Source organism: uncultured Intestinibacter sp., assembly GCF_902468165.1.
Classification (GTDB): Bacteria; Bacillota; Clostridia; order Peptostreptococcales; family Peptostreptococcaceae; genus Intestinibacter.
Genome location: NZ_CABQXJ010000001.1, coordinates 1 through 57,671, shown reverse-complemented (window position 1 = coordinate 57,671; position 57,671 = coordinate 1). Strand labels below are relative to the sequence as shown.

Genomic DNA, 57,671 nt, shown 5'->3' with positions numbered 1-57,671 from the left:
GTAATTAGATTCATATACTAACTTAGTCCAGTTAACATAAGTTTCAAAATATTTAGCAGGTATTTTTTCACCATTTACTGTTGCAACTGCCTTGTCAGAACACCCTATCATGCTTATCCCTAAAACAAATGATAGTACTAACGCCATAACTTTTTTCATATCATGCACCTCTTCATATTATTTTTCGTTTAGCTTACACATTTTTTCTAGTAAATCTACTAATTCATTTACAATTTTGTAGCCAACCTTTTCTTTAGTTTTGTATCTTGTTAAAGGTACTAAACTAATTTCATTTTGATTTTGAGTGACTCTTTCTATCTTTAGTTTTTTGCACATAGATTTTATATATGCTATATAAAGTAAAGTTTGAACTGATCTAGGTACATCTGAGAATCTATCTACTAATTCTTCTTTAACTTCTTCCATATCATCTTTATTTTCTATAGATGCTATTTTCTTATACATTTCTATTTTATCAATCTCTTCTGAAATATAAGAATTAGGAATATATGCATTTACAGCTAAGTTAATTTCGACATCTATAGGTTCTTCTATTACCTCGCCTTTTACTTTCTTCATAGCCTCGTTTAGCATTTTTACATATAAATCATAACCTATCACTGCCATGTGACCATGTTGTTGTGCTCCTAGGATATTTCCAGCACCTCTTATTTCTAAGTCCCTCATAGCTATTTTAAACCCAGAACCAAATTCTGTAAACTCCCTAATTGCTTTTAGTCTTTTTTCTGCTATTTCACTTAATACTTTGTCTTTTTCATACATTAAATATGCATAACCTTGTCTAGAACTTCTACCTACTCTACCTCTTAACTGATAAAGCTGAGCAAGCCCCATTTTGTCTGCATCATATATAATCATTGTATTTGCATTTGATATATCCATTCCTGTTTCAACTATTGTTGTACAGACTAACACATCATATTCTTTATTTAAAAATCCTAATATAATATTTTCAAGTGCCTTAGATGTCATTCTACCATGTGCAACAGCTACTCTAGCATCTGGTACTAATTTTTGTACCATACTCGCCATCTCTTCAATCTGTTCCACTCGATTATAGACGAAAAATACTTGTCCACCTCTAGCGATTTCTCTTTCTATTTCATCTTGAATTATACTTTCTTTTGCTTCTACAACATAAGTTATAACTGGATGTCTTTCTTGTGGTGGCTCTTCAATTACACTCATATCTCTTATTCCACTTAATGACATATGTAACGTTCTTGGAATAGGAGTTGCTGATAATGTAAGTACATCAACAGTATTTTTTATCTTTTTAAGCGATTCTTTGTGTCTAACTCCAAACCTTTGCTCCTCATCTATTACTACTAGTCCTAGATTAGGTAAGTTTATATCATCAGATACTATTCTATGTGTTCCGATAAGAATATCCACTAAACCTTTTCTAGCATCATTTATTATTTCTCTTTGTTGTTTAGCCGTTTTGAATCTACTTAAAACTTCTACTCTTATTGGATAGTTTTCAAATCTCTGTTTAAATGTGTTGTAATGTTGTTGAGCTAATATAGTTGTTGGAACTAATATAGCGACTTGCTTTTGGTCCATACAAGCCTTAAATGCTGCCCTTATAGCAACTTCTGTTTTACCATACCCAACATCTCCACAGACAAGTCTATCCATTACTTTTGATGATTCCATATCTTTTTTAGTTTCTTTAATTGCTTTTAACTGATCTTCAGTTTCTTCATATGGAAACATTGATTCAAACTCTTTTTGCCAAACTGTATCTTTAGAGAATTTATATCCTTTTACCTTTTCTCTTTTTGCATAAAGTTCAACTAAATCTTTAGTCATATCTTCTATTTCACGTTGAACTTTTGCCTTTGCTTTAGTCCATTCATTTGTTCCAAGCTTATTTAATTTAACCTTTTGAGCATCTGCACCTATATATTTTTGAACTTTGTCCATTTGGTCTATAGGAACATATAAATTATCTCCACCTTGGTAAATTATTTTTAGGTAGTCTTTCTTAACTCCATTAACTAATATCTGTTCAATACCTGTATATCTACCTATACCGCTATTTTCATGAACTACATAGTCTCCTATTTTTAAATCTAAAAATGATTCTATTTTTTGTCCATTTTTATTTTTCTTCTTTTTAGATTTTTTAGAAACTTTTTTATTTACGCCTATTATTTCACTATCAGTTATTACTTGGAATTTAATAGATTTATATTCAAATCCCTTGCTAAGATTGGCTGGAACAATAACTATTTGTGATGACTTTAATTCTATATTTCTGCTTTTTGATATAGCTACTTCTAAACCTAAGTCAAATAAATCTTTATGTAGCTTTTTACATCTATCTGTAGAATTTACAGCTAGTATAACTTTGTATCCGTTATATCTAAGTTTATTTAAATCTTCTACTAGCACATCTAATTTTGAGTTGTAAGAAGGTACTTCTCTAGAATCAAAATTAATAATATTAGTAACAGAAAATCCGTTTACTGGCTTTGGTAACAGAGAATTTATAATTAAATTCTTGTTCTCTAATAAGAATGGTAACTCGTCATATGAATAAATTAAATTACCTTGATTTTTTATTGCTAAACCTCTTTCAAGATTTAGATTAAAATTATCATTAAACTCATTTACAAAGTTTTCACATCTTTCTTTTAGCCTAGATATATCATTTATAACTACTATTGCGTTGTCTGGTAAGTAGTTAAATATACTTTTATTATTTTCTTCATATAAATAATCTATATAGTTTTCTACCCCTTGGAAGTATGTCTTTTGGGCAATATTTTCTATATTATTAAACACATCATCATCTGTATACTGATTTGTTTCAAGTTGTATCTTTTCAACTGCTGATGTTGTATCTTCTGGATATATAAATTCACGCGATGGTGTGATCACTACTTTTTTAATTTTTTCTATTGATTTTTGTGAAAAAACATCAAAAGTACGTATAGAATCGATTTCATCATCGAATAACTCTATACGAATAGGATTAGTATATTCTAATGAATATATATCTATTATTCCACCTCTAATACTGAATTGACCTAGCCCTTCTATTCTTGAGACTCTTTCATAACCCAGTCTGACTAATTTTTGACTTAATTCCTCTAAATCGATAATATCTCCAATTTTATAAGTATATATATTATCTAATAAAACATTTTTAGGTATATACTTTCTTAATATTGCATCTACAGATGTAACAACGATTGTTTTTTGTTTTTTAGCCAGTTTTAATAGTACTCTTAATTTCTTTGCTTCTTCATTTCTATCTTTTGCATCTAGGTGATAAAAATAAATTTCATCACTGCCTAAATACTCCACCTTATCCTTAGTATAAAAACAAAGTTCATTGTAGACCTTCTTTGCCTCCAAATCACTGTTTGCAATAAACAAAGTAGGTCTAGCTAGTTCTTTAAATATAGAATAAGTTATATGTGGCTTTTGCATATCTAAGAGACCATTTAGTTGTAATGATCCCTCTTTATTGCATATTGTATTTATAATCTCATTATACTCATTTGAGTTTTTTAAAGGGTATACAAAAACATCCTCCATATAGCCCCTCCTTATTTTACATTATATCTATTCATTGCTAAATCTAGATCTTGTCTAATAGCGCAATCAATTGCTGCTACAGCATTTTCAAAACTTTCATTAAGTGATTTTTCATCTTCTTTTGCAAATCTAGATAAAACAAAATCTGCTAAATCTTGTCCATTTTTAGGTTTTGAGATTCCAACTCTTACTCTTGGGAATTCATTAGAACCTAGGCATTTAATTATAGATCTCATTCCATTATGAGTTCCACCACTACCTTTTTTTCTAATTCTAATTTTACCTACATCTAAGTCGATATCATCATATATTACTATTACATTTTCTAAATCAACGTTATAGTAATTGCATATATCTACTACTGATTCTCCACTTAAATTCATATACGTCATAGGTTTAACTAAAATTACTTTTTCAGTTCCAACTCTTCCTTCACCTATCAATGCTTTATGTTTTAATTTACTTACGTCTATTGAATATTCCTTTGCCAAAAGATCTATAACATTAAATCCAACATTGTGTCTTGTTTTTTCGTATTTGTCTCCTGGATTTCCTAATCCCACTATTATATACAAAATTTTCGCCTCCTTATAAACCATTGTTTATCATTTCAAAATAGATTTTTATTATATCATATTGTGTTAGTATAATTAAAATTGTAGCCATAGAAATAAATGGCGTAAAAGGTATTCTCCTCTTTAAGTCCACTTTCTTTTGCTTCAAGATTATTAAAATTCCAAATAAAGAAGTTATAATAAAAGATAATGCGAATATATTAAAGCTGTGTTTTGCACCTAATACAAAACAGCATAATCCATAAACTCCTATATCGCCTTCTGCAAATGCCCTTGTAAATTTACAAATTAAAAAAGACAATAGAAGACCTATTATTAAACCAATAAAATGGTCTAATAACTCTGTATGAGAAATTCTAGCCAATATAAATATTATACTCTGAACTATTATACCACTAACTACTGTTATATCGTATACAAAACTTGTTCGAAAATCTATTATAGAAATCACAACTATAAATGGGATTAATAGTAAATAACTTATAGAATTTAAAGTTATATCATATTTATTATATATTAACAGTAAAGTTATTATACTTGTTAAATACACTATTATACTATTAGATAAAGAGTACTTCATTTCCTTGCATATTAAGTATATTAATTTATTTTCTATATAAGAAATTATAAAAAAAATAGTTATTATTGCATAAATCATATAAAATTTTTAAGATGGATTTTACTTTTCATTTTAAATTTTTATTATTTTTTCGATATATTGTAAATCATTACATCGATTTATTAAGGTTTCTTTAGATATCAAACCCTGTTTATAGAGTCTCGAAATGTCTTGGTCCATAGAGAACATATTTTGTTTTGATGAAGTTTGGATAATATTTTGAATTTGATATATTTTATTTTCTCTAATAAGGTTACTTATTGCAGTATTTGTAATCATGACTTCAGTTGCAACTATACGAGATTTTTCATCAATTGTAGGAATTAGTTGTTGAGATACAATTCCTGTGCATGCTGTGGATAATTGACTTCTAATTTGTTGCTGTTTAGATGATTCAAATGTATCGATTATTCTATCTATAGTTTTAGCCGCTCCTATAGTGTGCATAGTAGAAAAAACTAAATGACCCGTTTCTGCTGCTCTTAATGCTATAGAAATACTTTCAGCATCTCTCATCTCTCCTATTAAAATTACATCTGGATCTTGTCTTAAGCTTGATTTTAATGCTGAATTAAAGTTCTTTGAATCTCTTCCTATTTCACGTTGATTTACAATACTTTTTTTATGAGTGTGGATATATTCTATAGGGTCTTCTAAAGTTATAATATGACATTCTCTATTTTCGTTAATCAAATCAATTAAGCTTGCTAGTGTACTAGATTTTCCACTTCCAGTTGGTCCTGTAATTAAAACTAATCCCTTTTGTTTTTTAGTAAATTCTCTCATGACTTCTGGAAGTTTTAATTCTTCAAATTTAGGGATATTGTTTGGAATTATTCTTAGTGCCATAGCGTAATTGTTTTTTTGTTTATAAATATTTACTCTAGCTCTATGTCTATTAGGTAATGAAACAGAAAAATCCACATCTCCATATTCTTTGATTTTATTCATAAGACTTTCATCCGTAATCTGATTTACTAAGTTATACACATCGTTATTTGATAATAATTCATTTGATAATTTTTTAAATTTGCCATTTATTCTAGCAACTGGGGATAAGTCAACGGTAATATGGATATCTGATGCATTTAGAGTGATCGCTTCATCTATTATTTGATATAAATCCATCTATCTCTCCTTTCTAAAAATTACTTATATGTGGATAATCATATAAATACAAGTAATTTATTTTTTAAGTATTTGTATTATCGTTAAATTTTAATATTTATATACAGTTCTAGATTAAATAACTTTATTTTTTGACCTATACAGAGGCTCTATGATTTATAATTTTTAATATAATCCTAGATTTAACTAAAAATCAAAAAAATATTGCCCAAGTTATTATCACTTGGGCAATACCTACGATCAATAAATTCTTATATAATTTTCTTATTAGAATAATACACTAACAGATTCGTTATTGAATATTTTCTTGATTGCATCTGCAAATAAGTCTGCTACTGTTAATACTTCTATGTTGTCTAATTTCTTTTCTTCTGGAAGTTTTATAGTATCTAATACTATTAACTTAGTTATAGAAGATTCTTTTATTCTTTCTATAGCTGGTCCAGATAAAACAGCATGTGTACAACAAGCGTATATATCTCTAGCACCAAATTTCTTTAATGCATTAGCAGCGTTTGTTATTGTACCTGCAGTATCTATCATGTCATCAAGCATTATGATATTTCTATCTTTAACATCTCCAATTAAGTTCATAACTTCTGAAACGTTAGCTTTTGGTCTTCTCTTATCGATTATTGCTAGTGGAACATCTCCATCTAATTGGTTAGCAAATTTTCTAGATCTAGTAACACTTCCTAAGTCTGGTGAAACAACTGTTAAGTCTTCTAATCCCATTTGGTTGAAGTAGTTAGCTAGTAGGTTTTGTCCTAAAAGATGATCTACTGGTATATCGAAGTATCCTTGTATTTGTGCAGCATGTAAGTCCATAGTTAAAACTCTATCTGCACCAGCTGCTGTTAATAAGTTTGCAACTAATTTTGCAGTGATTGGATCTCTTGATTTTGCTTTTCTATCTTGTCTTGCATATCCGTAATAAGGAATAACAGCTGTTATTCTACCTGCAGATGCTCTTTTTAATGCATCTATCATTATTAATAATTCCATTAAGTTTTGGTTTACTGGATTGTTTGTAGATTGAACTACGAAAACGTCACATCCTCTTACCGTTTCATTCATGTTTACAGATATTTCTCCGTCACTGAATTTAGTAACTACACAATCTGAAAGTTTAACTCCTACTTTTTCAGCTATTTTAGCTGCTAGTTCTGGGTTTGCATTACCAGTGATTATTTTAATCTCACTTCCGCTAGTATTCATTATTATCCTCCCGAAAAATTTATATATTATATTATTAGACAATTATGTCTATTAAAGGCAAATTTATTTATTATTTTTAGCGTCTTTTGCTTCTTTTCTAGCTACCCAACCTTCTTTAACAACTTGTCTTTGTCTTGCTATAGCTAATGCTCCATCTGGAACATCTTCAGTTATAGTAGAACCTGTTGCTATATATCCTTTATGTTGTATATGAACTGGGGCAACTAAGTTTGAGTTAGAACCTATAAAAGCTCCATCTTCCACAACTGACCTAAATTTATTTTTACCATCATAGTTTACAAATACTACTCCACATCCAATATTAACATCTTTTCCTACATCTGCGTCTCCTATATAAGATAAGTGTGATGCTTTTGAGTAATCTCCTATGTTAGCATTTTTAACTTCTACGAAATCTCCTATTTTAACGTGGTTTCCTACGTTACTTTTTGGTCTTAAATAAGCATAAGGACCAACAGTCGTATTTTCGCCAACAGCGCTATCTATTATAGTAGATATTTTTATTTCTGTAAAATTACCTATTTTAGAATTTGTTATAGAAGAATTCATTCCTATTATACATTCTTCACCTATTTCAGTGTTTCCTTTTAACATTACACCTGGTTCTATAATTGTATCCTTACCGATTTGTACATTTGACTCTATATATGTATTTTCTGGGTTGATTATTGTAACTCCATTATCCATATGTCTTTTATTTATTCTTTTTCTCATGATTGCTTCGGCTTGTGATAACTGAACTCTTGAATTTACACCCATAAGTTCTTCTATAGTAGCCCCTACAAAAGCTCCTACTTTAGAACCTCTATCTTTTATTATTTTCATAGTATCAGTTAAATAATACTCTCCTTGAGCATTATTGTTATCTAATAGATCTAATGCTTCTTTTAGTTTATCACCTTTGAAACAATAAATTCCTGAATTGATTTCATTGACAGCTAATTCTTCTTCATTAGCATCTTTTTGTTCTACTATTCTTGCGAAGTTTCCTTCTGAATCTCTTATAACTCTTCCGTATCCTGTTGGATCGTCAACTTTAGTTGTTAAAACAGTAGCCATATATTCATTTTCTAAATGATAATCAAATAGCTTTTTAAGAGTTTCTTCTTCTATTAAAGGAGTATCTCCACATAGTACAACTATTATATCATCATCATTAATAGTATCTTTAGCCATTTTAACAGCATGACCTGTTCCTAATTGCTCAGTTTGCATTACTACAATAGCATCTTCTGGTATTACATTTTTTACAGTTTCAGAACCGTGTCCTAATATAACTACGACATCGTTCACACCTGATTTATTTGAAATATCAATTACATGGTTTACCATTTCTTTTCCACATACTTTATGTACTACCTTAGGGTTTTTAGATTTCATTCTAGTACCTTTTCCAGCAGCAAGTATTATTGCTTTAAAGTTCATTATTTCACTCCATTCATATAAATATTTTCTGTAAAGTAATTATTTACATACAATATTATATACTTTTGTCCGTTTTTTTTCTCAATAAAGTTGTATTTTTTTCAAAAACGTATGAAAAATATTATAGTATGCTAAATAAATCGTATAGATACATATTAATATCCGTATTTATCTCTAATAATATAACATTTTTTATTGAAAATTGCTAGGTTTTTCGCATTAATAATAATTAGTGTAAAAATGAGTTCTTACCACAGTATGATAATACCTCAAATTATGTATTTTTATACAAAAAAACCGAATCTTATGATTCGGTTTTAATATATAACAAATTAAATTATAAACTTATTCAGCAGCAACTTCTAATTGAGCTAAAGCTTCATGATAAGCTTTTAAAACTGCATCTTCAAGAACTTGTCTCATTTCTGCATTTATTGGATGAGCTATATCTCTAAAGTTACCTTCTCCTACTTTTCTACTTGGCATAGCAATAAATAGTCCATTATGACCTTCTATTACCTTAATGTCATGAACAACAAATAGGTTATCGAAAGTTATAGAAACTATACATTTCATCTTTCCTTCGTTTGTTATTTTTCTTACTCTTACGTCAGTTATGTTCATTCTCAATATCCCCCTTTATGATTTTGACAAAATATTACTTATTATAAACTGTATTCTAAATAATTCTATAAAGAAAACTGATATCCTCTTTTTTTTTGAATTTTAATTAAATTTTTCTAACTATCGTATTATTTATCATCAGATTCAAATTGTGAATCTCTATATTCATCTTTAAATGTTTTGAAATTAGGTTTTGCTATTATACTATCTCCGTTATTATCTATTTCAATTAATGATATGTAATCCTTTACCATTTTTTCTTGAGGTTTTGTTGTAGATATAAATACACCTGTACCCATTACTTGTGCTCCGAACTCATGCATTAAATCTGTCATACCTTTTAATGTTCCGCCACCTCTCATGAAATCATCAATTAATATAACCTTACTATTTGGTTTTAATGCTTTTCTAGGTAAACTCATACTTTCTACTTTGTTGTTTCCACCAGTAACATAAGTCATACTTAATGTTGGTCCTTCTGAAACTTTCATATCTTTTCTTATTATAACTAGAGGTAGATTCATAGCTTTAGCTGTCATAAGTGCCATAGGAATACCTTTTGTTTCCATAGTTACTACATAATCAGCTTCAGTGTAATCTAAATTAGAAGCAAAGATTTTTCCGATTTTAGCAACTATAGCTGGATTGTAGATTAAATCTATTAAATATAAGAAACCTCCTGAAAGTTTTCTTGAGTCATCATTTACTTTTTCACATAATTCCATTAAGAATTGTTTATTTTCTTCAATTGATGTTTTTGGTATATATTTAACTCCTCCAGCAGCTCCTGAAATTGTAATTACTCTTCCTAATTCTAATTTTTCAAAAACATTTTTTACAACTAATAAATCTTCACTTATTGTAGATTTTGCAGCATTAAATTTCTCAGTAAAGTAACTTAATGTGTATATTTTGTTGGGGTTATCTGATAATATTTTTACTATAGCGCCTATTCTTTCCGTTCTTTTAAACTTCATAATTATTAAAACCTCCTAAAACGACTATCCTTACAATTTAAAGTATTTAATGCATAATCTCTCATAATATGGTATAATAAGATTTATGTTTAAACATAATATTTAATAAGTAAAAGTATATATATTAATAGTATGTACATATTATACTTTAAATATTGAACATTAGTTAATTATACCACATAAATAGTTCAGATTATAGGACTTAATTAAAAAGAAAGGTGGTTTTATTTATGAATATACATTTTATTGGTATTGGTGGTATCAGTATGAGTGCCTTAGCAGAAATATGTCTTAATAAAAATTATAATGTTTCTGGTTCTGATATGCATGGCTCAGAACTTACTGAAAAATTAGAATCTCAAGGCGCAAAAATCTTTATAGGTCATGATAAAGAAAATATATCTGATGATATAGATATAGTTGTATATACAGCTGCTATTCATCCAGAAAACCCAGAATTAGTTGAAGCAAAAAATAAAAATAAATTGACAATAAATAGAGCGGCATTTTTAGGCCAATTAATGAGAGAGTACAAAAACTCAATTGCAGTTTCAGGAACGCATGGAAAAACTACTACAACATCAATGTTATCTACTGTATTTGAACAGGCTGAATTAGACCCTACAATATTAGTTGGTGGTAACTTAAAATCAATAGGCGGAAATGTTAAAATAGGTCATTCAGATCATTTTATAACAGAAGCTTGTGAATATGTTGATAGTTTCTTAAACTTCAATCCTAAAATTGCAATAGTATTAAATATAGAAGAAGATCATCTTGATTACTTCTCTGGAATAGATGAAATAAAAGCATCATTCAACAAATTCGGTAAACTTTTACCTAAAGATGGTTACTTTGTAATCAATGGAGATAACCCTAACATGGATATATTACATGATGTTAAGGCAAAGGCTATCAAATTTGGTAAAAAAGAATCAAATGATGTTATAATAGAAAACATTGAATTTGATGATTTAGGCTGTGGATCTTTTGATTTAAATTACATGGGTAAAAAATTAACTGGATTTAAATTAAGTGTACCTGGTCTTCACAACATATACAATGCTACATCAGCAATAATCGTTTCATTAGTTTCTGGAATAGATTTAGAAACTATACAAGAAGGAATTTTAGCTTATACTGGTGTTGGTAGAAGATTTGAAAGAAAAGGTGAATACAATAACGCTGCTGTAATAGATGATTATGCACATCATCCAACTGAAATAAAAGCAACATTATCTACTGCAAAAAGATTTAAAAAAGGAACTTTATGGTGCGTATTCCAACCACACACTTACAGTAGAACAATATCTTTACTAGATGAGTTTGCAGAAGCATTCTACTCAGCTGATAAAGTTATAATAACTGATATCTATGCTGCTAGAGAAGATGACCCAGGAACTGTTCATTCAAAAGATTTAGTTCAAAAATTACAACACAATAACGTAGATGCTATATATATATCAGAATTTGATGATATAGTTAAATACTTAAAAGAAAATGTTCAACCAAACGATGTAGTAATAACTACTGGTGCTGGACCAATTTACTTAGTTGGTGAACAATTAATAAAAGAAGCTTAATTGTATATTTCTATAAAAAATAGACTAATTTGAAAAACAAATTAGTCTATTTTTATTTTTATTAATTTTAAAAAGTTATATATTTTATAAAATTTACATATATTTAAATTATTCACTATCTGATATTTTAAATATATCTGTTTTTATATAGTCAAAAAGATTATTTGAAACTTCATAATAAGAGATTAAATTATTCACTATTATTTTTACATAATCCTCTCCCATTATATCTACTCTAGCTTCATAATTATCTGAAGTTATGTTAATAGTAAATTTATATTTACATCTTTCTCTAGCTTTTTCTGGTTGTATTTTTCCGACTAATCTTTTTTGTACCATTTTACTAGCTAAATCGTCATAACTCCATCCACTTATTTTCTTTGTTTCCTCTCCATAATCTATTGTTACTTGCTTCCATGTTTTATATTGTTTTATAAAATCAAAAGAAGTATATATACTCGTATCTAAAATTTCTTTGAATTCTTTTTTATAAGCTACTGGCACTTTATAATATTCTTCTTTGTTTACTGTATAAACCCTAAATACATTTAAATCTGTAGAAAATTTTATATCATCATCTGTATATCCCTCATATATAGGTTTATAAGAATCCGGTGTTCTAATTTTACTAAATTCATTGAAAGAATATTGGAATTCTTGTACTTTTTCTTCTTCCATTCTAACGTTAGAAACATTCCCATCTGATATATATATTTTCTTCTTGCTTTTAAATTGACTTAAAAGACTTCTTGCATCTACTTTTTCTTCCACATCTGGAATCTTAGTACCCTGACCTTTTCCTACATTAGAAAAGTAATTAAAAGCAGCAAAATATATTATAAAGAAACAAATTATCCCCATTATTAAAATGGCACTTTTCTTCACCTTTCTTTTTGACATTATATTTCCCTCCATGCCTTAAAATTATCTATGATAATTATATAACTTTTTATTTAATTTTTTAAGTATTATTTATCATTATTAAGACATTCTTTAGAATTACAGTCAATACATGGAACTTCATCTATTATTTCAGGCTCTATCTCTACTTCTTTATTACATAAATCAAACTCACTTATACATGGTTCTACATGGACTGTTATTCCTTTTATAATTGCCAATTCATTAATTAATTTCTTTTCTAAATCATTAGCTATATCATGACCTTGTTTTACTGTTAAAGCTCCATCTACACAAATAACTAAATCTACATATGCAAATGCACCATGTTTTCTTGTTCTCATAGTTTTTATATGTTTTACGCCTGTTGTTTCTTTACAGTATTCTATTATTTGTTTCTCTTGTTCCTCATCTATAGAAACATCCATAAGTTCATTCATTGAATTTGTAAATATCTCTAATGCAACTTTACACACTATAAGCGCAACTACTATAGTTGCTATCGGTTCTAAAATTTTATAACCTAGCATAGCTCCACCGATACCTATAAATGCTGCTACTGACGAAAGTGCATCAGATCTATGATGCCATGCATCAGCCTTAAGAGATGGTGAATTTATTTTTTTTGCTACCTTTATAGTTATTCTATATTGATATTCTTTTATTGCTATTGATATTACTGCCACTACAAGTGGTATTAATGTCGGTACCTTCACTTCATCTAAATTAAATATTTTCTTTGCTCCATCAACACCTATAGTTACAGCTACAACAATCAACATAATTGATAATAAAAATGATACTAATGTTTCTGCTTTTTCATGCCCATAATTATGCTCTTTGTCGCCTGGTTTTGATGAAATTTTATTTCCTATTAAAACGCCAACTGAAGTTATAATATCTGATGCAGAATGAATACCATCTGCTATCATAGCAGTTGAATTACCAATTACCCCTGCTAATACTTTTATAATTGATAAAAATACATTCCACAAAATCGCCAAAATTGTGACTTTACTTGCCTCTTCATATCTTGTTTCCATATAAATTCCCTCCTAATTAAATAAACTTCTATATTGCTAATGGATATATGTTTCTTTCAATATTAATTATCATTTCCCTAAAACGTAAAAATCACCTAGGAATTCTAGGCGATTTTTCTATTTTTATATTAAATTATGTTTATTATTTCCACTTATATGATATTTTTTATTTTATTTATATATACCCATTAAGTTCGTTTTAAAACAATTTTTGTATATTTTATTGTGTTATTCATTATATTATAACACCTAAAAGTAGAAATTGTAATCAAAATAAGCAAGTTTTTTCAATTAATTCTCAATTGATTTTACAGCTATTTTTCTATTTTTCTAGCCTTAGAATCTATAAAGCACAACCAATATCCAAGACTAGTACTTCTATTGTCACATGTTTGATATGTTGTAAAACCTGTTGTTCCTTTATCCGGTTGTTCAGATTTTTTGCCCGGTATTGCATAAATATAATTTTTTCTCTTGTTATATTCATCATATTGAACTCCAAATAAGTAATGTCTGTATTTATATGAATTCATAGCTATATCACTATACATAGTATAATTTAAACTATTTACATATCCTAAATAAGGCATTGTATAACCACTCATTGTAGTTGGTGTAATTTCTATCTTCCACCATCTTGTATTTGGGATATAATCCGCTGCAAATGGTTTAACTTCTTTAAAATATTTTAGACCTTTCTTTATTTGTCTAGGCATAAGTAATTTTCCTGCACTTAATTTTTCATCAAAATCTGTGTTGCTTTTTTGAATAGTTTTTGGTTGATTGTATTGTTCTTGTTTCATATTTTTTCGTTTGTTTTGGGTTCTATCTTTAGAAATTAATTTTTGTTGTTTTGGTTTGATATTATTGTCTCTTTCATCTTTTGGCATTTGTAGAGGTTTTGCGCATTCTTTTTTCGGTTTTGACTGTTGATTTGGTGTATTTTCTTCTTGATTTGTTTCTTCTATTTCTTCTACCTCTTCATATTCGTATTCAGGTTCTTCGTATTCAATATATTCATACTCCTCAATATCTTCTGTATCTTGTGGTTCGACCTCTTCTGTCTGTTGTATTTCTTCCGGTTCACTTGTATCTTGTGTTTGTAGGTTGTCATCTTCATTATCTAAATCATCTTCATATATATATTCTACTTCTTCATATTCATATTCGCCTTCATCAGGATTTACATATTCTACTTCTTCGTATACATCATTTCTATCGATATATTCTTCTTCATCACTTTCTGTGTATTCCTCGATTTCTTCTTCCGGTTCAAATATTAACTCTTCATAATTTTCTATTTTATTACCTTTAAATCCGATAAGTGGAACATATTTATCATAAGTAAGTGCAATTGCCTTAATATCACTATCATCTTCACCTAAATCTAGTACAAATTCACCCTTTCCTTGAGAGTTTAGATTAATTCTTCCTAAATTTAATCTTTCATAATCAGTACGAAGAGCGATTACATCATATCCATCTTTTAGATTTTTTAAATTTTCAACATATAGCGCTACTATTGATTTTTCATCATTTACTTCTATTTTAGCAAAGGCTTTAGGAAGAACACGTTCTTTACTTCTAAAGTTCATGTCCTTTGCCTCTAATATGATATAGTCTCTTTTAAATTTTCTTTTAGAAACCACTACTTATCCCTCCTTAAACATACTTGCTCAAAATATTATATGTTTAAGGTTTTGGAAAATAGTATTATTTAGATGAAAATTTATTTATTTCATTAGATAAATTAGCAAATTCATCTATGCTAAGAGTTTCTCCTCTTCTTTTTTCATCTATGTTTGCAGCTTTTAACGCCTCTTTTATTTGATCTTTTGATAAGAATCCTAAGCCGCCTAAAGAGTTTAATAAAGTTTTTCTTCTTTGTCCGAAAGATGCTTTTACTGTTTTGAAGAAAATATCTTCATTATCAACAATATATTTTTTCTCATCTCTAACATGAAGTCCTATAACTATTGAATCTACATTTGGTTGTGGGACAAACATATGTCTCGGAGCTTTTGCAACTATTTCTGTATCACAGTAATATTGAACAGCTACTGATAATGCACCATAATCTTTTGTAGATGGTTGTGCATTCATTCTGTCTGCAACTTCCTTTTGAACCATTACTACTATGTCAGTAACAGGAATATCTTCTTCTAAGAATTTCATAACTATTGGTGTAGTTATATAGTATGGAAGATTGGCAACTAATTTTACTGGTCCTCCATTTAACTTTTCTTTTATTAATCCTTGTACGTCTACTTTTAATATGTCTTCATTTACAACTTCAACATTATCTAAATCAGCTAATGTTTCTTTTAATATTGGGATTAATGTCTTGTCTATCTCGATAGAAACTACATTTTCAGCTACTTTTCCCATCTCTCTTGTTAGTGTTCCTATACCAGGTCCAACCTCGATTATTTTATCAGTTTCTGATAATCTAGCTCCTTCTAATATTCTGTCTATTACATTATCATCTATTAAGAAGTTTTGTCCTAAAGACTTTGAAAACTTAAAGTTGTGTTTATTTACTACTTCTTTGGTAGCTCTATGTGATGAAAGTCTATCCATTATTTTTTCCTTTCCTTAAATAATATTTTATTAAAATATTTCTATTATTTTTATCAATTATTATCTTATTAATACTAAGACATTTTTATTGACACATTTTCAATTTTAATATAAAAGCTATCTTTATTTTATTATTCTTCAGTATTATCTATAGAGTTTACAGCTTCAACAAATTCTTCTCTTGAAACTCCATAATTATTTAATCTGCTTAGGAATTGTTTTGCATTTCCGTATCCTATCCCTAATATTTGACCGATTTTATCTCTTCTATAAGATGCATCTTCATTTCCGATTAAATTATTTCTTATTAAGTCAACTTGTCCAAATTCGTCTCTCTTATTGCTACTTTCAGTTCTAACTTTATTAAGTGCTTTTATTATACTTTCTGGAGATGCATTTTCTATCCCTATATCTCCATCTTTTTTAGCTTCTTCCCTTGGTAAAAATGCATGTTTACATCCAGGTACTTCTTGAGCTATCTTCTTTCTTATTTTTTCACCAGCAAAATCTGGATCAGTAAAGATTATTACCCCTCTTCTCTTTTGGGCAGCTTTGATTCTCTCCATAACACCTTTAGGAAATCCAAATCCACCAGTTGTTATAAGTTCAGCATCTAAGGCTCTTTTTACTGCTGTAACATCGTCTCTACCTTCTACTACTATTATCTCTTTTATCATTTAATTTCACCTTTTTATTTTATATTTATTAAATTAGTATAAATTATCGTGTCTATATATTGCTAAATTTCAATGATTTCTTATCTCATTCGCATCTTTATATTTTAAATTTTTTTCATTATTTAATCAATCCTTTTTACAAAAGTCATCAATATATTTGATTAAAGTACTGTATTTTACACTAAAGTACTTAATTTATGATAAAATTTATATATTAAAGTTATTTACATATAAATTATAATTATACAAAAATTTTAGAGGGAGAATATTTAATGAAATTAAAAACGGGGATTAAAAATTTAATAACATTTTTTTTAATTGCAATTATATGCGTATGTGGTTATAGGATTTATGAAAAACTAAATGACTATAAAAAGGCAGACGATTTATACGCTAATTTAAGAACAGAAAAAGAAGCAAATCTTGATAAAAATAATAGTAATTCAGGTACAGCCAATACTATAGATTTATCATCTATAAACAAAGATTTTGTATGTTGGATTAATATCGAAAATACAAATATAGACTATCCAGTTGTCCAAAGTAAAGACAATTCTTACTATCTTCATCGTGATATCTATGGAAATTATCTATATGCGGGGACTACATTTTTAGATTATAGAGATTATTATGATGACAGTAAAAATTTAATTATTTATGGTCATAATATGAAAAATACTACTATGTTTAGTCAACTTGAAAAATTTAAAGAGGAATCATTTTTTAAATCAAATCCTACTATAACTTTAACAGATAAAAATGGGGAGAAAAATTATGAAGTTTTTGCTGTTTTATTAGTTAAGAAGGATTATCCATATACTATTCCGAACTTTAATAGTGATGACGAATATAATAAATTTTTAAATAAAATTGTCGATGATTCAATATTCAGCACGCAAAATAAACCTACATCCTCAGATAAAATACTTACATTAAGTACTTGTAGTTATGAATTTAAGGATGCTAGAACTGTAGTATTTTGTAAAGAAAAGAAAATAAATTAGATTTTATGGGGGGTTATTATGATAGTATCTAAAAAGCAAAAGTATAAATCTTTAAAAAATAGTAATTTAAATAATAAAAGTGTACTAATACTCGACTCATTTATATCGTGCATGAACAAGAAATCTCATAATATAAATATTCCAACAAATATAAATACACTTGGATATAGATGTTTTTATGATTGTGAAAATATAAAATCTTTATATGTTCCTCCAAATATATCGAATATTGAAAAAGGGGCATTTTATAACTGTAAAAGCTTAGAGAAAATTGAACTTCCAAAAGAATTATCTGATTTAAAAGATGAAACTTTCTATAATTGTTCAAGTTTACAATCAATAAATATACCAGATGATGTTTCTTATATTGGAGAAAGGTGCTTTTTAAATTGTGAAAATTTAAAAGAAATCAATTTTTCTAACAAGGTAAAATCTATTAATGACTCTGCATTTAAAAATTGCTCTAACTTAACTAAAATTCAAATTCCTAATTCAGTTGAAGTTATCAGCAAAAATGTATTCTTTAATTGTTTTAACTTAGAAGAAGTTATATTACCTGATAATATCGATATATTAGAATCTTGTTTATTTGCTAATTGTAAAAAGCTAAATAAAATCAATATTGGACAAAATATTACAGAAATAAAGGAGCTTGCCTTCTTTGAATGTAGCAGTTTAAGTTCTTTAGATTTACCTCAAAATTTATCAAATTTAGGCTCTAGGGTATTTTCTAATTGTACTAATTTACAAAATATAAATTTGCCAAATTCGATTATTTCTATTGGACAAGGCATTTTCTCAAATTGTACTAATTTAATAAAAGTTACTTTACCAAACAAACTTACATATATACCATCTAGTACATTTAATAATTGTATTAATTTAGAAGAAATCAATCTACCTAAAACTGTAAAACAAATAGATAATTCAGCATTTTCTAATTGTAAAAAGTTAAAAACTATAGATTTACCTGAAACATTGCAGTCTATTGGTTCGGATTCATTTTCAGGTTGCGAAAAATTAAATCATATTACTTTACCTGACTCTTTAAAAAATATAGGTACAGCGGCATTTTATGATTGTAAATCATTATCAGAAATAAATATACCAAATACAATTAATACATTAAGTCCTTTGACTTTTGCTAATTGTAGCAATTTAGAAAAAATCAAGCTCCCTAAAATGTTTGATAAAATACCAGATTCGTGCTTTGCAAATTGTACGAACCTATATGATATAAATTTACCTGAAACGTTAAATTATATAAATTCATATGCATTTTCAAACTGTTCATCATTAGAAAATATTAGATTACCTAAATCTATAAAAATGATAGGTGAACGTGCATTTAATAACTGTACTAATTTACGTAAGATTATTATTCCTAAATACATTAAATCAATCAGCAATTCTGCATTTGATAATTGTAATAATCTTGTTATTTACGGAGAAAAAAATTCTTATGCACATAAGTACGCTATTGCAAATAAAATAGATTTTGAAGAATATAAATTTATAAGCCTTCGAGGTATTTCTATAAAAAATTCATTTATATCTATGCTAAATAACAACCAAAGTAAATTAGATTTAGTTTTATACCCTGAAAATACAAATGATATTTTCAAAGTAAAATGGAGCTCTTCTGATGAAAATATCGTATCGGTAAAAGACGGCATTATTACTAGCCATAATGTGGGTATAGTAACTATAACTGCACAAGTTGGATATAATAAAATAGCAAAATGCATAGTTCAAGTTGAACGACCTTTAGAATCTATAAAACTTGAAACTGATTATTTAAGTTTAAATAAAAGCGAATCTAAATCTTTAAAAATAGAATATTTCCCTAAAAATCATACTTGCACAGATAACCCAGTTTGGAAATCTTCTGATGAAAATATTGTAAAAGTAGACTCTTATGGAAATATTACAGCTATTTCTAAAGGTGATTGTATTATTACGTGTACTTTAGATGGTAAGTCTGACTCTTGCAAAGTTAATGTTGATTTACCATTAAAAGAAATTACGCTAGACAAAACTTCATTAAATTTAAAATGCAATGAATCATATAAATTAAATATATCTTATATACCAGAAGATACTACAGATGTTATATCATTAAATTGGTCTTGTATGGATTCATCTATAGTTGCAATCAATGATGATGGTACTATCAAAGCATTAAATCCAGGAACTACAGTAATAACTGCATCTGCTAATAATAAAATTGCAACTTGTATAGTTACTGTTAGATCTTGTATTTCTGCAGTTAAATTTAAAGATGATAGAATTAATTTAAAAGTAGATGATTCACTAAGTTTAGAAATACTAGATCAAAATAATGATTATGTTGAAAACGAACTTATAACTTGGAATATTTCAGATAGTAAAATAGCTAAAATAGAAAACAATCGCTTAATAGCTACAAATGAAGGTACTACTGTAATAGTTGCCCAAGTTGAGGGACTAATAGCTGCTGCTATTTTAAATGTTTCTTTGAAAAAAATTCGTTTATTCGATGTAAATTATTTAAAATCTAGTTCAAATATTATAACAGGAAAAGGAATAGTCGGAGCTACTGTTAAAGCCTTCAACAACAATGAATTAATTAGTGATACATGCATTATAAGTTCAGATAAAAAATTCTTACTTCATATCGAACCGCAAGAGCCCGGCTCAGAAATAATAGTAGAAATATCTAAACATGGATATGAAACTAAAGAAGAAGTTATAACATCTTTATATGAATTTGATACATTTTATGTAGATTCAGTTGAAACATTAGATTCTAACAACATATATATTTCAGGAAGAGGTTGTAGCGGGGCTTATATAAGGGCTTACATAAAAAATACTCAGATAGGAAAGGCTTGTTCTGTAAATTCAGATGGACATTTTAAGATGCATCTTCCAAAAATAAAATCAGACACAGTCGTAACTTTAAAAATGAGACAAACTAATTATGTAACAGCTAATAAAAATATTATTATTCCATAATATAAAAAGGAGTAGTCAATCCAGATTGGATTGATTACTCCCTTTCTTTTACAATGATTTTCATATTTTAAGTAAGATTACTTCTCTTTTGCTATTAGAGTTTTAATTTACCTTTAATCAATATTGTCGCATATTTCTAATAAATTTTATATTTTTACTCATATATAATAGCAAATTAATGTCATTAGAATATAAAACTATTTTTTAAGATATTTTCGCTTTCCTGTTGATCGTCTATTTTCTATAATGTCGGAAAATATTACTTAAAAATTTATATTATCATTTTATATTCTAAGGTATTTTTATAATACCACTTCTCTTAAATATCTCTGATTTTTTAATCCTGTTTATCTACTTATTCTCTAGTTTATCTATTACTATATTTGTTACTTCTTAATTTGTTACTTATTCTCCCTTATTTATTGCCTTTTTATTTTATACTTTATATAAACTTTCTATAATTTTTTTCTACGTTTATTATCAATCCATAATCCAATCAATACAATTAATGAAATTGATCCTATTATGATTTCATTTGTTAAGTTAGTATCACCTGTTTGTACATTTTGTTCTGGCTTTGTACTTTCCTCTGGATTACTTGGCATATTTGGTTTTACTGGATTCTCAGGTTTATTCGGATTACTTGGGTCATCCGTATCTTCTGGTTTCTCAGGTTTATCTGGATTTACTGGGTTATCCGAATCATCTGGGTCTCCAGGCTTATCTGAATCACCTGGATCATCTGGATTCTCTGGATCACTTGGGCTATCTGGTTTCCCTGGATTTTCAGGTTTTTCTGGCTCATTTGGTTTATCCGAATCATCTGGATTTCCTGGTTTATCTGGATCACTTGGTTTATCCGAATTATCTGGATTTTCAGGTTTTTCTGGCTCATTTGGTTTATCTGAGTCATCTGGATTTTCAGGCTTATCTGGATTACTTGGTTTATCCGAATCATCTGGATTTCCTGGCTTATCTGGATTACTTGGTTTATCCGAATTATCTGGATTTCCTGGTTTTTCTGGATTACTTGGTTTATCCGAGTCATCTGGGTTTTCAGGTTTATCCGGGTCTCCTGGATTCTCAGGTTCATCTGTTATAATAAATGTATTAATAATTGTAACAACTTCTTTTTTTACATCTACTTTTACATTCTCTTTATCGATTTTCACCATATATCCATCATGATTTGGTTCACTTATATTATATTTATTTCCATAGATTATATCAGTAACTATTTTTTCTGTTCCTAATTCATCATAAGTAAATTTTATATACTTCTCTGTTGAACCATCTGCAAATTCTCCAGAAACTTTTATTGTAAATATTTCATCACCTTTTAGTTTCTCAATGTTAGAAACATCTTTTTTAACGTATAATGAAACATCTTTCGAATCGAACATTTCAACCTTTTGAATTTCCCCATTTTCTTTTACAGTAAATTTAATATCTTCTGCCAATAAGTATCCATCTGGAGCTTGTTTTTCTACTAAAGTATACTCTCCAACTGGTAATCTATTGATCTTATGAGGTTCTGTAGTACTTGTCCACTCTTCTATTATATTTCTTGCTGAATCAATTATTTGTAGCGTTGCGCCTGGCAATTCTTCGCTCGTAACTATATCTTTTTTAGATATCTCTACCTTTGTATAGTCATCTTGCATTATTGTAGAACCCTTGATATTTCCTTCTGCATCTATTGTAAATTCAATATCTTGTGCTAGTAAATATCCTTTTGGTGCTGCTTTTTCTCTTATTGTGTATGTTCCTGCTTTTAAATTATTTATAACATGTGGTTTAGTTGTAGATGTCCAGCTTTCTATTATTTTTCCTTTTGAATCGAGTAATTCCAGCTTCGCTCCTTCTATCTCCTCACCTGTCGTTATATCTTGTTTTGATATTGGAACATTATTTGTTTTTTCAACATCATATATTGAAAATTCTTGGACTTTTCCTGTCTCTTCAATTACTACTTTTACATCTTCTGCTAAGTTATACCCCTTCGGCGCTTTTACTTCATGTAGTATATATTCACCTACTGGTAATTTACTTATCGTATACGCTTTATTTTCCGACGTAAATTCTGCTACTATATTTCCTTGGCTATCTAGTAACTGTAATTGTGCTCCTTCTAAGATTTCTTTTGTCTCTAGATCCTTTTTAGTTATTTCTACTTTTGTGTAGTCATCTTTCATTTCAACTCTTTGGATTTCTCCAGTTTTATCTACTTTGAACTCTACATCTTCTGCTCTCACATATCCATCTGGTGCTGTGATTTCTCTTAAGATATACTCACCTATCGGCAATTTATTTATCTTATAAGGTTCTGCGGTACTTGTCCATTCTTCTAATACTTTTCCTGTTGATTTTTCAATTACTTGCAACGTTGCACCTGGCAATTCTTTACTCGTAACTATATCTTTTTTCGATATTTCTACCTTTGTATAGTCATCTTGCATTATTGTTGAGCCTGTGATATTTCCTTCTGCATCTATCGTAAATTCAATATCTTCTGCTAGTAAATATCCTTTTGGTGCTACTTTTTCTCTGATTGTGTATGTTCCTGCTTTTAAGTTATTTATAACATGTGGTTTAGTTGTAGATGTCCAACTTTCTATTACTTTGCCTTTTGAATCCAGAAGTTCTAGCCTCGCTCCTTCTATCTCCTCACCTGTCGTTATATCTTGTTTTGATATTGGAACATTATTTGTTTTTTCAACATCATATATTGAAAATTCTTGGACTTTTCCTGTCTCTTCAATTACTACTTTTACATCTTCTGCTAAGTTATACCCCTTCGGCGCTTTTACTTCATGTAATGTATATTCACCTACTGGTAATTTACTTATTGTATACGCTTTATTTTCTGATGTAAATTCTGCTACTACATCTCCTTGGCTATTTAGTAACTGTAATTGTGCTCCTTCTAAGACCTCTTTTGTCTCTAGATCTTTTTTACTTATTTCTACTTTTGTGTAGTCGTCTTGCATTTCAACTTTTTGGATTTCTCCGCTATTTGAAACGGTAAACTCTACATCTTCTGCTCTAACATATCCATTTGGTGCTGTTATTTCTCTTAAGATATATTCACCTATTGGAAGTTTATTTATGATATGGTCTTCTTCAGTTGTAGTCCATTCTTCAACAATTTTATTTGTATCTTTTTCAATTACTTGTAAAATAGCCCCTAATACAGGTTTTCCTGTTGTTATATCTGTCTTTGATATAGAAACTTTACCTGTTGTTTTTTTATTTGTAACTGTAGATAATACATCCTCATCACTCATAGTTACTGATGTTTTATCTATTGACTCTAAAATATACCTATTTCCTATTTGTTCCTCAGAAATTTCGTATTTATTTCCGTAAATCACTCCAGGTACATCTTGAGCTTGTCCTATATTGTTTTTGTCAAATATAAATTGTTTTGTAGTTTTTCCCTCTACATCTGAAAATTGTCCTGTAACTTTTATAGTAAATACATCTTCATCAGAAAGTGTTGCATTATCTAGTATTTTTTTAACTACAGATAATTTTCCTGATTGTTTTCTTATATTAGTTACTGATAATACTTTAACTTGTATAGAACCATCTAAAGTTACTGACTTTGTATTGTAAACAACATCATAATTGTCATTACTTATTTCAGATATTGTGTAAGTTTCACCATATATAGTATTTTCAACTATAACTTGTTTATTTAATTGATCTTTAGTGATTTCTATTGTCTTTGAATTTGTTCCATCAGAAAATTTACCACTTACTATTAATGTGAATATATCTTCATCACTAACTGTATTTATATTTTCAACATTTTTTGTTACAGCTAAAAGCCCACTAGCTTTTTTTGAATTAACAACTTCCACTAGTTGATTCTTTTTGTTAACTGTTACTTTACCTCTGTCTGTAATAAGCACATTATACGAATCTGAATTTTCTTCAGTTATTGTATAATTATTTCCGTAAATAACATTTTCGACTTCTTTATTTACACCATCTAGAGCTTCTTGTTTTGTAAATGATATTGTTTTTTGTTGTGAACCATCAGAAAATTCTCCACTAACAACTATATTAAATACTTCATCTATATTAAATTGATTTCCATCAACCAATGTTTTCTTTACAAATAATGAAACATCTTTTGTATCAAACATCTCTACTTTTTGAGTAGTATCAGTTTCTGTTATTGTAAAATCAATAGAATCTGCTATTAAATATCCATCTGGTGCAGATTTTTCAACTAATGTATAGTCTCCCGGTTCTAAATTATCTATTTGATATGGTTTACCTGTTGATATCCACTCTTCAACAACTGTACCTGTCGATTTATCAATTATTTGAAGTGTAGCTCCTGGTAATTCCTCATTTGTAACAATATCTTTTTTAGATATTTGTACATTTATTTTATGGCGTTTCTCTTTTTTGTTAGTAATATATCCTGCATAGCCATTTTGGACTTTAACTATACTATCTTTTTTATTTAAATTAATTGTATAAACAGTATCATCTAATATATATCCTTCTGGTGATTTGACTTCTTTTACATAGTAAGTATTTAATAACAGTTTACTAGATAAATCTTCTCCATTAGATGTTGTTATTATTTTTGTTACTAAATTTGTACATTCTTTGTCAGAATAAATACCAAATTCAGCGCCTGATAATATTTTGTTTGTATTCTCTTCATCAACTTTAGTTATTGATATTTGTGCTGATTCTGTAGTCCCAGGTATACTTACACCAACTTTTGCTGGTTCAGCAATTAACGTTATATCCTCATTGAATGAGTTCTTTGTTGAGTATAAATATCCAAATGAGTTCCAAGCAACTTCTCCTGGTATAGCATCATCGCCTATAATACCTTCAAAGTAAACTCTTAACATTTGTCCTTGTTTTAATTTAAAACCATCCTTTAATGTTACACGTAGAGATTTATGAACATTTTTGTCATATGATGAATCCCAAGTAGTCACAGAATTCCAATCTTCATCTGTATAAGAAATTTTGCTAGAATATCCTACTGAATATTGAGATGAATCAACAGTTGATATGAAGTTTTTATCACTATCTAATATATCAACTTTAAAGTTTGGATTATCTGATAAGTAAACAGTAAATTCTGAGTTTCTAGAACTGTTTAAATTTACAGTACCTACATCTCCTACATGAGGGAATTTATCTATTAATGTTAAATTATATATATCACCCTCGCTGTTACTTTTTACATATAACGTATATCCTACTTTTTGACCTGCACCGCTACTTATAACAGTATTATCATTTTGTTTATATCCATATCCATTGGCATGATTATCACCATAACCATTACCAGTTTTATCTTCGTCTAACACTTTATCATATCCTGATAAATCACTTATCTGTTTAAATGAATATGTTGCATAGTTTCCAAATATATGTGCTGATGCTTGATTTTCTATAGCATCTTTTTTCTCGCCGTTAATTTCAACTTTCGTTACATTTCCTTCTGTAACGTTATCTTTCTTAAATGATTGTGTTGGAACTAGCGATACATTATTCACATATGTACCGAAATTCGCTATATCACTGTCATTTGCTGATACAAATGTTATTTCTGCATATCCCCCACTTGGAATAGTATATTTTTCGTTCTCTAACTTCCAAGTTAAAACTTGAACATCTTTTCCTTCTGAATTAGTTTTTGTCGATACATCTAAAAGATTTCCTATATCAAAACTATCTCTCTTACTTCCATCTTTATTATAAATAGTAATATTTTGAGTATGCTTACTATTTTTAGATAAAGTATATGGATTAGGTAAAGTATCAATCACTGTATAATTGACCATATCAGAAGAATCATAATTATTTCCACTATTGTTTACTTTTATTGTCCATTTTAAAGATGATTTTATAGCTATTTTAGAATTTTCATCTACCTCATGCAATTCATTACTTCCTGCATTATAAAATCCATCTAATTTTTTACTTATCCCTGGGAATATACCTACTTTTTTAATTGTTACATCAGATTCATACCAAGTTGTATTTTCGCCACCATAAATTCCATCATAATTTTTATTTAATATATTACAAGATCCATCATTTTTAGGTGATTTATCTGTATTTGTTGAAAATGGTAGTTTTACATCATTTCCTGGTGCCTCTTTTTCTGTAGTATCATATGCAAATGCTATTTTATTTACTGATGATAAGTCTGCAACATTGTTATCAATTTCACATAAATATGTAAATACTATTGCATGACCCGGCTCTAACTCTGCCCCTTCATTAAATGTAAATACAATTTTCTCATTATTATCATAAGCAGCATTTACAACAATACCTGCATCTAAAGTTACACCTTGAGGTAAATTAATATCACTAGCATAATTTATAGTTGTTATTTGGTTTGATTGATTTACATTATAAAACGCATTAGAATCTTTACCTAGTGTGATATATTTGAATCCTTTAGGAAGAATGTCTACAGCTTTTTTAAGTGGAAGATTATCACTACTATTTGCATCATTATATATAACATATGTGTATACTACTGCATTTTGCGTGCTTCCATAACTATAAAGTGAATTACCATTTACTGAGTAATATCCAGATACAGAATCCTCATTATATCTAGTATATTTACCAATTGATTTTATTCCTTTTTGTGTCCATATATTATTTTTTATTGCTGGGTAATAATACTCTGTTTCACCTTCAGCAACAACATTATTTTTTATTCTTAATTCGATAGTATTGTGAAGTCTATAGTCAACTGCTCCGTCTTTAGGGACTTCTGTTGCTTTCGAGAATTCACTTGTCGTAACTGCTTCAAAAGTCAGTTCTATTGTATCTCCATTTTTTAGTACTCCACTTCCAAAACTAAAGTTCATATAATACCAGTTTGCACTTCCATTTAATCTTAATGGATTTTCTGTAACTATATTCCCATTAGAATCAGTTTGTTTTTCTGTAATATTTAATGATTTACTTTTATCGATAATATCGTTATTTGTGAATCTATCCATAAAAGAAATATCCCAACAATTTATGTCTTTTCCTGTATTGTTTGTATATTTAATTTTAAATGTTACCTTATCTCCTACTGAAATAGGATTTGTTTTGTTATCTGCTAACTTTCCATCTACATATGCTTGTTTTATAACTTTTGTTTCTGGATAAGTAAGCTCAACTGTTGCATCATCTGATATTTGAGTACTATTGAAATTTAGTGTTGCTGTATTTACAATAGTTCCTGCCTCTACTTCATCTGAAGACTTAGGCGTTGCAATTACATTTATACCATTTACTACCTTAAAATCAGTTCCTACATCTCCAAAATTAAAAGTTATAGATTTTACATTAACTATATCTTTATCATCGATTAAAGATGTTAATTTTGAGTTTTGTGAAGGATTGTCTATTTTTATAGTTTTAGTTGAATAATCATTAAACATGACTTCTACATTATAATTATCTATCCCCTCATAAGAACCTGTTGTTATTTCTTTAAGTTTGAATTTGGAATTTACCCCATTCCATGTTGAGAAATCATCTCTGACTGTTACATTTTTTAATGAATTTTTTGAAGTATTAGAAAAACCAGCTATAGTAAATGTAACATCTTCACCAGATCCGATTGGTACAGAAGCCTTATCTACAGATTTATTTATTTTTAAATCTACATCTTTAGGCGTTTGATATGTTTTGCTTTCTTCTCCCTCAACATTTAATGTATTTACTATTGATCTATATCCATTAAGATTAAATAATGAGTCAAAAGTTTTATCTTTTGGATATGTTAATGTAACAGTTTGGTTGAAAGTTTGATTTGGCTCAAGATTTACATCTTTCCATGTTAAGATGCCATCTTTTAATTCAAGATTATATTCATCCAAATCACCAGATGTTGTTATTGTTATATTATCGCCATCTATTTTCCACCAGTCTATAACATTTCCGTTTTTATCAACAGGTAAAATATCTTTTACATCAACTTTAGTTTTTTCTTTCCCCGTATTTGATATGTTTAAAGTGTATGTAACGCTTTGACCTTCTCTTATATCATCAGAGCTAGATGTTTTATTAACTCCAATTTTATATCCATCAAGTCCGATTTTTACTGTTGCTTCTGCTTTTTGTCCATTATTATTTGTAACTTGATTTTTTACATCAATAGTTTTTTCTTCACCAGTAATTAATTTATCTGGTAAATTTTCTGTTACAACTTTCGCGTTGTATCTTAAGTCTATTTTTGACCCTTTTTTAACATTCCCAATTTCCCATGTTATTGTATAAGACTTAGTTAATTCATTGTATTTTACTGTTCCTGTATAATCCCCTGATTTAATTGTATTATTAGACTTATCATACTCTGGAACTAAACCTGCTGGCATAATATCCACTATAGTCTGTTTTTCTGAATCAAGTTCACCATAATTAGAAACTTCTACTGTATAAGTTATAGTTTCACCATCTTTAAATATCTTGTATGAATCATTTGCGTATTTATTTAAAGATATTCTCGCTGATGGTTTTACCACTTTATTTACAGTTTCATTAGTGTTTTTATTGTTTACAGTTGCAGTATTTTTGATAAGAGTTCCTTCATTACAATCAGTAACTTTCACATAAAAAATATAAGTTTTTTGAGCTCCTGCATCTAAGCTATTAACAACCCATTTTACTTTGTTATTTTCTAGTGTATATCCATTAGTCCATTGTTCTTGATTTATAATTTGAGTATTTTGTGGGATTATATCCTCTACAACAAAATTCTCTAATTCGGAACTACCATCGTTTTCTACAGTGATTTCATATTTTATAATGTCACCTATTTCTACATCTGAACCATTTTTTCCAACAACTTCACTAGATTTTCTTGAAGTTATTCTAGCAGTTGTAGGAGGTACAGTTGTAGTAACTTTATCTTCTGAAGTTGAGTTAGAATTTCCTACTATAGGTTTGGCATCAAAGCTAACCTTGTTTGTTATAGTTTCTTCTTGTTGTGTTTTTTCTGCAACTAAATTTGATGTATAAAGAGTAACTTGCATATCTGGCTCTTTAATTTCACTGTCTGGATTTAAATCATTTTGCCTCGTATGAATTATCTTTATTTTTCTTCCTTCGATAGTAATTTTGGCATCTTTTTCACTTACTTCTAGAATCTTTTTGCCTCCTATTGTAAGTACTCCATTAGATGAATTTATTTCACCTTTTGGCAGATTAATCGAACTAGGTAGTTCCAACTCATCTGTAACAGTATATTCTTTTGTAAATATCTCGCCTACATATCCTTTATTATTTGATGTAGCTTTGATATTGTATACTATTGATTCATCTTTTATACTACCATTGTTATTTCTATCTATAGTTTGTTTATTTGCAGTTTTTGAAATATTATCCCAACTAAAAGATGATTTTGCAGTAATAGTAAAATCACTTATTATGCATTTTTCATCTGCTACTTTATCAGTAATTATATTATCATTTGAGTCTAATATTTCTGTTTTTATTATTACTTTTTCTCCATCATTAGTTACACCATTTTTGAATATCATTTGAAAATCAAATTGGTTAGTTGAACCTTGAGTAAGCTCTGTTATAATATATCTCTTTCCACCCTGTCCATTTACTAATTTTAGCTTTATGCCATCCAAAGTTATCTCGTTTTGGATTGTTCCATCAGATTTTTGAAAATCCGATAATATAACATCTGGATTATCTATTTCCAGTCTAATTTTATAATCCCCTATTATATTTGAATTAGAACCTGTTGATGTAACATGTACACGAGTGACTTGTCCTGTTGGAATTGAAATATTTCTATCAGTTATATTACTTTCTTGTCCAACTTTTATAACTAATTCTTGATTTACTTCTTCTGATTTAACATTTTTAATATTATTTTTTTCAGTTTTTTCATTTTCAGTAGATTTTTCATTAGAGGTATCTTCTTTATTGATATTATTTTGTATATTGTCTTTTTCTGAAGATAGCTCTTCTTCTGTTATGTTACTATTTTTATCTAGATTTTTATCATCAATTATTCCCTCATTTTGATCATCTGATGTTTGTTCATTATTGTCGATATTCTCCTGTGATGATACATCCTGAGATATTACCTCTTGCCCTTGATATTCATCTACAGTTGCATAAGCATATTGTAATGTGTCTGTGCTTATTAATAGCAATGCTAAAACAATTGCAATAACTTTCTTGAATATGCGATATAAATGTGTATTCATTATTTGATTTTTCTCCCTTGCTAATTATTAATTAGAAATATTTAAATCTATTGCAAAGGTAAATTTAAAATAACATTACTCTATATTTATGCAATTTTGGAAAAAAATGAATAAACCACTGTAATAGCTATTATATCATATTTATTTCTTAATTATTATATAAATAAAAGCAAAATTGTAATTTAAATAGAATTACAATTTTGCTTTTATTTAATAAATTATTTATTATCTATGTTTATATCTATTGGATATTTATATTTAATAACCAATCTTAAATCCAATAGATACGATTCTTTTTTATCTACATTTTCAAATTCAATACTTGATATCTTTGATCCTATCTCGTATGATGTATCTATAGATGAATTTCCATCCAATTCACTACCTCCATCATAACTAATAGATGAATCTGTTGTATATTTTACAGTTAAATGTCCTTTACTGTATTTAACATCTTTAATAATAACCTCTTTTCCGAAATAATCTATCTTTTTAGGGTACTTATCGTCTATTTTTAACTCTATTTTTTTATTTGCATTTACTAAAACTCCATCTGCTTTTAGTTTCAGCTTTTTTCCTTTATCATAGTATACTGAAGGTACTATAGTTTGGCTCCATCCTCCATTTTCTAATCCCATACCAGATAATTCTAATGAAGATTTATAAATCTCTCCATTTTCAGATATTATTCTTAAGTTATCTAATCCTTGTAATTCACCTATATTTGTTACTTCTCCATATGTGTTTAAATACATCATTGTAGGAGATACTCTTAACTTGTCTATATTTAAATTCAGATCACCATCATCTATTTGTTTATTTATTTCTATATTTTTAGTTTTGCTTAATTGTTTTGGTATCTCCAATTCTACATTTGTTGTCCCAAGTGTTTCATATTTGAAATCATTACTCTTGTCATATGATGCACTCACTTTTAGCAATTTAAGTTTTAATGATAATGTATTTTTTCCCTCTATTAATTCTGCTATATTACCTCCAACAATATTTATTGTTGTTTTAATATTTCCATCTTCATCTTTATCAAAATTTCCTCCACTCATTGCAGCATTTACAGAATCTACATACAATTCATAATAACTTTTGTTATCTATATCATCATTATCAGAAATAATCATGTCATCTACTTTAGTTTCCATTATAGCTTCAAAGTTTATTCTTTGTTCATCAATATAAATATTTTGAATTATGATATCATATCCTCCTATATTTATATATTGTGCATCGGATGCTTTATAACCATTATTAACTGCATTTTCTATTCCGATATCTCCAAAAATATATCTAAACATTGTATCTGCAAATGTTCTAAAACTAGGTACAAATGCATATGAAACACCTATTATCAAAATTGATGCTACAGATGTTATTGCCCATTTTTTATATTTTTTAGGTTTCAATTCTTTTAATTTAGTATTTAATCTTTCATCTAATTCATCTGGTATTTTAATATTTTCACTTTCAAATTCACTTAATAATTTTTCTATCTCTTTCTCTTCATCTAAAAAATTTCTTTTATCTTTATTTTTATCCATATTATCTCACCTCCAAATCCTTTTTCATACTTCTAAGAGCTGTATACATCTTTCCTTTTACGGTTCCTACTGGAACATCAAGTATATTCGCAATTTCGTCTAATTTATAACCCATATAAAATTTCAATCTTATCATTTCTCTAACTTGAGGTTCTATTTTTGCCAAACTTCTTTCCAAATCAAGTTTTTCTTCTTGATTATCTGATTTTGACTTTATAGTTCTAGAACTTTCAACGTCCTCTAAATATATTAATTTATTATTTTTACTTATAGTATTTTTAGCTTCATTTATAACAATTCTCAAAAACCATGTTTTGAAATATTGTGGTTCTTTTAAATTTTGTATGTTTTTTAACCCCTTTTCCACTGCTTGTAAATATGCATCTATGCTGTCTTGTTCATTTTTTAATATTGTGTATGCTAGTTTATATCCCTCATTTTTCAAGCTATGTACCAGAAGGCTATAAGCTTTAAAATTTCCCTTTATTGCTTTTTTAATTAATTTTTCGTCCATTACTTTTACCTCCTTTCACATATTAGACTAATGAAGTAATTAAAAAGTTATAAATATTTTTCAAAATTTTATATAAACCTAGTTTTTAATTAAAATTTCCAAACTCAATGTATTTTCTAAAAATCCACATAAAAAAAGCATACAAAATATTTGGATATTTTGTATGCTTTTTAATAAAAATTATCTATTTAATTCCGAAGAATCTTTTAGCATTTTCTTTTGTTGCTTCACAAACTTTTTCATAAGAAATTCCTTTTTCAACTGCTATTGTATCAGCTACAAATTGCACTAGTGATGGATCATTTCTTTTTCCTCTATGTGGTGTTGGTGCCATATAAGGTGAGTCAGTTTCTATTAATAATCTATCAAGAGGTATTTCTCTTACAACCTCTTTTGTTTTTTTGTTGTTTTTGAATGTTACTGTTCCTGATATTGAAATATAACATCCCATTTTAACATATTCTCTTGCTAATTCAACATTTCCACTATAGCAATGAAGTACGCATCCTATTTTAGGACTTTTTGTTGATTTTATAATCTCAAAAGTATCTCCATGTGCATCTCTATCGTGGATTATTATTGGTAATTTTAATTCATTAGCAAGTTCAATTTGTCTTTTGAACCATTTTTTTTGAAGTTCTTTATATTCAGCATCATAGTAGTAATCAAGTCCTATTTCTCCGATTGCTACTACTTTTTCATTTTCTATTGCCATTCTTTTAAGTTCTTGTATATCATCTTCAGTTAAGTCTTTAACGTCATGTGGATGAACACCTACTGCTGCATATATGAAATCATATTTGTTTGCAAGTTCAACACTTTCAGCTGATGTTTTCATACAAGCACCTGGGTTAACAACTAAATCAACACCTTTTTCATTAAGAGAAGAGATTAACTCTTCTCTATCTTCATCAAATCGTTCATCATTTAAATGTGCATGTGAGTCAAAAAGCATATTTACCTCTCCTTATCTAACTTCACAACCATCATTTGCACCAACAGCAGTTGGTATTATTAAATCATCACCATCGTTACCTGCTGCAAGTATCATACCTTGAGATTCAACACCTCTTAATTTAACTGGTTTTAAGTTGCATACTACTATAACATCTTTTCCAACCATTTCTTCTGGTTTATACCATTTAGCTATACCAGATACTATTTGTCTAGTTTCTGAACCTAATTTAACTTGAGAAACTAAAAGTCTGTCTGCTTTTGGATGTTTTTCGCAGCTTAATACTTTACCTACTCTTAATTCTACTTTATCAAGATCGTCTATTGTTATTTCTTCTTTATGTTGTAATGGAGCTTCTGTCACTTCTTCTTCCTCGTCTTTCTTTTCTGCAAATAATTCTTCAAGTTCTGCAACTTCTTTGTCTATATCTAATCTTTGGAATAATATTTCACCTTTAGTTACTTTTGTTCCTGGTTTTATTAATCCAAATGTTGCAGTACTTTCCCAGTTTGTTAATTCTTCACCTTCTATACCCATTTGAGCGTAGATTTTCTTAGCTGTAGTGTTCATTATTGGGTTTATTAATGTAGAGAATATTCTTATTGATTCACATAAGTTGTATAAAACTGTATCTAATACATCTTTTTTGCTTTCGTCTTTTGCAAGTACCCATGGAGCAGTTTCGTCGATGTATTTGTTAGTTCTTCTTATTAATTTCCATACACCTTCTAATGCTTCGTGGAATTGCATTTTGTTCATTTGTTCTTCGAATATTCTTCTTGATTCTTTAGCTTGTTCTTTTAATGCTTCGTCAAATTCAGTAGCAACTTTTGGTTCTGGTATTATTCCACCATTGTATTTTTCAACCATTGCTATAGTTCTACTTACTAAATTTCCTAAGTCATTAGCTAAGTCTGTGTTTATTCTTGTTACGAAGTTTCTATGAGTGTAACTTCCATCTTGACCAAATGCGAATTCTCTTAATAGATAGTATTTTAATGTATCTATTCCGTATCTTTCTATCATTTGTTCTGGGTAAACTATGTTACCTTTTGATTTACTCATTTTGTCATTAGCAAATAATATCCAACCATGTCCAAATACTTGTTTAGATACTGGTAAATCTAATGCCATTAATATTGCTGGCCATATTATTGTATGGAATCTGATTATTTCTTTACCTACAACTTGTATGTTAGCTGGCCAGTATTTTTGGAATAATGAATCGTCTTCGCTCATATATCCTAACGCAGTTATATAGTTGCATAATGCATCTACCCAAACATATATAACGTGTTTTTCGTCGAATGGTACTTTTATACCCCAGTCGAATGTAGTTCTAGTTACACATAAGTCTTCTAGACCTGGTTCTAAGAAGTTAGCTATCATTTCGTTAGCTCTAGCTTCTGGGAAACAGTAGTTAGGATTTTTGAATAACTCTTTTATTCTATCTTCATATTTAGATAGTTTGAAGAAGTATGCTTCTTCTTTTGCTACATAAGTTTCTCTACCGCAGTCAGGGCATTTATCTCCATCTACTAATTGAGATTCTGTCCAGAAACTTTCGCATGGAGTACAATATCTTCCTTCGTATTCACCTTTATATATATCACCTTGTTCATATAATTTAGTGAATATTTTTTGGATTACTTTTGTATGTCTTGGTTCAGTTGTTCTTATGAAATCATCATAAGATATGTCCATAGTCTTCCATAATTTTTTTATGTCAGCTATCATACCATCTAAGTATTCCATTTCTGTCATACCAGCTTCTCTAGCTTTTGTTTGTATTTTTTCACCATGTTCATCAGTTCCTGTTAAGAATCTTACATCATATCCACAGAAACGTTTGAATCTAGCTATTGCATCTGTTGCAACAGTTGTATAAGTGTGACCTATATGTAATCTACCACTTGGATAGTATATAGGCGTTGTAATATAAAAAGTTTCTTTGCTCATTTTATTTCCTCCTTAGATTTTCAATATATTAAAAAAACTCGCCCCCTATGAAACCATAGGGGCGAGTTATATTCGCGTTACCACCCTAATTATCCAGATAAAACTGGATATCTTAGTAGACTGTTAACGAGTCCATCCGTCTTATCCTAAATTAATTCAGATAAGAAGCTCCAAGGCCATATTCAATAATCAATTCGACGCTAGCTTTCACCTTACCTAGCTCTCTGTGGATAAATTGGATTATCTACTCTTCTCTTCATTGCTTTTAAATAAATCAATATTTTTATATTATATAATTTTAAACAAAAAATTCTTTTTTATTCAAAATAAACTTATTTTTAAGATAATTTCTTATATCGTTATTATTTTATTAAATAAAAAAAAACTTGTCAAGATTGATACTAATTTATTATTTTATTTCAGAAAATGTATATCTTTCTTTACGAGGCAGAAGAATTTCAAACTCAGTAGTAAGTCCATTATCATAAACTTTTTTATGGAATTCTGGAAGTTTTCTTCCTATCCATTTTTCCAAAGTTGCCTCCATATCATCAGTACAAACTTCTTCTTCAAAATTCATATCAAAATTATATATTCCAGCACAAGGATTATAAACTTCTCTACTTACTTCATATTTTTTCAAATTAACCACCCCTATTTCAAATTTTTAATATTATTTATATCTTAAAATTCTTTCCACTTTAATTATAATCTTATTTTCTAACAATTTTCCAATATTTTTATTCGACAATCATACTTTTTATTGAAAAAACAAGGGATTAACAAGATATAACTCTTTGTAATCCCCTAAATTTTATCCAAACATTAAATAACATATGTACACAGATGCAAGTACTCCCGCAAAATGACTGAGTAATGCACAAACTAAAGTATGGCGTGTCTTTTTTATTTTTTGACTTCCGTAATAAATAGCCATAGTATAAAAGACTGTTTCAGATGCACCTACAATAGTTGCTCCCATTTTTTCTACTAAACTATCAACTGATACTCTTGCAGCAAGCTCACTATACATACCCAAGGCCCCACTTCCTGATACAGGTTTCATTATTATAAGACCTATTAACTCTTTTGGTATCTTAAAAAAATTTGCAATAGGTGCAAATATAAACTCCAACATTTCTATCCCTTTTCCAGATTTAAAAATCCCTATAGCTATAAAAATTCCTATTATATATGGAAGTATATTTAAAGCTGTTTTTAGCCCATCAATTGCGCCAGTAATAAATGATTCAAATACATCTATCTTTTTATATTTTCCATATACAATTATAAATAGCATAATTAAGGGAATTGCTAAATTAGCTATTAAATCCAGCACTATCTACTCCCCCTCTCAAAAATCTTACAAGACACAATAGCTACTACAGTTGAGACAGTTGTCGCTACCAATGTTGAAATTATAATTTCATTTGGATTTACAGAGCCGGCATCTGCTCTTATTTTTAGCATTGTAAACGGTATCAACTGAATAGATGATATATTTATAACTAAAAACATTATCATTTCATTAGATGCTCTGTCTTTTTGTTTATTCAAAGTTTGGAGTTCTTCCATAGCTTTTAATCCAAATGAAGTCGCTCCATTTCCTGCCCCCAACATATTTAGTATTATGTTCATTATTATGTAACTCATAGCTTTGTGATTTTTAGGTATCTTAGGAAATAATCTTTTTAAGATAAAATCCATTTTTTGTCCTATCATATCTATTAGCCCAGAATCCTTTGCTATATTCATTATTCCCATCCAAAGAGCCATTATTGCTGCCAAACCTATTGTAAATTCAATAGCTCTAGAACCTTCATTTAAAATTACATTATTTAGTTCCGGTAGATTTCCAAAACATATACTTCCCACTATACCTATCGCCACCATATAAAACCATATTTTGCTAATTTTTTTCACCTTCCTTTAAAATAGTATTATTTTTGTGTGCAATAGTTAATTGTTACTTTAAATAATTTTATGATGTATGAATACTACTTTATACTTGAAAGTTTAGCAATATTGTGTTTTAGTATATGTATAGGGTTTTTAATTAATTAAAAATATTTAAGGAGAAATAAAAATGCGAAATTTAACTCTACTTACAGATTTGTATCAACTTACAATGATGAATGGGTATTATGAAAAAAATATTCATGAAGATATAGTTGTATTTGATATGTTTTTTAGAAAAAACGCTTGCGACGGTGGCTACACTATTATTTGTGGTATTGAGCAACTAGCTGAGTATATAAATAATTTGCATTTTTCAGAAGATGACTTAGACTATTTAAGAAGTTTAAACTTGTTCTCTGAGGGGTTTTTGAATTTTCTAAAGGAATTTAAATTTACAGGAGATATATATGCAGTTGAGGAAGGTACAGTTATGTTCCCTGGCGAACCTATAATAACTGTAAAAGCACCTTTATATCAAGCCCAATTAATAGAAACTGCGTTACTTACTATAGTGAACTTCCAATCACTAATAGCAACTAAAGCGTCTAGAGTTTGTTATGCTGCTCAAGGGGATCCTGTTCTTGAATTCGGACTAAGAAGGGCTCAAGGACCAGATGCAGGTACTTATGGTGCAAGAGCTGCTGTTATCGGTGGTTGTGCTGGTACAGCTAATGTATTAGCGGGGAAAATGTTTGACATACCTGTCGTTGGAACACATGCTCATAGCTGGGTTCAAAAATTCGATACTGAATTAGAAGCCTTCCAAGCATATGCAGATGTGTATCCAGATAATTGCTTATTATTAATAGATACATATAACGTATTAAAAAGTGGTCTTCCAAACGCAATTAAAGTATTTGATAATTTAAGAGCTAAGGGATATGAACCATCTGGTATACGTATAGATTCAGGAGATTTACAATATCTTTCTAATGAAGTAAAAAAAGAATTAGAAAAAGCAGGATATCATGATTTAAAAATAACTGCTTCTAATGATTTGGATGAATACATAATTTCAGACTTAAAATCAAGCGGTACAGCAGTCAATTCATGGGGTGTTGGTACTAAACTGATTACGTCTGCAGAGTCACCTTCTTTAGGTGGTGTTTATAAATTAGCTGGTTCTTATAAAGGAGATACATTAATACCTAAAATAAAAGTATCTGAAGACCCAGAAAAAATAAATAACCCAGGTTATAAAAAAGTGGTTAGAATATTTGATAAAGAAAATATAGCTCAAGCAGATTTAATAATGCTAAAAGATGAAGCTATTGATACTACTAAACCTTTAACAATATTCCATCCTACATATACTTGGAAAAAATCAACTTTTGAAGACTATACAATCAAAGAACTTCATAAACCTTTATTCATTAATGGTGAATGTAAATATGAATACAAACCGATTAATGAGATAAAAGCTTATGTAAATTCTCAGCTTGAAACATTCTGGGATTCTTATAAGAGACTTTCTTCACCAAAGAAATATAAAGTCGATTTATCTAAAGGACTTTGGAATTTAAAAACTGATTTATTAGCTTCAAAGAAAGTATTTTAATAAAAATAATTTATAGATAAAGAGGGGGGTCAATTAATGGACGTTACTGATTACAGAATTATAGAGATATTACAAAAAGATGGTAGAATCTCTATGAAAGACTTAGGAAAAATAGTAGGATTAACTTCTCCTGCCGTTTCAGAAAGAGTGAAAAGACTAGAAGAATCTGGTGTAATTGAAGGTTATAAAGCAATTGTAAATCCAGATGCATTAGGAAGAGTTATAAAAGCATTTATACACATATCTTTACCAAGTGATAAATATGAACCATTCCTAGAAACTGCAAGAAAAGATCCTCGCATAGTTGAGTGTCACCATATAACTGGAGATGACTGCTCGCTACTAAAGGTTATAGTGAAGGATATGTATGAGCTTGAAAGTGTTATCGATAGTATAAAATCAATAGGTACAACTAAGACCTCTGTTATTTTATCTACGCCTATACAAGCAAAATCTATACTATAATTAATTTAATATAATAAAAAAATAGTCTGCTAAAGGTACAAATATTAAGTACCATTTGGCAGACTTTTATTTTATATTTCTTTATCTGTTTTGTATCTATAAAAATACACAGTTAAAATAAATTCCATATATGTTTTTATTACTCCATTGTCCTCTAAAGGATTTAACAATTTTCTTGTAGCTACTAAATCACAATATCCAAGCAACATTATGCCTATAATATCATCACCCAGCTCATCAAATTGTTTCCATAATGCTTCTTTTCCAACATTTCCTGTTTTATACGCTACTAATAAAGTCATATGGTAGCGTACATATCTAAATAATTTTTCAGTAGTTATTTCACTTAGTCCTAATTCCTTGCCTAATTTAAGAACTATCTCACCACCAGTTACATCATGTCCCTTAAAATGTGTTCTACCTGTGGCATCTACAGTTTTAGCTGCTGGTTTACCAATATCATGTAAGAAAACACCTAATTTTAATATTTCTAATGTAGGAAACCCCGATTCATCTTTTGAATTTAAATAATTCCAAATATCTTCTTTTAGATGACTTGGGAAAAATCTCTCTGTTTGTAATATACTTTCAAAATGACCTAGAGTATATAGAGAATGTTGAAAAGCATTAACTATATGATATTTGCATTTACCAACTTCCTTCATATCCTTAATGCTAGGTATTATTTGTTCTAATAAACCTCTTTCATCTAGTTCTTCTATTTTTGTAGAGGAATTTTCATATTTCAGACATTGCAATAACTGCTTTCCTATATCCATCTAATCACCCCTGTTTATAAAATTAAACAATCTATCTCAATTTTACTACAAGTCTAACACTTGCTTATATACAACATCTTTTTTTAATTTTCTTTCTTTGCAGACAGTTTTAATGGCGTCTTTTTTGCTAAGACCATCATTAATTAAAACTTCAACATATTCTCTCTCTGATAGTTCATCATAATTATTTTTGGCTTGTTTTTTACCTTTAAATCCATCTACAATTAGTACAAATTCACCTTTAACTTCTTTTTCTTCATATATTTTTAAAACTGTTTCAATATCTTCTCTTATTACTTCTTGATATTTTTTAGTTAATTCTCTATTAACAGCAATTTTTCTATTTCCAAAGAATTTTAACATATCTTTTAGTGTATCTTTTAATCTATGTGGTGATTCATAGAAAATCATAGTTCTATCTTCTTCTTGTATTTCTTCAAGTCTTTTTCTACGTAATTTTTTATCTCTATCTAAAAATCCTTCAAATACAAATTTGTGTGTATCTAATCCAGAACCAACTAAAGCTACTGTAAATGCTGTTGCTCCAGGTAATACATCTATTTCTATATTATTTTCTATAGCTTGTTTTATTAAGTCTTCTCCAGGATCTGATATCCCAGGCATTCCTGCATCACTTATTAGTGCTATATTTTCTCCATCTAATAATTTACTTATTAAATAATCACCTTTAGTATCCTTATTATGCTCAAAATAACTTGTCAAAGGTTTTGAAATTTCAAAGTGATTTAAAAGTTTTATACTATGTCTTGTATCTTCTGCTGCAATTAAATCTACTTCATTTAATACCTTTAAAGTTCTATATGTTATATCTTCCAAGTTTCCTATAGGTGTTGGACATATATATAATTTTCCACTCATATTACTCTCCTATATCTTCGTTGGCATATATTTTTCTTATTTCTTCTGTATAATTTCCATCATCACCATATACATATAGAGGGTCTAGTATTTTTAGTTCTGGTCTACCATCTTTAGTAAATTCAACTAACATTAAGTTAGGAGCTTTTCCTACTTTAGGATGTATAAATTGAACTACTTTTGGCTCTAATCTATATTTTCTACCTAACTCGATTATATCTACTAATCTAGTTGGTCTGTGTATCATAAAGAATTTCCCTCTAGGCATTACAAGTCTAGAAGCTGCTCTTATTACATCTTCTAAATTACACATTATCTCATGTCTTGATATTGCTTTTTTATCATTTGGATTTTTTATTCCATCCATATGCATATATGGTGGGTTTGATGTTGCTACATGGTATCCATGTACTTCTAATTCTTTATCTATAGTTTTTATATCTGCATTTACGATTTCTACTCTATCTTCTAAATTATTTAATTTTACAGATCTTGTAGCCATTTCATAAACTTCTTCTTGTATTTCAACACCTATTATTTTGCTAGCTTTACTTTTTCCCGCTATTAAGATAGGTATTATACCTGTTCCAGTACCTAAATCAACTACTTTTGCATTATTTTTTACTTTTGCAAAGTTAGCTAATAATACTGCATCTATTCCAAAACAAAATCCTGTTTTATCTTGTATTAATTTTAATCCTTTTAGTTGTAAATCATCAATTCTTTCAGTTTCCTTTAAAGTTACCTGCATAAAATCTCCTTTAGTCTTCTAATTTTCTAAGTTCTTTTAATGTCTCTAAATCTATGCCATCGTGATTGCATTTTCCACCACCACAGCATCCATTTTCACATTTTTTAGGTACATGAAGAACTTTAACTTCTTCACGTAAACAAGTTTTTATTGTTTTATCGTTAAATTCTATTTTCATTTGTTCAAGTAATGGATTTATTTCTATTACTTTACCTTTTTGATTGTCTACTTTTACTATACTTCCTACAACAGGCATTTTTTCTATTGCTTCTACATAAACATCATGTTCATATTTTAAACAGCAGAATAAACGACCACATATACCTGATATTTTTGTAGGATTTAGAGATAAACTTTGGTCTTTTGCCATTTTTATTGACACAGGTTGGAAATCTCCAAGCCAAGAAGAACAGCATAATTTTCTTCCGCAAGTTCCAAGACCACCTATTGATTTAGCTTCATCCCTTACACCAATTTGTCTAAGTTCTATTCTTGTTTTGAATATTGATGCTAAATCTTTTACTAGTTCCCTAAAATCTATTCTTCCCTCTGCAGTGAAATAGAATATTAGTTTATTTCTGTCAAATGTATATTCACAATCGATTAAAAACATAGTTAATCCATGTTCTTTTATTTTTTGTTGGCAAATTTCAAAAGTTTCTTTTGCTTTTTCTTTATTTTCTGCATAGATAGCTTTATCTTCTTCTGTTGCAATTCTTATTATAGGTTTTAATGGAGAAATTAGTTTTTCCTCTTCTATTTCTTTAGGTCCAACAACTATTCTACCAAATTCAAGTCCCCTAGCAGTTTCTACAACAACATCTATATCTTTTTCTATTTCGAAATCTACTGGATCAAAATAATAGATTTTACCAGCATTTTTAAATCTAACCCCAACTATTTTTATCATTTAATCACCTCATATATATTTAAAGTCATAACTTGTATGCTAATATTGAAATTACAATTACTTCTCAACTTATTTTTTGTCTCTTCTATTATATCAATAATCTTTGATAATTGAGAATAAGTTGTTTTATTGCTCATGTTTTTTACAAATATTAGCCTATCTAAATTTATAATCATACTATTATCTACATTCTCTTTTACCATCATAATATCTCTAAAGTAATTAATCAGCAAATCTAAAACATTTGTTATTTGATCTTTATATTTTTCTATACTAGATTGTATGTCCATTATCTCAATTAAGTTTCCATTTAAAAATGTTTCAACGTATTTTTGTACTTCTTCTCTCATAAGATGAAACTCTTCTGATTCAGAAAGTTCTATTGCCTTTTTCATACTTCCCCTAGAGAAATTTGCAAGTAGTGATGCTCTTTTTGAATCTATTCCATTCATAGTTAAATAACTTGCTACTTCTTGCATTGGTATTGGTGTAAATTTAATAATTTCACATCTTGATTTTATTGTATCTAATAACGATTCCTTATTATCAGTTATAAGGATTATTATAGCATATTTTGGTGGTTCCTCTAATGTTTTAAGCAATGCATTTTGTGCCTCTACTGTCATTTTCTGAGCTTCATCAATTACATATATTTTGTATGATTTGTAAGGCTTTACTAATATGTCTGATTGCAATTTTCTTATTTGAGCTATTTTGATACTATTGCCATCTGGTTTTATTTCTATATAGTCTGGACTATTGAATAAATTCTCCATTTCCAATAAAATTGCAGCTAATTCTCTAGCCATTGTATTTTTCCCTATACCATTTGGGCCTTCAAACATATATGCATGGCTTACCATATTTGATTTTATACTATTTGTTAAATATTTTTTTGCAAAATTTTGCCCTTTTATTTTTTCAAAATACATATATCTTCCTCCATTTTTATAGAATTTATATCTATCCATAACTTCGGAATATAAATCTATTTGTTTAGTATTTTTTCTTCTATGATAGAATATATCTCATTATGTATATCGTCTATAGTTCTCATGTTGTTATTTTCTACACAGTTGATTTTTTTCCAATCATATTTTTGAGCTATATAAAGCGAATTTTCATATGATTTTTTTAAGTATTCAAAGTCACTTTCATGTATATCCTTTTGACTTTCTCCTGTTATCTTGTTATTTCTATCTTTCATAAGTGATTTACTTACTTCAGCAGGAACATCTAAGAATATTACACAATCTGGCTCTGGTATTTTATATAAATTAAATTCTAAATCACTTAACCAGTCTAAGTATTTATCTCTTTCTGATTCATCTAATTTAGATGCTTGGTGAACCATGTTTGAAGTTGTATATCTGTCACATATTATTATTCCACCATCGTTGTAGAATTCTTCCCATTCAGTTTTAAATGATGCATATCTATCTACTGCATAGAATGTTGAACAAACATATGGATCTACGTCTGTAGCACTTTTACCGAAGTCTCCTCTTAGATACATTTTTACTAATGCTGATGATTCCGAATCATAATTTGGGAATTCTACTTTCTTAATTTTATAATTTTCTGCTTCTAATCTATCATATAACTTTTTAGTCTGTGTAGCTTTACCACTTCCGTCAGACCCTTCTATAATTATTAACTTACCTTTCATTTATAATGCCTCCATAATAAACTTTTTTATATTAAATGTCGTTGTCTATCTCTCAATTATTTCAATTATCTCCAATGAGCTATCTTTTAATCCACTTACGTGCATTCCATATTTTTTGCACTCAAGTATATAATCTACTACTTCTTGTGTTATGATTTCACCTGGTGATGTCAAACTTATACCTGGTGGATATGGAATTATATACTCTCCAGAAATTTGTCCTATACTTTCTTTTAATAAAACTTCTTTTTTATTGCTGTAAAAAGCTTGTCTAGGCGAAATTATTTTTTCTGGTATTAAATTTGGATAATTTAGTTTCATTAGCTTAGTAACATTATCATCTGATTTATCCAAATTATTATCAATATCTAAATCCTTAGATATTGATTTTATAGCATCTAAGAATTTATCTAAATCTTCTTTTTCATTTCCTATAGTGCATATTAATAAAACTCCATAGTAATTTGAAAGCTCAACTTGGATATTATGCTTATATCTAAGCATTTCTTCTAAGTCATATCCATTTATGCCCAAATCTTTAAGTGATACAAATAATTTTGTAGAGTCATGTCCTTTTAAAACTTTTATTCCTTTAATTTGTGATAACTCTTTTTCAAAATTATCTATATTAGTTAATAAGTCTTTCATCAATTCTTGTCCAAATCTATCATAAATATCAATCGCAATTTCTAAAGATGACATCATAACATATGATGGACTTGATGATTGAACTATTTTTAAAAATCTTTCTAAATTCTTTTTATCTACCAAATTTCCTTGAACATGCATGATAGATGATTGAGTAAATGATGGTAATGTCTTATGAACACTTTGTATTACTATATCTGCACCTTGCTCAAGTGCTGATTTTGGTAAAGCTTCACTTAATCCTAAATGTGCCCCATGTGCCTCATCTACAATTACAACCATATCTTTTTTATGTGCATATGTACAAATTTTTTCTAAGTCAAATACCATCCCATAATAGCTAGGATAAGTAAGCATAAGCACTTTTACATCACTATTATTATCTATCGCATCTATAACATCTTTCTCATTAACACCGTTTATAGTGTAAGTATCTTCACATATACTTCCTTTTATATATACTGGATTTACATCACCTAATATAAAAGCATTTATAGCTGATTGATGACAATCCCTATTTATAAGTATTTTGTCTCCTGGGACACAAGTCGATAATATTGCAGCTTGTATTCCACATGTACTACCATTTACTAGATAGTAAGTTTTTTCACTCTTAAAAATTTGTTTGGCTCTTTCTTGAGAGTCTTTGATAATTCCTTCTGGTGAATGTAAATTATCAGTTTCTATAATTTCAGTTATATCCATTTTATATAGATTTTTTACTAAATTTTCATATCCTAACTTATCATATATTTTACCTTTTTTATGACCAGGCATATGAAAAGATACTAAATCATCATTAACTATGTTTTGTAACTTATTATTTATATAATTTTTTTCGTACTTTACTGCTTTTGTCATATATATTTAAATATTGTCCTTTCTTGAATAATCTCAAGCACTTATATTAATTTTTTCTAGTCTTATTATAATATAAGATAGATATTATTAATATAAATAATTGAAATATAGGATATTATCATATTTTTAATTTATTGTAAAATAAAAAATACGATATTGTATCTTTAAAAATTTTGCCATTAAAACAATCTATCATTTCCTTAGAACAAAAAAAGTCGCTAATATAAATATTAACGACTTACTTAATCTCATTTTTTATTTTAAGTTGAATATCTAGTCATAAAAATTATCTAATCTTCTATATAGCCATTAAATATCTTATTTAATAACATAGAATTTATATAAGCTACAACTCCAAAACTTATACAAGTATCTAAAAATACTATTTGTCCCCAATATTTCCCGAATAAAACAAATGCACCTAAAGGCATTAAAGTTAAAACTAACATTATTAATGTATATGGAAGATGTTTTATTGACATTAAAACCGCATTCATTAAAGTATTTTTTATACTATTTTCAAATCTAGCTACAAGCGGAAATACATATACTACAATAAATCCTATTACAATACTTATTAAAGTAAATATAAATTTAAAAGCAGTACTTAATATATCATTTGACATTAAACTACACATATAAAAATCAAGTCCTATAAAAGATGCCACTAATAATAAAATTAACCAGATAATTGTACTTTGTTTGAAGTTTTGCTTAAACTGTTTAAAAAATTCTTTAACGGCGTAAACATCTTCATCTCTTGTCGATTTCATAGAAACACAATAAAGTGCAGTCGTCGATGCACCTATCGTTACAATAGGTATTGAACAAATAACAAATAAAAAATTTAAAATTATTGTATCAGATACTTTTGATATCCCCGCAAAAAAGTTATTATCATAATCAAATATTTTCCCCATAAAACACTACTCCTTAAAATATAAATAAAACTGCTATAGATATTATAGCAGTTTTATTTAACTTATTTTTATTAGTTTGTTATTACTATACCTGTTTCTTTATCAAATATATGAACTTTTTCCATATCCATTATAAACTTAACTTTATCTCCCATTCTAGCAGTTGTATCAGCATTTACCCTTGCAGTCATAGGGAAGTTTTCTAAATCAAAGTATAAATAAACTTCTGAACCAAGTAATTCATATACATTTATTTTTACGTTTAATTCAGCTCCTTTTTTTACTTCTACTAATTCTTTAGGATCATATATATTTTCTGGTCTAATACCCATTGTAACAGTTTTATTTAGATATCCTTGTTCAACTACTTCTTTTGCTTTATCTTCTGGTAAAACAAATTTATTTTCTTTCATTTTTAATACAACTTTTCCATCTTCTTTTGCTACTGCTACATCTATAAAGTTCATTTGTGGAGAACCTATAAATCCTGCAACAAATAAGTTTTGTGGATAATTATATAAATTTTGTGGAGTATCGACTTGTTGTATTATTCCATCTTTCATAACTACAATTTTAGTTCCTAAAGTCATAGCTTCAGTTTGGTCATGTGTTACATATATCATTGTTGCCCCTAATCTTTCATGTAACTTAGCTATTTCAGTACGCATTTGAACTCTTAATTTTGCATCTAAGTTTGATAAAGGTTCATCCATTAAGAATACTTTTGGCTCACGAACTATTGCTCTACCCATAGCCACACGCTGTCTCTGACCACCTGATAAAGCTTTTGGTTTACGGTCTAATAATTTTTCTAAGTCTAATATTTTTGCTGCATTTCTAACTTTTTTATCTATTTCTTCTTGAGGAACTTTTTTAAGTTTTAATCCAAATGCCATATTATCATAAACTGTTAAGTGTGGATATAGTGCATAACTTTGGAATACCATCGCAATGTCTCTATCTTTAGCTTCAACATCATTTACAACTCTTCCATCTATTTTTAAATCTCCCCTACTTATATCTTCAAGCCCGGCTATCATTCTAAGCGTTGTTGATTTACCACAGCCTGATGGACCTACAAATATAATGAAATCTTTGTCATCTATTTCTAAATTAAAATCTTTTACTGCTTCAAAACCATTTGGGTATATCTTGCATATATTTTCTAATGATAAGCTTGCCATATTCCTAATTCCCTCCAATTTATTTATCCAATTAATTATTATTTATTTAATCTAACAACTGATTGTCTAACAACTAACTCTCCATCAAATATTTTATGTCTATTATCAGCATTATTTTCTATTAGATCAAATAAAATTTTACTTGTTTCCTTTGCCATATCTTCTACCGGTTGCCTTATAGTACTTATTGATGGATTGTAATAATAAGCTATATCCAGTCCATCAAATCCCATAACTGAGTAATCCTCTGGTATCTTTTTACCTGATTCTAATATTGCTTTACTTGCACCTATTGCCATACTATCCGAAATTGCATAAACTGCTGTAAATTCTTCATCTGATTCTAGAAGTTCTTTCATAAGTTTATATCCATTTTCCATAGTAAAAGCAGTTTCTTCTTGAAAAGTATATCTTATTAGATTTTCATTTATGGGTATCTGTCTTTCTTCTAAGGCTTTTTTATAACCCTGTACCCTCAATCCACTGATACTTTCATCCCATGGTTGAGCTGCCAGCATTACAATTTTTTCATGTCCATACTCACACAAACAATCTACAGCTTTTTTACTTTCCTTCACATCATCTACTGATACAGACGAATATATTTTTTTATCTACACCTTCAAACATTGATATTGTACTTAATACAAAAGGTACATTTATCTGTTTCAGTCGTTTCTCATCATGTGAAAACCATCCCCCTAAAAAGATAATTCCTTTTAATTTTCTTTCTTTTATTAATTGTAAAGCAACTTCAATCTCATCTTGATTTGAATCTACTCTATGTAATAAAAAAGTATATTTTCGATGTTGTATTTCTTCTTCAAATACTTTTATCATCTTTTGAAAAAATGGGTTATCTATACCTTTTATTAAAACTGCTATTGTTTCTGTTTGTGTACATTTCAAACTTCTGGCTGTGCTATTCGGCACAAAATTATTTTCTTTTATAACCTGTAGAATCTTTTCCCTTGTTTCATCACTTATGTCTGGATGATTATTAATAGCTCTTGAGACAGTACTAACGCCGACACCACATTTTTTAGCTATATCTTTTATTGTGATTGTCTTCATATCCCTATTTCCTTTCATACGTTTTCTCTCTATTTCTAATCAATCATACGAGCTATTTAATTTATATTCTTCCATATATCTTAGTTAATCTTTTTATTTTTTCTATTAATTCTTCAGAAAAACAATCTGGTTTCATTCTCCATTTCCAATTGTCACCTAGTGTAGATGGTATATTTATTCTAGCTGATTCATCCAATCCTAAAAAATCTTGAACTGGAATTATACATGTATCAGCAACACTCCCCATCGCCAAACAGATAAGATCCCAATTTCTATATTTTTCTTCTGAGTCTCTACTATTGATATAATCTATACACATTTGTTTATCTAAGGTATCTAATTCTTTATACCATCCTATAATCGTGTCATTGTCATGTGTACCAGTATAAACAACACAATTTTTATTATAGTTATGAGGTAAATAGTCACTTTCCTCTCTTGAATCAAATGCAAATTGAAGAACCTTCATTCCAGGATAACCTGTATCTTTAAGTAGTTTTATAACTGAATCTGTTAAAAATCCTAAATCTTCAGCTATTATTTTAACTTCCCCTAATTCTTGCTTTAATTGTTTAAATAGCTCTATCCCTGGTCCTTTCTCCCAAGTACCATTTACAGCTGTTTTACTTTTATAAGGTATTGAAAAATATTCATCAAACCCTCTAAAATGATCGATTCGAACAATATCATATAAATTATAACAATATTTTATTCTTTTTATCCACCATTTATAGTGAGTATATTTATGATATTCCCAATCATATAATGGATTTCCCCATAATTGTCCATCTTCAGAGAAAGAATCTGGTGGACACCCTGCCACTGCTATAGGATTTAGATTCTTATCAAATTGGAACAATTCAGGATTTGCCCATGTGTCTGCACTATCTAGTGCTACATATATAGGTATATCTCCAACTATTGATATTCCTTTTTTGTTAGCATATTCTTTTAATTTATGCCATTGATCTGAAAATAAATATTGAATATATTTATAAAATGTAATTTCTTCTTCTAACTTTTTACTATATTTTAATAATGTTTTTTTATCTCTTAATTTTAATTTATCGTCCCATTCTAACCAAGATATTCCCCCTAAGGAATCTTTGATTGCCATATATAAAGCATAATCATCTAACCACCATTTATTATATTTACAGTAAGCTTGAAATTTTTTATTATGTTCTATTTTGCTTCTTTTATAAGCTTTTTTTAGTATTTTAAACCTTGATAAATAGATTTTTTCATAATCAATATATTCGTCGTTTTTTCCCCAGTCGTAACTATCACATTCTTCTTGTGTTAATAGTTTTTCTTCGATTAGTTTGTCCAAATCTATAAAGTATGGATTACCTGCAAATGTAGAAAATGATTGGTATGGAGAATCCCCATATCCTGTTGGTCCAAGCGGTAGTATCTGCCATATTTTTTGATTAGCTTTTTCTAATATATCTACAAATTCATATGCTTCTTTTGAAAAACTTCCTATTCCATATTTTGAAGGTAAACTAGATATAGGTAGTAAAAATCCGTTTCTCCTCATGATGATCCCCCTTTTGTATTTCCTATCCTTTAACGGCTCCTGCAACAACACCTTCTATAATATGTTTTTGACAAGCTAAGTAGAATATTATTATTGGGATAATAGCTAACACTAACATAGCCATCATAGCTCCCATATCTCTATTACCATTTGATCCTACTAACATTTGAATTACAACTGGTATAGTTTTATATTTTGTTGATAAACCTATAACTAAATATGGTAATAGATAGTCATTCCATATCCACATTGCATTTAATATTGCTACTGTTATTGCTGTAGGTTTTAATATTGGTAATACTATATGGAAGTAAGTTTGTAGAGGATTACACCCATCTATCATAGCTGCTTCTTCTATTTCTAGTGGTATTGATTTTATAAATCCACTAAACATAAATATTGATAAACCGCATCCAAAACCTAAATATAAAACTATCATTCCAACAGGGTTAGCAAGATGTAATATATCTGCTAATTTAACCATTGGGAACATGACCATTTGGAATGGTACTATCATTGAAAATACAAATAAATAATATAGTACACTTGTAAATTTAGATTTTACTCTTGTTATATAATATGCTGTCATAGATGTAAAGAATAATATAACAACTACTGAACCAATTGTTATAAAAAATGACCACCCTATTGCACTTAAAAATCCTGTTTGTTCTAAACCATTAACATAGTTACTAAGTCCAACAAAAGTTTCTGATGTTGGTAGAGCAAATGGATTATCACTAATAAAGAATTTACCTTTAAATGAGTTTATTAGTATAAATAAAATCGGTGCTAAGAATACAACAACTAATGCACAAAGTATAAGGAATATCACTGTATTCCCAATATTTCTTTTTGGTTTTACACTAACTTCATTAGTGCCTTTTTTAGATACTGCTACATCCATTATTGTTCTACCTCCTTATTTCTAGTGTAATATAATTGAGCAAGTGCTATACAAGCTACTATAATAAAGAACATTACTGCTTTTGCTTGTCCTACACCTTCAAATCCTATTCTGCCGTAGAATGAGTTAACTATGTTTAATGCTAACATTTCTGTTTTATGCATTGGTGCCCCATTTGTTAATGCTAAGTTTTGGTCGAATAGTTTAAAACTATTTGATAATGTCAGGAATAAACATATTGTTATTGATGGCATTACCATTGGTATAGTAACATTTTTTAATGTTTGCCATTTGTTTGCACCATCTATTTTTGCTGCTTCGATTAATTCTGTTGGTACGTTTTGAAGTCCTGCTATATATATTATCATCATATAACCTATCATTTGCCAGTTCATAAGTAGGATCAATCCTATAAATCCATATTTTGCATCAGCAACTAATGTTGTAGCATATCTTGATAAAAATGCATTTATCATTGTTTGCCATGTATAACCTAAAACTATACCACCAATTAAGTTTGGCATGAAAAATACTGTACGGAAAAAGTTAGTTCCTTTTATCTTTTTAGTTAAAAAATATGCTAATACAAAAGCTATTACATTAACTGATATTATTGAAATTATTGTAAATAATCCTGTGAATCCAAATGAATATAAGAAATTTTGTCCTGCTGAAAATGCAGTTTTATAATTTTGAAGACCTGTGAAAGTTGCATCTGTTATTGTTGTGAATTTACAAAATGATAGATATATACCTATTACAAAAGGTAATATAAACGCAATCGCAAATGCTATAAGAGTTGGTACTATAAATACAGGCCAGTATTTTTTCAATGTTTTTTGCATGATACCCCTCCTGATATTTTATTTTATTAAATTAATTAGCCATAAATAAAGTATCTATATTATTACTCAATTTAGAATGTAATCTTATTTTCATTCTTAACGTCATTGATACTGTTATTTATGGCTGATTTTATGCTAAATTGACTAGATTAATTTTATATATTAATTATTTTGTTAGAGCTTTTTCGCTTGCCCATTCATCAACAACTTTTTTCTTAACATCATTCCATTTCATATTTCCATTACAATATTGAAGTAATGCATCACCGAAATCATCTTTAAATTGTTGACTTGGGAAAGTAGTGAAGTTCCAGTCTACATTGTAGTATTTATCATCTTTCATGTATCTTATAACTTCTTTAGCTAATGGATCTTGTGTAACTTCATCATCTGAGAAAGTATCAAATGGAGTTATGAATCCTAAGTCATTAGTAACATAATCTTTACCTTTATCAGAAGTGAATAACCAGTTTATAAAATCTTGTGTAGCTTTTTGGTCAGCTTCTGAAGCATTTTTATTTATGCAGAAGTAGTTTTCAGTACCTATGCAAAGACCTTGTTTTTCTTCACCTTTAACACCTGTATATATAGGCATGAATTTAACATCATCTTCTTTAACTGTATTTCCATCAACATCTGCTATTTGACTCCATCCCCAGTTACCATTTTGAACCATAGCGCATTGTCCTAAAGCGAATTCAGACATTGAATCTGTAACAGTTTTGCTTCCTAATAATGTAGGTTCACAAGTTGAATTGTTTATGTATAAATCAAATATGTTTTTAAAGTTATCTGAGTATTTAAAGCTTATTTCATCTTCATCTTTTACTTTATTATCTTTGTATTCATAATATATAGGAAGATTTGCTAAGTGAGTTTGCCATCTCCAATCTTCTCCTGGAGTTAATGATGTAGAAGCAAATACCCCTTTTATTCCTAATTCATCTTTTTTAGATTGCATATCTTCTGCAACTTCTTTTAATTTATCAAAGTTATTTATTTCATCCATAGATTTTACTTTTGCACCATCTAATGCAAAGTATTTATCCATTATTGATTGGTTATATATTATTCCGTATCCTTCTTCAACATAAGGTATACCATATACTTTACCATCGTCGCCTTTTATAGCTAAGTCTTCATTTAATAAATGTTTGTTTAATTCTGTATCAGTTAAATCTGCACAATAATCTTTCCAAGATTCATACCCTACTGGTCCATTTATTTGGAATAATGTTGGTGCATCTTTTTTAGCTATTTCTGATTTTAGAGTTTGTTCATATTTACCACTAGCAGCAGTAACAACTTTAACTTCTACCCCTGTTTCTTCTTTATATTTTTTAGCTATTTCTTTCCATTGTTTTTCTTGTTCTGGTTTAAAACTTAGATAATAAACACTACCTTTGTCAGATGACCCTGAACCACTAGAATCATTAGAACTACTGCAGCCAGTAAGCATCGCTACTGATAATACACTTGCTAAAGCAATTGATAAAAACTTTTTAACTTTCATATCTTCTCCCCCTGATTTGAAAAATGTGAATTAGTAACGTTACCGAAAACGTTTCCAATTTGTCGGATAACGTTTTTCTAATTACTAAAATAGTAGCACCGAATCTTTCAAAACGCAACATGATTTTTGGTATTTTTTTCAAATTAGTCATTTTTTTAAATAAAAATTCTCTATATTTGTCTAAATTAAATTTTGTCCAAAACATTAATATAGAGAATTTTTATCACTTCAAACTAGTTTAATTTCCAAATATCATCATTGTAATCTTGTATAGTTCTATCTGAAGAAAAATAACCGGCTTTACTTATATTTATTAACATCTTTTTAGCCCAATTTTCTCTATCTTCATATTGTTTAAATGCAATTTCTTTTGTTTTTATATAATCTTCAAGATCAAGTAATGCCATAAACCAGTCCTTCTTAATAATTTCTTTAAATACTCTTATTAAGTTTTCAGCATTACCTATACTCATTAGTTCTGTACCTATTATAAAATCTACTGCTTCTTTTATTTTAGGATTTCTTGCATATATATCTATAGATTCATAATCTTCATTTTCATAATGTTCTATTACAGTTTCACTATCTTTACCGAATATGAATATATTATCATCACCAACTAATTCATGTATTTCCACATTAGCACCATCTTCTGTTCCTAATGTTAGTGCTCCATTTAACATGAATTTCATATTTCCTGTTCCACTTGCTTCCTTAGATGCTAATGATATTTGTTCAGATATATCACAAGCAGGTATTAGTTTCTCAGCATATGTAACATTATAATTTTCAACCATAACAACTTTTAAATATTTATTTACTTGTTCATCATTATTTATAAGTTGTTGTAAACATAAGATTAAATGTATTATATCTTTTGCCATAGTATATGCTGGCGCTGCTTTAGCTCCAAATATAACTGTAATAGGAGTTGATGGTATGTTTCCTTTTTTAATATCTAAATATTTATAAATTACATATAATGCATTCATTTGTTGTCTTTTGTATTCATGTAATCTTTTTATTTGTATATCAAATATAGAGTTTTCATCAATATCTATATTTTGATGTTGTTTTATATAATCTTTTAGTACTAATTTATTATCAAATTTTATCTTTAATAATTTTTCAAGTACGTTTTTATCATCTATATATTGATCTAATTTTTCTAATTCAGTTGCGTCCTTTTTAAATCCATCACCTATTAATTCTTCTATAAAATTAGTTAATTCGTGATTACAATGCATTAACCATCTTCTAAAAGTTATTCCATTAGTTTTATTATTAAATTTTTCTGGATATATTTTATAGAAATTATTTAATTCATTTTTTTCTAATATTTCTGTATGAAGTGATGCAACCCCATTAACACTAAAACAATAGTGTATATCTATATGAGCCATATGTACTCTATCATCGTCATCAATTATATATAGACTTTCATCTTCATATTTTTCTCTAACTCTTTTATCTAATTCTTTTATTATATCTATTAAGTTTGGTACAGCTTTCTCTAAATAACTCATTGGCCATTTTTCTAATGCTTCTGCTAATATTGTATGATTTGTATATGCACAAGTTTTAGATACTATATCAATAGCCTCATCCATAGATAATCCTCTTTCAGTTAAAAGTCTTATCAGTTCTGGGATAACCATTGTTGGGTGAGTATCATTTATTTGTATTACTGCATAATCATATAGATCATGTAAATTACTTCCCTTTGCCTCACATTCATCCAATATTAATCTTGCAGCATTACTAACCATAAAATATTGTTGATATATACGAAGAAGTCTTCCATCTTCATCACTATCATCTGGATATAAGAATAAAGTTAAATTTTTAGCTATATCCTCTTTATTAAAGTTTATACTTTCATCATTTACTATACTCTCATCAATAGTTTCTACATCAAATAAATGAAGTTTGTTAACTCTATTATTATAACCAATAACATTTATGTCATATAATCTAGATTTTAATTTAAATTCTCCACATTCTATTTCATAAGTTGTATCAGTTTTATTTAGCCAACTATTTTGTTCTATCCATTCATTTTTTTGTTCTAATTGTAGTTTATCTTTGAATACTTGTTTAAATAACCCAAAATGATAATTTAAACCTACACCATCACCATCAAGACCTAAAGTAGCAATTGAATCTAAAAAGCATGCTGCCAATCTACCTAATCCGCCATTTCCCAGCGAAGGTTCTGGCTCTACTTCTTCTATATCAGATAGTTTTTTACCATTTGCTGATAATATAGAATTTACTTCATCATAAATACCTAAATTAATTAGGTTATTAGATAATAATTTTCCAATTAAGAATTCTGCTGAAATGTAATAAAGTTTCTTTTTCCCCTTATTGTTGTGTTTTTGATTTGCTAAATCATCTACTAAATTTAATAAAGCATAATAAATTTCTTCATTTGTGCAATTACTAATTTCTTTACCACACTTATCTTTTAATAAACTAGATACATCCATTAATCTTTTCCCCCTTATTAAGTCTCCTTTTTGCGAAAACGTTTTCGGTAACGTTACCAGTTTTTCATATAAATCCTCTTTTAAGGTAATTATAATTTATAGCCGTTTTATTTACAACCAATTTTTTACATTTAATATAGATTTATTTTTTATTTTGATGCTATTTATATATATTTTTTAATTATTAATCCAAGTATTATCAACAGTTTCAAGTTAAAAATACTATATATTAAAATATCCCCAAAGTTTTCATATGATTATATAATTTAACTAAAATAATAAACTTAATCACATGATACTTTTGGGGATAAAATAAAAAAGATTACGTGGCTACGTCTTACTCTCCCAGGCGGTTGCCCACCAAGTACCATCAGCGCTCAAGAGCTTAACTTCTGTGTTCGGAATGGGAACAGGTGTATCCTCTTTGCTATAATAACCACATAATCTTTATTGAATTTATTAAATTACTTTAATACTTTCAAAACTGAAAACATTTAATGAATGATATTCATTTGGTCAAGTCCTCGATCTATTAGTATCAGTAAGCTAAATATATTACTA

General features: G+C 28.3%; 42 protein-coding genes, 1 rRNA gene and 1 other annotated feature (1 of these 44 running past the window's edge). Of the genes, 5 read left to right on the top strand and 38 right to left on the bottom strand.

Annotated features, from left to right (window positions below; all coding sequences use genetic code 11):
- From RDX53_RS00215 to purR, 9 genes are all read right to left on the bottom strand, one after another.
- A protein-coding gene (locus RDX53_RS00215; protein WP_295574729.1) for a peptidylprolyl isomerase crosses the window boundary here: on the bottom strand, positions 1-159 show its 5' portion. Its footprint begins 864 nt before the window's first position; only the first 159 of its 1,023 coding nucleotides appear in the window; it begins with the start codon at positions 157-159; its stop codon lies off the left edge, out of view.
- Between the two features lie 18 nt (positions 160-177).
- The gene (gene mfd / locus RDX53_RS00210; protein WP_307993447.1) at positions 178-3,573 is read right to left on the bottom strand and encodes a transcription-repair coupling factor; all 3,396 of its coding nucleotides are present in this window, start codon (positions 3,571-3,573) and stop codon (positions 178-180) included.
- 11 nt (positions 3,574-3,584) lie between these two features.
- Positions 3,585-4,148 (bottom strand): aminoacyl-tRNA hydrolase, encoded by a 564-nt coding sequence (gene pth / locus RDX53_RS00205; RefSeq protein ID WP_195930206.1) that lies wholly within the window; start codon positions 4,146-4,148, stop codon positions 3,585-3,587.
- A 13-nt stretch (positions 4,149-4,161) separates the two neighbouring features.
- A complete protein-coding gene (locus RDX53_RS00200) occupies positions 4,162-4,698 on the bottom strand; it encodes a prepilin peptidase (RefSeq protein ID WP_307993446.1) in 537 nt (178 codons plus the stop codon).
- A gap of 141 nt (positions 4,699-4,839) precedes the next feature.
- The gene (locus RDX53_RS00195) at positions 4,840-5,895 is read right to left on the bottom strand and encodes a PilT/PilU family type 4a pilus ATPase (protein WP_307993445.1); all 1,056 of its coding nucleotides are present in this window, start codon (positions 5,893-5,895) and stop codon (positions 4,840-4,842) included.
- Between the two features lie 267 nt (positions 5,896-6,162).
- Positions 6,163-7,113, bottom strand: a complete 951-nt coding sequence (locus tag RDX53_RS00190) for a ribose-phosphate pyrophosphokinase (protein ID WP_295763539.1) — start codon at positions 7,111-7,113, stop codon at positions 6,163-6,165.
- Between the two features lie 63 nt (positions 7,114-7,176).
- Positions 7,177-8,559: a bifunctional UDP-N-acetylglucosamine diphosphorylase/glucosamine-1-phosphate N-acetyltransferase GlmU gene (glmU, locus tag RDX53_RS00185; RefSeq protein ID WP_295778766.1), complete on the bottom strand. Its 1,383-nt coding sequence runs from the start codon at positions 8,557-8,559 to the stop codon at positions 7,177-7,179.
- Between the two features lie 345 nt (positions 8,560-8,904).
- Positions 8,905-9,183 carry a septation regulator SpoVG gene (spoVG, locus tag RDX53_RS00180; protein WP_022070784.1) on the bottom strand — a complete coding sequence of 93 codons (279 nt, stop codon included), beginning with the start codon at positions 9,181-9,183 and terminating at the stop codon, positions 8,905-8,907.
- 128 nt (positions 9,184-9,311) lie between these two features.
- On the bottom strand, positions 9,312-10,160 hold the full coding sequence (purR, locus tag RDX53_RS00175; RefSeq protein WP_195930210.1) for a pur operon repressor: 849 nt from the start codon (positions 10,158-10,160) through the stop codon (positions 9,312-9,314).
- Between the two features lie 230 nt (positions 10,161-10,390).
- Here purR and murC point away from each other — a divergent pair, with 230 nt between their 5' ends.
- A complete protein-coding gene (gene murC / locus RDX53_RS00170; RefSeq protein WP_307993443.1) occupies positions 10,391-11,743 on the top strand; it encodes a UDP-N-acetylmuramate--L-alanine ligase in 1,353 nt (450 codons plus the stop codon).
- Positions 11,744-11,851: 108 nt separating this feature from the next.
- Here murC and RDX53_RS00165 read toward each other — a convergent pair whose 3' ends face one another.
- From RDX53_RS00165 to rnmV, 5 genes are all read right to left on the bottom strand, one after another.
- Positions 11,852-12,643: a hypothetical protein gene (locus tag RDX53_RS00165; RefSeq protein ID WP_295574715.1), complete on the bottom strand. Its 792-nt coding sequence runs from the start codon at positions 12,641-12,643 to the stop codon at positions 11,852-11,854.
- A 68-nt stretch (positions 12,644-12,711) separates the two neighbouring features.
- Positions 12,712-13,686, bottom strand: a complete 975-nt coding sequence (locus RDX53_RS00160; RefSeq protein ID WP_195930213.1) for a cation diffusion facilitator family transporter — start codon at positions 13,684-13,686, stop codon at positions 12,712-12,714.
- Between the two features lie 314 nt (positions 13,687-14,000).
- Positions 14,001-15,335 carry a hypothetical protein gene (locus RDX53_RS00155; protein WP_195930214.1) on the bottom strand — a complete coding sequence of 445 codons (1,335 nt, stop codon included), beginning with the start codon at positions 15,333-15,335 and terminating at the stop codon, positions 14,001-14,003.
- A 64-nt stretch (positions 15,336-15,399) separates the two neighbouring features.
- Positions 15,400-16,266 carry a 16S rRNA (adenine(1518)-N(6)/adenine(1519)-N(6))-dimethyltransferase RsmA gene (gene rsmA / locus RDX53_RS00150; protein ID WP_195930215.1) on the bottom strand — a complete coding sequence of 289 codons (867 nt, stop codon included), beginning with the start codon at positions 16,264-16,266 and terminating at the stop codon, positions 15,400-15,402.
- Positions 16,267-16,397: 131 nt separating this feature from the next.
- Positions 16,398-16,943, bottom strand: coding sequence for a ribonuclease M5 (gene rnmV, locus RDX53_RS00145; RefSeq protein ID WP_195930216.1), 546 nt, complete (start codon positions 16,941-16,943; stop codon positions 16,398-16,400).
- Positions 16,944-17,215: 272 nt separating this feature from the next.
- Here rnmV and srtB point away from each other — a divergent pair, with 272 nt between their 5' ends.
- Entirely contained in the window at positions 17,216-17,947 is a 732-nt protein-coding gene (gene srtB, locus RDX53_RS00140; protein ID WP_195929616.1) for a class B sortase, read from the top strand.
- Between the two features lie 18 nt (positions 17,948-17,965).
- Positions 17,966-20,944 (top strand): leucine-rich repeat protein, encoded by a 2,979-nt coding sequence (locus RDX53_RS00135; RefSeq protein WP_195929615.1) that lies wholly within the window; start codon positions 17,966-17,968, stop codon positions 20,942-20,944.
- Between the two features lie 455 nt (positions 20,945-21,399).
- Here RDX53_RS00135 and RDX53_RS00130 read toward each other — a convergent pair whose 3' ends face one another.
- From RDX53_RS00130 to RDX53_RS00095, 8 genes are all read right to left on the bottom strand, one after another.
- The gene (locus RDX53_RS00130) at positions 21,400-31,173 is read right to left on the bottom strand and encodes a SpaA isopeptide-forming pilin-related protein (protein ID WP_307993441.1); all 9,774 of its coding nucleotides are present in this window, start codon (positions 31,171-31,173) and stop codon (positions 21,400-21,402) included.
- A 218-nt stretch (positions 31,174-31,391) separates the two neighbouring features.
- A complete protein-coding gene (locus tag RDX53_RS00125; protein ID WP_307993440.1) occupies positions 31,392-32,726 on the bottom strand; it encodes a DUF5643 domain-containing protein in 1,335 nt (444 codons plus the stop codon).
- A 1-nt stretch (position 32,727) separates the two neighbouring features.
- Positions 32,728-33,240 (bottom strand): sigma-70 family RNA polymerase sigma factor, encoded by a 513-nt coding sequence (locus tag RDX53_RS00120; protein WP_307993439.1) that lies wholly within the window; start codon positions 33,238-33,240, stop codon positions 32,728-32,730.
- 184 nt (positions 33,241-33,424) lie between these two features.
- Positions 33,425-34,195 (bottom strand): TatD family hydrolase, encoded by a 771-nt coding sequence (locus RDX53_RS00115; protein WP_307993438.1) that lies wholly within the window; start codon positions 34,193-34,195, stop codon positions 33,425-33,427.
- Between the two features lie 12 nt (positions 34,196-34,207).
- Positions 34,208-36,154: a methionine--tRNA ligase gene (metG, locus tag RDX53_RS00110; protein ID WP_307993436.1), complete on the bottom strand. Its 1,947-nt coding sequence runs from the start codon at positions 36,152-36,154 to the stop codon at positions 34,208-34,210.
- A 54-nt stretch (positions 36,155-36,208) separates the two neighbouring features.
- Positions 36,209-36,423: a binding site (T-box leader), on the bottom strand.
- A 140-nt stretch (positions 36,424-36,563) separates the two neighbouring features.
- Complete coding sequence (locus RDX53_RS00105) at positions 36,564-36,806, bottom strand: hypothetical protein (protein ID WP_295763506.1); 243 nt, start codon at positions 36,804-36,806, stop codon at positions 36,564-36,566.
- A gap of 162 nt (positions 36,807-36,968) precedes the next feature.
- Positions 36,969-37,493 (bottom strand): spore maturation protein, encoded by a 525-nt coding sequence (locus RDX53_RS00100; protein WP_295573547.1) that lies wholly within the window; start codon positions 37,491-37,493, stop codon positions 36,969-36,971.
- Positions 37,493-38,077 (bottom strand): nucleoside recognition domain-containing protein, encoded by a 585-nt coding sequence (locus RDX53_RS00095; RefSeq protein ID WP_307993435.1) that lies wholly within the window; start codon positions 38,075-38,077, stop codon positions 37,493-37,495. Before RDX53_RS00095 ends, RDX53_RS00100 begins: the two co-directional genes overlap by 1 nt.
- Positions 38,078-38,240: 163 nt before the next feature.
- Here RDX53_RS00095 and RDX53_RS00090 point away from each other — a divergent pair, with 163 nt between their 5' ends.
- Both RDX53_RS00090 and RDX53_RS00085 read left to right on the top strand, forming a co-directional pair.
- Positions 38,241-39,671: a nicotinate phosphoribosyltransferase gene (locus RDX53_RS00090; RefSeq protein WP_195929608.1), complete on the top strand. Its 1,431-nt coding sequence runs from the start codon at positions 38,241-38,243 to the stop codon at positions 39,669-39,671.
- A gap of 36 nt (positions 39,672-39,707) precedes the next feature.
- Complete coding sequence (locus RDX53_RS00085) at positions 39,708-40,136, top strand: Lrp/AsnC family transcriptional regulator (protein ID WP_195929607.1); 429 nt, start codon at positions 39,708-39,710, stop codon at positions 40,134-40,136.
- A 71-nt stretch (positions 40,137-40,207) separates the two neighbouring features.
- On the opposite strand, the gene RDX53_RS00080 is transcribed toward RDX53_RS00085, so the two are convergent.
- From RDX53_RS00080 to rrf, 16 genes are all read right to left on the bottom strand, one after another.
- Complete coding sequence (locus RDX53_RS00080) at positions 40,208-40,915, bottom strand: HD domain-containing protein (protein WP_195929606.1); 708 nt, start codon at positions 40,913-40,915, stop codon at positions 40,208-40,210.
- Between the two features lie 45 nt (positions 40,916-40,960).
- Positions 40,961-41,794, bottom strand: a complete 834-nt coding sequence (rsmI, locus tag RDX53_RS00075) for a 16S rRNA (cytidine(1402)-2'-O)-methyltransferase (protein ID WP_295676259.1) — start codon at positions 41,792-41,794, stop codon at positions 40,961-40,963.
- 1 nt (position 41,795) lies between these two features.
- Entirely contained in the window at positions 41,796-42,545 is a 750-nt protein-coding gene (locus RDX53_RS00070; protein ID WP_195929604.1) for a tRNA1(Val) (adenine(37)-N6)-methyltransferase, read from the bottom strand.
- Positions 42,546-42,555: 10 nt separating this feature from the next.
- Positions 42,556-43,455 (bottom strand): stage 0 sporulation family protein, encoded by a 900-nt coding sequence (locus RDX53_RS00065; protein WP_195929603.1) that lies wholly within the window; start codon positions 43,453-43,455, stop codon positions 42,556-42,558.
- Entirely contained in the window at positions 43,452-44,387 is a 936-nt protein-coding gene (locus RDX53_RS00060) for an AAA family ATPase (protein WP_195929602.1), read from the bottom strand. Before RDX53_RS00060 ends, RDX53_RS00065 begins: the two co-directional genes overlap by 4 nt.
- 56 nt (positions 44,388-44,443) lie before the next feature.
- Entirely contained in the window at positions 44,444-45,124 is a 681-nt protein-coding gene (locus RDX53_RS00055) for a thymidylate kinase (RefSeq protein ID WP_195929601.1), read from the bottom strand.
- 45 nt (positions 45,125-45,169) lie between these two features.
- Positions 45,170-46,633: an aminotransferase class I/II-fold pyridoxal phosphate-dependent enzyme gene (locus RDX53_RS00050; RefSeq protein WP_307993434.1), complete on the bottom strand. Its 1,464-nt coding sequence runs from the start codon at positions 46,631-46,633 to the stop codon at positions 45,170-45,172.
- Between the two features lie 290 nt (positions 46,634-46,923).
- A complete protein-coding gene (locus RDX53_RS00045) occupies positions 46,924-47,553 on the bottom strand; it encodes a YesL family protein (RefSeq protein WP_307993432.1) in 630 nt (209 codons plus the stop codon).
- A 71-nt stretch (positions 47,554-47,624) separates the two neighbouring features.
- Positions 47,625-48,737 (bottom strand): ABC transporter ATP-binding protein, encoded by a 1,113-nt coding sequence (locus RDX53_RS00040; protein ID WP_195931075.1) that lies wholly within the window; start codon positions 48,735-48,737, stop codon positions 47,625-47,627.
- Positions 48,738-48,775: 38 nt separating this feature from the next.
- Complete coding sequence (locus RDX53_RS00035) at positions 48,776-49,828, bottom strand: LacI family DNA-binding transcriptional regulator (RefSeq protein ID WP_330593221.1); 1,053 nt, start codon at positions 49,826-49,828, stop codon at positions 48,776-48,778.
- A gap of 43 nt (positions 49,829-49,871) precedes the next feature.
- A complete protein-coding gene (gene malQ / locus RDX53_RS00030) occupies positions 49,872-51,353 on the bottom strand; it encodes a 4-alpha-glucanotransferase (RefSeq protein ID WP_307993431.1) in 1,482 nt (493 codons plus the stop codon).
- A 22-nt stretch (positions 51,354-51,375) separates the two neighbouring features.
- Positions 51,376-52,260 carry a carbohydrate ABC transporter permease gene (locus RDX53_RS00025; protein WP_195931077.1) on the bottom strand — a complete coding sequence of 295 codons (885 nt, stop codon included), beginning with the start codon at positions 52,258-52,260 and terminating at the stop codon, positions 51,376-51,378.
- The gene (locus tag RDX53_RS00020) at positions 52,260-53,105 is read right to left on the bottom strand and encodes a sugar ABC transporter permease (protein ID WP_307993430.1); all 846 of its coding nucleotides are present in this window, start codon (positions 53,103-53,105) and stop codon (positions 52,260-52,262) included. Before RDX53_RS00020 ends, RDX53_RS00025 begins: the two co-directional genes overlap by 1 nt.
- Before the next feature lie 166 nt (positions 53,106-53,271).
- A complete protein-coding gene (locus RDX53_RS00015; protein ID WP_195931079.1) occupies positions 53,272-54,618 on the bottom strand; it encodes an ABC transporter substrate-binding protein in 1,347 nt (448 codons plus the stop codon).
- A 233-nt stretch (positions 54,619-54,851) separates the two neighbouring features.
- The gene (locus tag RDX53_RS00010; protein WP_307993429.1) at positions 54,852-57,110 is read right to left on the bottom strand and encodes a glycogen/starch/alpha-glucan phosphorylase; all 2,259 of its coding nucleotides are present in this window, start codon (positions 57,108-57,110) and stop codon (positions 54,852-54,854) included.
- 324 nt (positions 57,111-57,434) lie between these two features.
- Positions 57,435-57,551: ribosomal RNA gene (rrf, locus tag RDX53_RS00005) — 5S ribosomal RNA — on the bottom strand.
- Between the last annotated feature and the right edge of the window lie 120 nt (positions 57,552-57,671).

What these genes read in the sequence shown, in the direction of transcription:
- mfd (WP_307993447.1), bottom strand. Translation starts at nt 3,573, where the DNA reads ATGGAGGATGTTTTTGTATACCCTTTAAAAAACTCAAATGAGTATAAT.
- RDX53_RS00195 (WP_307993445.1), bottom strand. Translation starts at nt 5,895, where the DNA reads ATGGATTTATATCAAATAATAGATGAAGCGATCACTCTAAATGCATCA.
- RDX53_RS00190 (WP_295763539.1), bottom strand. Translation starts at nt 7,113, where the DNA reads ATGAATACTAGCGGAAGTGAGATTAAAATAATCACTGGTAATGCAAAC.
- glmU (WP_295778766.1), bottom strand. Translation starts at nt 8,559, where the DNA reads ATGAACTTTAAAGCAATAATACTTGCTGCTGGAAAAGGTACTAGAATG.
- spoVG (WP_022070784.1), bottom strand. Translation starts at nt 9,183, where the DNA reads ATGAACATAACTGACGTAAGAGTAAGAAAAATAACAAACGAAGGAAAG.
- purR (WP_195930210.1), bottom strand. Translation starts at nt 10,160, where the DNA reads ATGAAGTTTAAAAGAACGGAAAGAATAGGCGCTATAGTAAAAATATTA.
- murC (WP_307993443.1), top strand. Translation starts at nt 10,391, where the DNA reads ATGAATATACATTTTATTGGTATTGGTGGTATCAGTATGAGTGCCTTA.
- RDX53_RS00165 (WP_295574715.1), bottom strand. Translation starts at nt 12,643, where the DNA reads ATGTCAAAAAGAAAGGTGAAGAAAAGTGCCATTTTAATAATGGGGATA.
- RDX53_RS00160 (WP_195930213.1), bottom strand. Translation starts at nt 13,686, where the DNA reads ATGGAAACAAGATATGAAGAGGCAAGTAAAGTCACAATTTTGGCGATT.
- rsmA (WP_195930215.1), bottom strand. Translation starts at nt 16,266, where the DNA reads ATGGATAGACTTTCATCACATAGAGCTACCAAAGAAGTAGTAAATAAA.
- rnmV (WP_195930216.1), bottom strand. Translation starts at nt 16,943, where the DNA reads ATGATAAAAGAGATAATAGTAGTAGAAGGTAGAGACGATGTTACAGCA.
- srtB (WP_195929616.1), top strand. Translation starts at nt 17,216, where the DNA reads ATGAAATTAAAAACGGGGATTAAAAATTTAATAACATTTTTTTTAATT.
- RDX53_RS00135 (WP_195929615.1), top strand. Translation starts at nt 17,966, where the DNA reads ATGATAGTATCTAAAAAGCAAAAGTATAAATCTTTAAAAAATAGTAAT.
- RDX53_RS00130 (WP_307993441.1), bottom strand. Translation starts at nt 31,173, where the DNA reads ATGAATACACATTTATATCGCATATTCAAGAAAGTTATTGCAATTGTT.
- RDX53_RS00125 (WP_307993440.1), bottom strand. Translation starts at nt 32,726, where the DNA reads ATGGATAAAAATAAAGATAAAAGAAATTTTTTAGATGAAGAGAAAGAG.
- RDX53_RS00120 (WP_307993439.1), bottom strand. Translation starts at nt 33,240, where the DNA reads ATGGACGAAAAATTAATTAAAAAAGCAATAAAGGGAAATTTTAAAGCT.
- RDX53_RS00115 (WP_307993438.1), bottom strand. Translation starts at nt 34,195, where the DNA reads ATGCTTTTTGACTCACATGCACATTTAAATGATGAACGATTTGATGAA.
- metG (WP_307993436.1), bottom strand. Translation starts at nt 36,154, where the DNA reads ATGAGCAAAGAAACTTTTTATATTACAACGCCTATATACTATCCAAGT.
- RDX53_RS00090 (WP_195929608.1), top strand. Translation starts at nt 38,241, where the DNA reads ATGCGAAATTTAACTCTACTTACAGATTTGTATCAACTTACAATGATG.
- RDX53_RS00085 (WP_195929607.1), top strand. Translation starts at nt 39,708, where the DNA reads ATGGACGTTACTGATTACAGAATTATAGAGATATTACAAAAAGATGGT.
- RDX53_RS00080 (WP_195929606.1), bottom strand. Translation starts at nt 40,915, where the DNA reads ATGGATATAGGAAAGCAGTTATTGCAATGTCTGAAATATGAAAATTCC.
- rsmI (WP_295676259.1), bottom strand. Translation starts at nt 41,794, where the DNA reads ATGAGTGGAAAATTATATATATGTCCAACACCTATAGGAAACTTGGAA.
- RDX53_RS00070 (WP_195929604.1), bottom strand. Translation starts at nt 42,545, where the DNA reads ATGCAGGTAACTTTAAAGGAAACTGAAAGAATTGATGATTTACAACTA.
- RDX53_RS00065 (WP_195929603.1), bottom strand. Translation starts at nt 43,455, where the DNA reads ATGATAAAAATAGTTGGGGTTAGATTTAAAAATGCTGGTAAAATCTAT.
- RDX53_RS00060 (WP_195929602.1), bottom strand. Translation starts at nt 44,387, where the DNA reads ATGTATTTTGAAAAAATAAAAGGGCAAAATTTTGCAAAAAAATATTTA.
- RDX53_RS00055 (WP_195929601.1), bottom strand. Translation starts at nt 45,124, where the DNA reads ATGAAAGGTAAGTTAATAATTATAGAAGGGTCTGACGGAAGTGGTAAA.
- RDX53_RS00050 (WP_307993434.1), bottom strand. Translation starts at nt 46,633, where the DNA reads ATGACAAAAGCAGTAAAGTACGAAAAAAATTATATAAATAATAAGTTA.
- RDX53_RS00045 (WP_307993432.1), bottom strand. Translation starts at nt 47,553, where the DNA reads ATGGGGAAAATATTTGATTATGATAATAACTTTTTTGCGGGGATATCA.
- RDX53_RS00040 (WP_195931075.1), bottom strand. Translation starts at nt 48,737, where the DNA reads ATGGCAAGCTTATCATTAGAAAATATATGCAAGATATACCCAAATGGT.
- RDX53_RS00035 (WP_330593221.1), bottom strand. Translation starts at nt 49,828, where the DNA reads ATGAAAGGAAATAGGGATATGAAGACAATCACAATAAAAGATATAGCT.
- malQ (WP_307993431.1), bottom strand. Translation starts at nt 51,353, where the DNA reads ATGAGGAGAAACGGATTTTTACTACCTATATCTAGTTTACCTTCAAAA.
- RDX53_RS00025 (WP_195931077.1), bottom strand. Translation starts at nt 52,260, where the DNA reads ATGGATGTAGCAGTATCTAAAAAAGGCACTAATGAAGTTAGTGTAAAA.
- RDX53_RS00020 (WP_307993430.1), bottom strand. Translation starts at nt 53,105, where the DNA reads ATGCAAAAAACATTGAAAAAATACTGGCCTGTATTTATAGTACCAACT.
- RDX53_RS00015 (WP_195931079.1), bottom strand. Translation starts at nt 54,618, where the DNA reads ATGAAAGTTAAAAAGTTTTTATCAATTGCTTTAGCAAGTGTATTATCA.
- RDX53_RS00010 (WP_307993429.1), bottom strand. Translation starts at nt 57,110, where the DNA reads ATGGATGTATCTAGTTTATTAAAAGATAAGTGTGGTAAAGAAATTAGT.